The organism is Dokdonella fugitiva (assembly GCF_014138265.1).
Taxonomy (GTDB): domain Bacteria; phylum Pseudomonadota; class Gammaproteobacteria; order Xanthomonadales; family Rhodanobacteraceae; genus Dokdonella_A; species Dokdonella_A fugitiva_A.
In genome coordinates this window covers 395445-452726 of record NZ_JACGXL010000003.1, presented here as the reverse complement: position 1 = coordinate 452726, position 57282 = coordinate 395445, and the positions used below count along the sequence as shown (strand labels likewise).

Annotated in this window: 48 protein-coding genes and 2 pseudogenes (2 of these 50 running past the window's edge); 31 read left to right on the top strand and 19 right to left on the bottom strand. The window is 69.5% G+C overall.

Annotated elements, in window-relative coordinates; genetic code table 11:
• Positions 1–863 carry the 3' portion of a choice-of-anchor Q domain-containing protein gene (locus FHW12_RS12470; protein ID WP_182531346.1) on the top strand. 484 nt of this gene lie to the left of the window's left edge, so only the last 863 of its 1347 coding nucleotides appear in the window; its start codon lies beyond the left edge, outside the window; the stop codon is at positions 861–863.
• 56 nt (positions 864–919) lie between these two features.
• Here FHW12_RS12470 and FHW12_RS12465 read toward each other — a convergent pair whose 3' ends face one another.
• Positions 920–1387, bottom strand: a complete 468-nt coding sequence (locus FHW12_RS12465; protein WP_182531345.1) for a hypothetical protein — start codon at positions 1385–1387, stop codon at positions 920–922.
• A 380-nt stretch (positions 1388–1767) separates the two neighbouring features.
• Here FHW12_RS12465 and FHW12_RS12460 point away from each other — a divergent pair, with 380 nt between their 5' ends.
• The 3 genes from FHW12_RS12460 (at position 1768) to FHW12_RS12450 (ending at position 6406) form a co-directional block, all read left to right on the top strand.
• Positions 1768–3546 carry a restriction endonuclease gene (locus tag FHW12_RS12460; RefSeq protein WP_220484425.1) on the top strand — a complete coding sequence of 593 codons (1779 nt, stop codon included), beginning with the start codon at positions 1768–1770 and terminating at the stop codon, positions 3544–3546.
• A 719-nt stretch (positions 3547–4265) separates the two neighbouring features.
• Positions 4266–5519 carry an STAS-like domain-containing protein gene (locus FHW12_RS12455; RefSeq protein ID WP_182531343.1) on the top strand — a complete coding sequence of 418 codons (1254 nt, stop codon included), beginning with the start codon at positions 4266–4268 and terminating at the stop codon, positions 5517–5519.
• Positions 5520–5626: 107 nt separating this feature from the next.
• Positions 5627–6406, top strand: coding sequence for a hypothetical protein (locus FHW12_RS12450; RefSeq protein ID WP_182531342.1), 780 nt, complete (start codon positions 5627–5629; stop codon positions 6404–6406).
• Here FHW12_RS12450 and FHW12_RS12445 read toward each other — a convergent pair.
• A complete protein-coding gene (locus FHW12_RS12445; RefSeq protein ID WP_182531341.1) occupies positions 6403–8148 on the bottom strand; it encodes a glycoside hydrolase family 30 beta sandwich domain-containing protein in 1746 nt (581 codons plus the stop codon). The genes FHW12_RS12450 and FHW12_RS12445 overlap by 4 nt on opposite strands.
• A gap of 577 nt (positions 8149–8725) precedes the next feature.
• Between FHW12_RS12445 and FHW12_RS12440 the strand changes: the two genes are divergently transcribed.
• On the top strand, positions 8726–9217 hold the full coding sequence (locus FHW12_RS12440) for a hypothetical protein (RefSeq protein WP_182531340.1): 492 nt from the start codon (positions 8726–8728) through the stop codon (positions 9215–9217).
• Between the two features lie 543 nt (positions 9218–9760).
• On the opposite strand, the gene FHW12_RS12435 is transcribed toward FHW12_RS12440, so the two are convergent.
• The 3 genes from FHW12_RS12435 to FHW12_RS12425 form a co-directional block, all read right to left on the bottom strand.
• Positions 9761–11929, bottom strand: a complete 2169-nt coding sequence (locus tag FHW12_RS12435; protein ID WP_182531339.1) for a PAS domain S-box protein — start codon at positions 11927–11929, stop codon at positions 9761–9763.
• A gap of 100 nt (positions 11930–12029) precedes the next feature.
• The gene (locus tag FHW12_RS12430; RefSeq protein ID WP_182531338.1) at positions 12030–14510 is read right to left on the bottom strand and encodes an ABC transporter permease; all 2481 of its coding nucleotides are present in this window, start codon (positions 14508–14510) and stop codon (positions 12030–12032) included.
• Positions 14507–15196, bottom strand: coding sequence for an ATP-binding cassette domain-containing protein (locus tag FHW12_RS12425; RefSeq protein ID WP_182531337.1), 690 nt, complete (start codon positions 15194–15196; stop codon positions 14507–14509). Before FHW12_RS12425 ends, FHW12_RS12430 begins: the two co-directional genes overlap by 4 nt.
• Between FHW12_RS12425 and FHW12_RS12420 the strand changes: the two genes are divergently transcribed.
• Both FHW12_RS12420 and dcp read left to right on the top strand, forming a co-directional pair.
• Entirely contained in the window at positions 15195–15818 is a 624-nt protein-coding gene (locus tag FHW12_RS12420; RefSeq protein ID WP_182531336.1) for an arylesterase, read from the top strand. The two genes, FHW12_RS12425 and FHW12_RS12420, sit on opposite strands and share 2 nt — an antisense overlap.
• Positions 15819–16033: 215 nt before the next feature.
• Complete coding sequence (dcp, locus tag FHW12_RS12415) at positions 16034–18208, top strand: peptidyl-dipeptidase Dcp (protein ID WP_182531335.1); 2175 nt, start codon at positions 16034–16036, stop codon at positions 18206–18208.
• A 210-nt stretch (positions 18209–18418) separates the two neighbouring features.
• On the opposite strand, the gene FHW12_RS12410 is transcribed toward dcp, so the two are convergent.
• Positions 18419–18892 (bottom strand): REP-associated tyrosine transposase, encoded by a 474-nt coding sequence (locus FHW12_RS12410; protein ID WP_182531334.1) that lies wholly within the window; start codon positions 18890–18892, stop codon positions 18419–18421.
• A 218-nt stretch (positions 18893–19110) separates the two neighbouring features.
• Between FHW12_RS12410 and FHW12_RS21295 the strand changes: the two genes are divergently transcribed.
• The 3 genes from FHW12_RS21295 to FHW12_RS12395 are packed head-to-tail and all read left to right on the top strand — an operon-like array spanning position 19111 to position 21348.
• Positions 19111–19878, top strand: coding sequence for a HipA family kinase (locus FHW12_RS21295; protein WP_182531333.1), 768 nt, complete (start codon positions 19111–19113; stop codon positions 19876–19878).
• A complete protein-coding gene (locus tag FHW12_RS12400; RefSeq protein ID WP_182531332.1) occupies positions 19865–20266 on the top strand; it encodes a DUF3037 domain-containing protein in 402 nt (133 codons plus the stop codon). Before FHW12_RS21295 ends, FHW12_RS12400 begins: the two co-directional genes overlap by 14 nt.
• Positions 20263–21348, top strand: coding sequence for a winged helix DNA-binding domain-containing protein (locus tag FHW12_RS12395; RefSeq protein WP_182531331.1), 1086 nt, complete (start codon positions 20263–20265; stop codon positions 21346–21348). Before FHW12_RS12400 ends, FHW12_RS12395 begins: the two co-directional genes overlap by 4 nt.
• On the opposite strand, the gene FHW12_RS12390 is transcribed toward FHW12_RS12395, so the two are convergent.
• Entirely contained in the window at positions 21345–22412 is a 1068-nt protein-coding gene (locus tag FHW12_RS12390) for a choice-of-anchor Q domain-containing protein (protein WP_182531330.1), read from the bottom strand. The two genes, FHW12_RS12395 and FHW12_RS12390, sit on opposite strands and share 4 nt — an antisense overlap.
• Positions 22413–22453: 41 nt before the next feature.
• Between FHW12_RS12390 and FHW12_RS12385 the strand changes: the two genes are divergently transcribed.
• Complete coding sequence (locus FHW12_RS12385; RefSeq protein WP_182531329.1) at positions 22454–22879, top strand: putative Ig domain-containing protein; 426 nt, start codon at positions 22454–22456, stop codon at positions 22877–22879.
• Between the two features lie 146 nt (positions 22880–23025).
• Here the strand turns inward: FHW12_RS12385 and FHW12_RS12380 are convergent, their stop codons facing one another.
• Positions 23026–23574 carry a response regulator transcription factor gene (locus FHW12_RS12380; protein ID WP_182531328.1) on the bottom strand — a complete coding sequence of 183 codons (549 nt, stop codon included), beginning with the start codon at positions 23572–23574 and terminating at the stop codon, positions 23026–23028.
• Complete coding sequence (locus tag FHW12_RS12375; protein ID WP_182531327.1) at positions 23571–24857, bottom strand: ATP-binding protein; 1287 nt, start codon at positions 24855–24857, stop codon at positions 23571–23573. Before FHW12_RS12375 ends, FHW12_RS12380 begins: the two co-directional genes overlap by 4 nt.
• Before the next feature lie 43 nt (positions 24858–24900).
• On the opposite strand from FHW12_RS12375, the gene FHW12_RS12370 reads away from it, so the two are divergent.
• From FHW12_RS12370 to FHW12_RS21290, 4 genes and pseudogenes are all read left to right on the top strand, one after another.
• Entirely contained in the window at positions 24901–25047 is a 147-nt protein-coding gene (locus FHW12_RS12370) for a hypothetical protein (protein ID WP_182531326.1), read from the top strand.
• Between the two features lie 13 nt (positions 25048–25060).
• Complete coding sequence (locus FHW12_RS12365; protein ID WP_182531325.1) at positions 25061–25573, top strand: hypothetical protein; 513 nt, start codon at positions 25061–25063, stop codon at positions 25571–25573.
• A gap of 65 nt (positions 25574–25638) precedes the next feature.
• Positions 25639–25824: pseudogene (locus FHW12_RS21830) on the top strand (cold-shock protein); the annotation flags it as partial.
• Positions 25825–25839: 15 nt separating this feature from the next.
• A complete protein-coding gene (locus FHW12_RS21290) occupies positions 25840–26232 on the top strand; it encodes a DUF1294 domain-containing protein (RefSeq protein ID WP_310735221.1) in 393 nt (130 codons plus the stop codon).
• A 21-nt stretch (positions 26233–26253) separates the two neighbouring features.
• On the opposite strand, the gene FHW12_RS12355 is transcribed toward FHW12_RS21290, so the two are convergent.
• From FHW12_RS12355 to FHW12_RS12340, 4 genes are all read right to left on the bottom strand, one after another.
• Complete coding sequence (locus FHW12_RS12355; protein ID WP_182531323.1) at positions 26254–27636, bottom strand: ATP-binding protein; 1383 nt, start codon at positions 27634–27636, stop codon at positions 26254–26256.
• A 19-nt stretch (positions 27637–27655) separates the two neighbouring features.
• On the bottom strand, positions 27656–28357 hold the full coding sequence (locus FHW12_RS12350; RefSeq protein ID WP_182531322.1) for a response regulator transcription factor: 702 nt from the start codon (positions 28355–28357) through the stop codon (positions 27656–27658).
• A 94-nt stretch (positions 28358–28451) separates the two neighbouring features.
• A complete protein-coding gene (locus tag FHW12_RS12345; protein WP_182531321.1) occupies positions 28452–28730 on the bottom strand; it encodes a hypothetical protein in 279 nt (92 codons plus the stop codon).
• 44 nt (positions 28731–28774) lie between these two features.
• Entirely contained in the window at positions 28775–29437 is a 663-nt protein-coding gene (locus FHW12_RS12340; RefSeq protein WP_182531320.1) for a phosphatase PAP2 family protein, read from the bottom strand.
• 76 nt (positions 29438–29513) lie between these two features.
• Between FHW12_RS12340 and FHW12_RS12335 the strand changes: the two genes are divergently transcribed.
• From FHW12_RS12335 to FHW12_RS21285, 6 genes are all read left to right on the top strand, one after another.
• Positions 29514–29885, top strand: a complete 372-nt coding sequence (locus FHW12_RS12335) for a diacylglycerol kinase (RefSeq protein ID WP_182531319.1) — start codon at positions 29514–29516, stop codon at positions 29883–29885.
• Between the two features lie 8 nt (positions 29886–29893).
• Positions 29894–30655 (top strand): TerC family protein, encoded by a 762-nt coding sequence (locus tag FHW12_RS12330; protein ID WP_182531318.1) that lies wholly within the window; start codon positions 29894–29896, stop codon positions 30653–30655.
• Between the two features lie 293 nt (positions 30656–30948).
• Positions 30949–31602 (top strand): LemA family protein, encoded by a 654-nt coding sequence (locus FHW12_RS12325; RefSeq protein ID WP_182531317.1) that lies wholly within the window; start codon positions 30949–30951, stop codon positions 31600–31602.
• A 100-nt stretch (positions 31603–31702) separates the two neighbouring features.
• Positions 31703–32599 carry a TPM domain-containing protein gene (locus FHW12_RS12320; RefSeq protein ID WP_182531316.1) on the top strand — a complete coding sequence of 299 codons (897 nt, stop codon included), beginning with the start codon at positions 31703–31705 and terminating at the stop codon, positions 32597–32599.
• A gap of 1 nt (position 32600) precedes the next feature.
• Positions 32601–33083, top strand: coding sequence for a TPM domain-containing protein (locus FHW12_RS12315; RefSeq protein WP_182531315.1), 483 nt, complete (start codon positions 32601–32603; stop codon positions 33081–33083).
• Positions 33084–33469: 386 nt separating this feature from the next.
• Positions 33470–34345, top strand: coding sequence for a hypothetical protein (locus FHW12_RS21285; protein WP_182531314.1), 876 nt, complete (start codon positions 33470–33472; stop codon positions 34343–34345).
• A 96-nt stretch (positions 34346–34441) separates the two neighbouring features.
• On the opposite strand, the gene FHW12_RS12305 is transcribed toward FHW12_RS21285, so the two are convergent.
• Positions 34442–35341 carry a LysR family transcriptional regulator gene (locus FHW12_RS12305; RefSeq protein WP_182531313.1) on the bottom strand — a complete coding sequence of 300 codons (900 nt, stop codon included), beginning with the start codon at positions 35339–35341 and terminating at the stop codon, positions 34442–34444.
• Positions 35342–35532: 191 nt separating this feature from the next.
• Between FHW12_RS12305 and FHW12_RS12300 the strand changes: the two genes are divergently transcribed.
• From FHW12_RS12300 to FHW12_RS12265, 8 genes and pseudogenes are all read left to right on the top strand, one after another.
• The gene (locus tag FHW12_RS12300; RefSeq protein ID WP_182531312.1) at positions 35533–36588 is read left to right on the top strand and encodes an NAD(P)-dependent alcohol dehydrogenase; all 1056 of its coding nucleotides are present in this window, start codon (positions 35533–35535) and stop codon (positions 36586–36588) included.
• 14 nt (positions 36589–36602) lie between these two features.
• A complete protein-coding gene (locus FHW12_RS12295) occupies positions 36603–37586 on the top strand; it encodes an aldo/keto reductase (protein WP_182531311.1) in 984 nt (327 codons plus the stop codon).
• Positions 37587–37595: 9 nt separating this feature from the next.
• Entirely contained in the window at positions 37596–37793 is a 198-nt protein-coding gene (locus tag FHW12_RS12290) for a KTSC domain-containing protein (protein ID WP_259393020.1), read from the top strand.
• Positions 37794–37915: 122 nt separating this feature from the next.
• Positions 37916–39214: an acetamidase/formamidase family protein gene (locus FHW12_RS12285; RefSeq protein WP_182531309.1), complete on the top strand. Its 1299-nt coding sequence runs from the start codon at positions 37916–37918 to the stop codon at positions 39212–39214.
• Between the two features lie 45 nt (positions 39215–39259).
• A pseudogene (locus tag FHW12_RS12280) lies at positions 39260–39607 on the top strand (YybH family protein); the annotation flags it as partial.
• A gap of 97 nt (positions 39608–39704) precedes the next feature.
• Entirely contained in the window at positions 39705–40091 is a 387-nt protein-coding gene (locus FHW12_RS12275) for a RidA family protein (RefSeq protein WP_182531307.1), read from the top strand.
• A 112-nt stretch (positions 40092–40203) separates the two neighbouring features.
• Positions 40204–40587 carry an STAS/SEC14 domain-containing protein gene (locus FHW12_RS12270; protein ID WP_182531306.1) on the top strand — a complete coding sequence of 128 codons (384 nt, stop codon included), beginning with the start codon at positions 40204–40206 and terminating at the stop codon, positions 40585–40587.
• Between the two features lie 148 nt (positions 40588–40735).
• On the top strand, positions 40736–42709 hold the full coding sequence (locus FHW12_RS12265) for a ferritin-like domain-containing protein (RefSeq protein WP_182531305.1): 1974 nt from the start codon (positions 40736–40738) through the stop codon (positions 42707–42709).
• A gap of 24 nt (positions 42710–42733) precedes the next feature.
• On the opposite strand, the gene FHW12_RS12260 is transcribed toward FHW12_RS12265, so the two are convergent.
• From FHW12_RS12260 to FHW12_RS12250, 3 genes are all read right to left on the bottom strand, one after another.
• The gene (locus tag FHW12_RS12260) at positions 42734–45745 is read right to left on the bottom strand and encodes a ligand-binding sensor domain-containing diguanylate cyclase (RefSeq protein WP_182531304.1); all 3012 of its coding nucleotides are present in this window, start codon (positions 45743–45745) and stop codon (positions 42734–42736) included.
• A 347-nt stretch (positions 45746–46092) separates the two neighbouring features.
• On the bottom strand, positions 46093–48909 hold the full coding sequence (locus FHW12_RS12255; RefSeq protein ID WP_182531303.1) for a PKD domain-containing protein: 2817 nt from the start codon (positions 48907–48909) through the stop codon (positions 46093–46095).
• Positions 48910–49240: 331 nt separating this feature from the next.
• Entirely contained in the window at positions 49241–51259 is a 2019-nt protein-coding gene (locus FHW12_RS12250; RefSeq protein ID WP_182531302.1) for a thioredoxin domain-containing protein, read from the bottom strand.
• A gap of 116 nt (positions 51260–51375) precedes the next feature.
• On the opposite strand from FHW12_RS12250, the gene FHW12_RS12245 reads away from it, so the two are divergent.
• Positions 51376–51849: a transposase gene (locus FHW12_RS12245; protein WP_182531301.1), complete on the top strand. Its 474-nt coding sequence runs from the start codon at positions 51376–51378 to the stop codon at positions 51847–51849.
• Positions 51850–51932: 83 nt separating this feature from the next.
• On the top strand, positions 51933–53138 hold the full coding sequence (locus tag FHW12_RS12240) for a class I SAM-dependent rRNA methyltransferase (protein ID WP_220484423.1): 1206 nt from the start codon (positions 51933–51935) through the stop codon (positions 53136–53138).
• A 129-nt stretch (positions 53139–53267) separates the two neighbouring features.
• Here FHW12_RS12240 and FHW12_RS12235 read toward each other — a convergent pair whose 3' ends face one another.
• Together FHW12_RS12235 and FHW12_RS12230 are read right to left on the bottom strand one after the other, a co-directional pair.
• Positions 53268–54719, bottom strand: a complete 1452-nt coding sequence (locus FHW12_RS12235) for a hypothetical protein (protein ID WP_182531300.1) — start codon at positions 54717–54719, stop codon at positions 53268–53270.
• Positions 54720–54915: 196 nt separating this feature from the next.
• On the bottom strand, positions 54916–57282 hold the 3' portion of the coding sequence (locus FHW12_RS12230) for a serine/threonine-protein kinase (protein WP_182531299.1). The gene runs 483 nt beyond the window's last position; only the last 2367 of its 2850 coding nucleotides appear in the window; its start codon lies off the right edge, out of view — the gene reads right to left on this strand; its stop codon occupies positions 54916–54918.

The following is a 57282-nucleotide window of genomic DNA, read 5'->3' as shown; positions in this document are numbered from 1 at the left end:
GCATCAGGGCGCAGAGCCTCACCTTGGTGCGAAGCGTCGTGTCGGGGAATCTGGCTTACGGGAGAATCGCCCTGGGCGGTGGAGTTGCCCTGTTCGGGGGCGATCTCGTCATGCACGACTCGATCGTCAGCGGCAACGAAGCGAGATCCGCTCCCGGCCCGGTCCTGGACAGTTTCGGCGGTGGCGTCGTTGTCGGTTCCAACTACGAACGTGCGGAGATTTCCGGATCCACGATCTCGGGCAATCGGGCGGCCATCGCTGCGGGCATGAAGTTCCAGAGCAGCATGCCGTACGTGAGTTCGCTGTCCATGATCAACAGTACGGTATCCGGGAACATCGCGGAAAAGCTCGTTGGGGGTGTGTACTCCAGCATGTACACGTCGATCCATGCGAGCACGATTGCGTTCAATACGGCTGGTTACGCGAGCGACACGAACGGCGAAAGCGTCTATGCCGGCCTGCATGTCGCCGATGCGCCCGTCAACGTATCGGCGACGATCATCTCCAACAATGCGGCCGGTGGGATGCCCAGCGACTTCAGCGTCAGCGGCAAGGGTCTCTTCTTGATCGTGGAATGGAACATCATACAGTCCAGCAATGTGCTGACGCCGCCAGGTAACCCGGTCGATCCCATGCTCCGACCGCTGGCCTTCAATGGCGGTCCCACGCCCACGCACGCGATTGCCGCAGGAAGTGCGGCCATCGATGCAGGGCCTTGGGGTGGGACCGGTACCCTGTTCGATCAGCGAGGGCAGGGGTTCTATCGCCGCGTCGGAGCGGAGCAGGATATCGGAGCGTATGAGTATCAGGGTGACTCCGTCTTCGCCGATGGGTTCGACCCGGGCTCATCACCAATGCGCTGACAACAAAAAAGCCGCATCGCTGCGGCTCAGGCTTGTCACGGGAACAGGAGCGAGGGCTACGCCGCCTTCGTCTCCTCCGGCTTCGACGACCGTGCGAAGCGCGTGCCGAGATCACGACGCAACGCCTGCAGGCCCTCGCCGGCACCCGTGAGCTTGAGCTGGCCATACACCTGCAACGCCGCGACCATCACGTCGCTGCCGAGGGCGATGTCCGTATCCGCACCGCGTTCGGCGAGGCGGGTCAGGCGCAGCAGCCGCGGACGCAGCTTGTCGAGCATGGCCAGGTCCTCCACCGGTCGCGCCGCCACCACGTTGGCCGGCACCAGCTCCGGACTCTGCTGCAGCAACAGCATCGCCTGCCGGCAGAACGCCTCGGACTTCTCGCCCATCTTGCGCAGCGAGCGCTTCTGCGGGACGGAAAGGGCCACCAGCCCGCCCAGCTGCGTCTCCAGCTCCCCCAGCGCCGCATCCACGGCCTGCAGCTGGGCATCGGTGAGGTTCAGCGAAACGATGTTCTGCGTCATAGGTAGTGCTCCTCTTTGGCTTTTGGACCAGCCGTCGGCCCCTATGGCCGACGACCGTGTGCCGTGCGGCACGGGGAGCATTGGAACAGGGGGTGGTCTCAGATCCTGCGACGGGAGGGAGGCGATAGAGATGAGCGGGCGGCGGCGTTCGATGTCACTTTCGAGCGGTCAGCGCTGCTGCAGCCGCACAAATGCGCGCTGGCGACTGCCGCTAGACGAGCGAGTAGGAGATTTCCTACACGCGGTGGATGAGGCTTCCTACAAATGTGGATGCGTAGCGCGAGCAAGATGGCCCGCAAATTGCTCCCGATCACGGACTCGGGGGTGGATCGGTCGGGAAGGGCCAAGGTATGGGGCGCAGATCGGGGTTGATTGGAGCATTGATCACCGCGCATGCGAGGTCCGTTCGCGAGCAGAACGCAAGGCAGCGGTTCCAGATCGCGCAGGCCAAGCGGCATGAGCAGGCGCGTGCGGCGGCCGCGCGCGCGGAAGCAGCGGAACTGCGTGCAGTCGAGGCGGGAATTCGAGCAGCGTCAGCCGCAGAAGCACGCGACGCCAAGGCGCGAGAGCGCGCCCTGAAGGACGCCGAGCGACAACGTGCCCGAGACGAAAAGGACGCAGAACGTCAGGCACACCTCGATGCTCAGGAGTCCGCTGAGGAGCGGACGCTGGAGGTGACTGATGCCGTCGCCGAACTTCAGGGAGTGCTGGCGCATACACTGGGGGTCGATGACCGGATTGCGTTCGATTCGCTCCGCGTGCACGAGGCGCCGCCGCAATTTGTCGAGCCAAGTCTGGTTCTTCCCTCATATGCGCCAGACACCACGTTGCGGGATCCGGCAAAGCCGGCGTCACTTGAGGCGCTCCTGAAAGCCAAAGTGCGTCCCGCGACATTCTTCGAACGGATCCTGCGATCGAGCCGCGTTTCGCGCGAAACCCAGCAGGTGACTGCGCAGCACGAAGCGGCCGTTGGCAAATATCAGCAGAGTCTAGAAGCAGTCGCCCAGCAGCGGCGCGCGCACAAGGATGCGTTCGATCGCGCCCGTGAGAAACTCCAGGCCGATCATGCTCAGAAGGTGGGCTTGGCGCGTCGAAACCATGAAGCCCGGCTGTCGTCCTACAACGCAAAGCGTCAGCAGCGAGACGCGGAAGTCACCGCGCTTGAAGAGAGCTACCGCCGCGGCGAAGCGGAAAGCGTCGAGCTCTACAACGAGATGGTTCTCTCTCGATCAGACTATCCACCCGGCTTTCCACAGAAGTTCCGATTGGTGTACCAGCCGGAAAATCGCCAGCTTGTCATCGACTTCGAACTTCCTGCCATCGGCATCGTTCCGACCGTGGAGGAGTATCGGTACGTAAAGGCGCGCCGCGCGATCGACGAGAAGCCGAGGAAGCCCGCAGCGATCAAAGCCATCTACCGAGAACTGGTCGCCCAGACGGCCCTGCGCACTTTGCATGAGGTGCTGGAGGCCGACCAGGGAAGCCATCTCGATACGGTGGTGTTCAGCGGCTACGTCAACAAGATCGACGAAACAACGGGCCAGGAAATTCGGCCATACCTCGTCTCGCTTCGGGTGACGAAAGAAGCCTTCTTGCCGATCAATCTCGCGCGAGTCGAGGCGCAAGCTTGCTTGAAGAACCTCGGCGCGCAGGTCTCACCCAGCCCCGAAGAAGCACGCGCCGTCCGTCCGGTCGTCGAGTTCGACATGATCGATCCCCGGTTCATCGGCGAAGTGGACGTGCTCGGTGAACTCGACGCACGCCCAAACTTGATGGAGCTCACGCCAGCAGAGTTCGAGGCGCTCGTCAGCAATCTGTTTACGCAGATGGGGCTGGAAACCAAGCTCACCAGAGCAAGCCGAGACGGCGGTGTCGATGCGGTGGCCTTCGACAAACGCCCGATCCTGGGTGGGAAGGTGGTGATTCAGGCGAAGCGCTATCGCCACACGGTTGGGGTATCGGCGGTTCGCGATCTGTACGGAACGATGATGAACGAAGGTGCAAGCAAAGGCATCGTCGTCACCACCAGCGGCTACGGACCTGACGCTTATTCGTTCGCGAACGACAAGCCGCTAGAGCTTGTGGATGGCGGAGGTTTGCTTTACTTGCTCGAAAGCATTGGGCGGCCGGCTCGGATCATCATGCCCCTGGACTCGTGATCCGGCGGAGCGAAATCTTTAAGTGAGGGGCCCTTCTTCTTACCTTTGTTGTTCTGAACGGCGATCTTGTCAGGGGGAGCAGTGAACTCATCGACGGTGATCGCAGGGGCGCTACTGTCTCAAGTTTCCATGGTTTCAATACTTTCGATTGGCGCGGCTCTACTGCGGGGTGCCTCAACGAGAACTGCTTGGTGGAAGGGGCAGCGCGTATACCATGCGCTTTGGTTAGAGTTGCTTGCGTTATTGCTCGTATCCGTAGGCTGTCTAGTATTCACATCAACTATGTCTGCAATCTGGAGTCCGCTCTTCAGTGGGACTTCGTTTTCTGGGCTTTCTGATGATACCGCGATGGTTGTCGTTTTCTCGGCGAATATTTTTGTCGTGACGCGTCTTGTTTTCGCTACGGGAGGGAGCGTCGACAGCCCTTTTCAGCCGCTCTTCTTTTTTATTCCAACGATTGCTCTGCTACTAAGAGAGCCATCAGAGCGTGTCGTATCGTATTCCGTCATCGTCTCGTTCTGTTTTATCGCATTGCTGTATCGCTCCCATCCGGCGCCATCGGAGAATCCGTCGCGCGTTAAGCAGGCCTGCGGATTTGTCGCAATTGCCTGCCTATTCCTAGCGGTTTTGATTGGCCTCCTTACGCGAAAGTAGAACTAAAAAATCCAGCATAAGCGTATTAGCACCAAAATGATCGACTAGCAGGGTGGTGGTTTCAAATGACGGTAATTCGCGATGGAAATATCATCCGCTTCCATGGTCAGTATCGCGATATTGATCTCCATTTTCCGCTGGCATGTCTTCACCATGCGGTTAACGACTACGGCTATCAGGACGTCGTGCTGGATTTCTCTGACTGTGTCGAAACATATCCTGGGCCGATGCTTGCTCTGTGTTCTGAGATCTTGCGGTTAAGATCCGAGCATATTGACGCTGAGCTCATACTGCCGGTTAAGCGGGATCTTGCGAGGCTTTTCGAAAACGCAAACTGGGCACATCTGTTGGAGCCTAGAAAGTTCGCTCGGTCGCGATTTCGCGGACATTCGCAGATCCCTGCCACGCAGTTCAACAATCCAACCGACCAGACCGATGCGGTCAATCGCATCGTGAACGCCATACTGGGTGGTATTCCCGACATTCGGAGGGAGAATTTTGCTGCGCTCGAGTGGGCCGTAAATGAACTGACAGATAACGTAATTGTGCATTCACAATCGGCCATAGGCGGGCTGGTTCAGGTTTCGAGCTTCAAACGTAACTCGAAGGTCGTTGAATTTACCATCGCTGACTCCGGGCTTGGCATTCCTGCGACGCTGAGATCGGGCGGGTCCTTTAGTGGGTCGGACACGGATGCGCTCGATAGAGCGATTCGAGAAGGCGTCACGAGGGACAAATCAGTTGGTCAAGGTAATGGTTTATTTGGCAGCTATCAGATTTGCTGCCTTAGTGGCGGTGCATTCCAGATTGAATCTGGTCATGCTCGTCTGCTGTATAGGCCAGGGCCTCACGGCCTTGAAATTCGGGATCAGAAAGTTCCCGTCAAAGGGACACTCGTGATCGCAAAGATCAACTTCAGCGACCCTGACCTCCTGAAGGATGCTCTCAAGTTTTCCGGGAAGTCCTACAAGCCCGTGGACTACATTGAGACGAAGTATGAAGGCAGCGCTGACGAGACAATCCGCATGTCGCTGGCAACCGAGGCGCAATCTTTCGGGAGCCGAGTGGCGGGAACGCCCGTTCACACTAAGCTGTACAACTTGGTGCGGATGTGCCCAAGCCAGCCGATAGAAGTCGATTTCGGTGGTGTTGCACTAATATCTAGCAGCTTTGCGGACGAAGTATTCGGCAAGCTTTTCGTCAAACTTGGCCCCCTGGAGTTCATGCAGCGAATTAGATTTAAGAATGTCGAACAAACGGTACGCATGCTCATCGACCGCGCGATATCGCAACGCGTAACAACGGGCCTGGGTGGCTAGGGGCTCGATCAGGAATGGAGTAAATATCCGTTTGAATTTGCCTCTACGGGCAGTTGGCTCTCGGATATCCTTGGCGATTGCGGCTTATCCGTTGCGACGAAGGCAGAGTGCTTTGCGGCATACCACCGCCACGGCTCGGATCACGTCGCGGATGCGCTACGCTTCCCAGGCGGCCCTCCCCGCATCGGACGAGACGAGCAGTTCGAATGGACAAGTCGGAAGTCGTGGTAGGAAACACGCGCATCGCCCTCCAGTGGCCGAACGAGCGCGATGAGCTGACGGCCACGCTGGGCCGGGCGCTGGAGCCGGTACTCATCCCGCTCGGATTCGAGGTGAAGCGCGATCCGCGCGGTGACGACTTCGTGAGGACGCGCGGCGACACGACACTGACGGTCTGCGGGGTCGGGTACGACGATCATCCGCACTATGCGTGTGACGTCCTCGTCACCGTGCGTCATCACGTCGTGGAGCAGCTGCTCGCGAGCGTGGTTCCGGGCAACGAGTACACGGCGACGTGGACGATGCGGCTGTCGAACCTCGAGAGCCATGGCGGTTTCGCGATCACCTCGGTGCGACACATCGAGGCGTTCATCAAGTTCGCTGCGCGCAAGCTGCCGGCGGTGGTCGAGCGGTGCGATGACCTGCACGAACTCGATCGCATCATCAACGCGGATCGCACGCAGATCGACGGGGTCGACTTCGCGTCGGCCGAAGGCCCGATCGTGTTGGCATGGCTCGCGGGCAATCCGAACTTCGAGAGCATGGTCGCGTATGCCGACACGCGTTACGACCGGCGCGAGATCGAGGGCGATACGCCGATCGTGCAGCTGGCGGACCATCTGCGCCGGACCGTGCCGGTGGAACGCAGGCGTCCGGCGACGGGCTAGTCGAAGCCGTTCGCGAAGATCGGATCAGGCGCGCCCGTCGAGCCGCTGACCGTCGCGACGCCGTAGCCCACGAGCGTGAACGCGAGGTGCGCGGAGGACGGCTGCAAGGTCGACGCCTGCCACAGCGATCCGTCGCTGCTGCGCACGAGGTCGTAGCTCGCCGCGGCGGTGCCGGGAACGTCGATCGTGATCGACTGCGTCGACGCGCTGCCGTTGAGGATCACCCAGGTGAGGCTGCCGCTCGCGGCATTCACGTACGCACTCGCGACGACATCGCTGCTGCCGGTGACCGTGACGGGAGCACGTCGGCTGCCGGGGCGGATGTAGCGGGCGTAGTGCTTGAGGGCGACGTACTTCGGCGAGTTCGCCTGCAGCGTGTCGTCGGTGAGCGTCTGTTCGGCGACCGCGTTGCCGTCGCTCAGCTGCCAGTACACCCATGCGCTTTGTTCGCCGGCGACGAGCGCCTGGTGGACGCGCAGCGCGAGGCCGAACGCACCCTGGCCGGGAAAGCCGGAAGCGGGGGCGCGCCAGGCGGTCTGTTCGCCCGAGGTTTCGGTCATCCACGAGGCCTTGCCGTGGCTCGCGTAGCCGGCGACGTTGGCGGGGATGCCGGGTGCGGGGCTGGTGGTCCAGCCGTCCTTCCACCACAGCCATTGCTGCGGCGTCGCGTCCGCGGCGCTCGCGCCGTCGGCGGCGTAGCCGTGGATCGCGTACAGCGCAATGGCGGATTCGGCGACCGGATCGTCACCGATGTGCTCGAGGTATTGCAGGTTCTTGTGGATCGGGCCGCCGTATTCCCACATCCCGTAGGCGTCGCCGCCGAGCAGGTCTTCCGGGCCGATGATGCGGATCGGGGCGAGGTCCGGGTAGGCGTCGAGTTCCGCGCGCACGCGCTTCAACGCCGCGATGTACTGCGAGGAGAGCGGATAGAACGCGCTGTTGTAGAACGTCTCGAAGTTGAGTTCGTTCTGGATGCTGATCGCGTAGAGGTGCACGCCGTAGCGGTTCTGGAAGCCGCGCAGGTACGCCGCGGTCGCGCGCGCGAACTGGCTCAGCGCGCTGGTCGGGCCGGTGCCGGCGTCGAACACCGCGAGCGGCGTGTCGGAGGTGTCGAGCCGGCCACCGGAGAAGTTGCCGGCCCAGATGAACGGCCACGCGGTCCCGCCGACCGGCAGCGGCCAGCCGGCGTCGCCGATCGTGTGGCCCGACGACACTTTCAACCACGGCGCCGGCGACCAGATCGAACCGATGAGCTTGAAGTCGCCGAGCGCGGCCGCGTGCGACTGGCCGATCTGCGCGAGCGTGCCGGCGACGTGCGGCATGCCGTTGTCGAAGTCGAAGTAGCCGATGTTGGCGTCGATGTTCGGACCCATCACCGCGATCGGCGCGTTGCGACCCGCGAACAGGCGCGAGTAGTCGTCCGGGCCCGTGTAGGTGCGCACGTTGTTGTTGTCCGGGCCCGGTAGCGCCGGACTGTTGTGGAACCAGGGCGAGTTGTAGGTGAAGTCGGAATACGGCGCGCGGAACGTCGGCACGAGGTCCATGCGCTCGATCGTGAAACGCGCGTCGTCGAAGTAGAGCGACTGGAACCAGGCCTGCGTCGCGTCGTCGCCGGAGAGGCACGTGCCGAAGCCGTCGATGCGCTGGCGCAGGTCCGACGCACCGATCGACGTCGTCAGCGTGACGGCGTTGGCGGAGAGCGAGCACGATGCGGCGAGTGCGCTTGCGAGCAGCAGCTTCATCGGCGTCTCCGAGGGGCAGCCGGGCTTCGTCGATACTAGCGAGCGTGCCGGTAGGTCGTCGGGACGGCGGTCACACCTGTAGGCCGGGCTTTCCCTGTGGGAGCGGCGGGAGCCGCGATGCTCTTCTCGCCGGGACGCGACAGCATCGCGGCTGCCACCGCTCCCACAACAGCCTGCCCATTCCAGCGGACCACGCGCTGGGACTCGCGGCGTGTGCTTCGCGAAAACCATGCGGCTTCTTGCGCTGCGTCCCACCCTACGAGGCTGGGTTCGGAGATACTAGCGAGCGTGCCGGTAGGTCGTCGCGACGGCGGTCACACTGTCGGCCGGGCTTTCCCTGTGGGAGCGGCGGGAGCCGCGATGCTCTTACCGCCGGGACGCGACAGCATCGCGGCTGCCGCCGCTCCCACAATAGCCCGCCATTTCCGGCGGACGACGCGGTGGGACTCGCGGCGTGTGCATTCGCGAAAAGGCCGTGCGGTTTCTTGCGCTGCGTCCCACCCTACGAGGCTGGATTATCATCGTCACGTCACAGCCGGCGGCGCTCGTTCGTGGGTCGGGCCCACGAGGAACAGCGATGCATCCCTACGACACGATCGTCAGCCGCGACGTCGGCGCCTTTCCGCTGGACGAGTTTTCGAAATACCCGCGGTTCATGCCAGTGGACTGGCGGGAGGAGGAGCCGCGCATCCTGAGCGCCTTCTTCAAGGCGACCGGTCTACCCGCCGAGGGCACGGCGCTCGAAATGGACGAGCGCACGTCGTACTACCAACTCGTCCGCGGCAGCGAACGGGTCGACGTTCCCTGGGGCGATGAAGCGTCCGCGCAGCATTCGATGCTCGTGGCCCTCCAGCGCATGTTCGGTGCGAGCCATTCGATCCGCTACTTGAACCACGGCTGCGCCGACACCGGCTGCTTCGTGGTAGAGACGAATGAGGACTGGCGAAGCCTCGAACGCGCGAATCCGCACGTTCGCTGGTTCTTCACGCCGATCGACTTGCTGCCGGATGTCTTCAAGAGCGATGTCGACGACCTCGTGCGCGTCGGGAAGACCTACGGCGAGACGTGATGGGTGCTGTGGGAGCGCCGGAAGGCGCGATACTTCGTTCGCACATCGACGGAAGCATCTTGGCTGAGGCCGCTCCTACGACAGCGGGCTCACGACCGCGCGTTCCTGCGACAGCGCCTTCGGCAGCGCGCTCCTTCGACAGGACGCCTACGCGCGCGGCGAGATGTTTCCCCTCTCCCGCTTGCGGGAGAGGGCTGGGATGAGGGCGATCGGAGCGACGCGTCGCGGCGTCGCGCATGTCCCGTCGCTCCTCGCTTCGCTTCCCCTCACCCGCGCCTGCGGCGCGACCTCTCCCGCAGGCGGGAGAGGTGAAACGGGGACTGCGGTCTCCCCCGCGAGCGGGAGAGGTGAAACGCGGACTGCGGTGCGTATGGGGCGGTGGGATGTTCCCCCTCTCCCGCTTGCGGGAGAGGGCTGGGGTGAGGGCGATCGGAGCGACACGTCGCGGCGTCGCGCATGTCCCGTCGCTCCTCGCTTCGCTTCCCTCACCCGCGCCTGCGGCGCGACCTCTCCCGCGAGCGGGAGAGGTGAACGCGCGGGGCTTCAGCGCGCGACCGCCGGCCGCTTCGCGCGGATCGCGTAGAGCTCGCGATCGGCCTGCGCGAGCGCGGCGTCGAGGGTCGTGTCGCCGCGGCGCACGGCTTGTCCCAGCGTGAAGCCGATCGGCGCGTCGGCGCGGTCGGCCTCGATGCGGCGCACGATTTCCTGCGTCTGCGCTTCGTCCGCGCGCGGCAGCAGCAACAGGAATTCGTCGCCGCCCGAGCGCACGACCATGTCCTGGCGGCGCACGTGGCGCTTGAGGAACTCGGCCATCGCGACGAGCACTTCGTCGCCGCGCTGGTGGCCGTAGGTGTCGTTGACGTGCTTGAAGCGGTCGAGGTCGATCGCGACGCAGCCCCACGGATCGTCGCGCGCGATGGTGTCGGCGACTTCGGCGAGGTGGCGGCGGTTGAAGCAGCCGGTCAGCGCGTCGCGGATGCTCCAGTCGCGCAGCTGCCGTTCCTGCCGCTCGCGCTCGGTGATGTCCTGCGCGTGGCCGAGCACGTAGGCTTCCTCGCCTTCGTCGTCGAGCGTGTTGTGGAATTGCCAGGTGTGCACGCTGCCGTCCTTGGCGATGAGGCGCAGCAGGCCGGTCGCGGTGCCGTCGCGCGTGACCTGCGCGAGGTAGCCGTCGAAGAACGGTTGCAGTTCGGGCGGCATGAACTCGGACAGGCGCCGACCGAGCAGTTCGGCGATCGGATAGCCGAGCGCGTCCGCGGCGGCAGGGTTGACCGACAGCAGGATGCCGTCCAGGTCGTGCGTGCAGATCAGGCCGAGGCTTTCCTCGAACAGGCGGCGGAAACGCCGCTCGCTGACCTGCAGCGCGTGGATCGCGCGCTTGCGCACGGTGATGTCCTGCAGCGAACCGATCAGGCGCGCGGGCTTGCCGTCTTCGACTTCGACGGTGCCGACCATGCGCACCCAGACCTTGCGCCGCTTCGCCGTCGTCATCGGCAGTTCGAGGTCCCAGCCCTTGCCGTCGGCGGCGGCGCGGCGCACCGCCTCTTCGATCGTCGCGCGCCGCTCCGCGTCGAAGAAGCCGAGCGCCTCGTCGAGCGTCGGCACGTAGCCGGGCGGCAGGTCGTGGATGATGCAGGTCTGGTCCGACCAGACGAGCTCGCTGCTGCGCAGGTCGAGCTGCCAGCCGCCGACGCCGGCGATGCGCCCGGCGCGATCGAGGAACGCTTCGCTCTCATGCAGCTTCTGCTCGACCGCCTTGCGCTCGGAAATGTCGAGCAGCGTGCCGTACATGAGCTGAGGCTCGCCGTCGTCGGTCCAGTGCGTGGTGCGGCCGCTCGTGTGCACCCAGACGTAGTGGCCGTCCTTGTGCAGCATGCGCGCGTCGCAGTCGAACGCGTCGCGCTCGTGGCGCAGGTACTGGCGCAGGTTCTGCACCACGCCGGGCCAGTCGTCGGCGTGCATGAGCTGCGGCTTCACGCAGCGTCCGTCGGGGCCGAGGTCGCGCAAAGTTAGCGAACGCGACGATTCCAGTTCGTCGAGCGTGTAGCCGAGGATCTGCGCGTACTGTGCGTTGAAGCGCACGTCGCCGCTCTGCAGGTTCCACTCCCACGCACCCGCGCGCGTCGCCTCGAGCACGCTCGCGAGGCGCAGGCGGTCCTCGTTGCGACGGCGCTCGGCGAGCGCCTCGCGCTGCAGCGCGTCGTTGCGCTCCAGCGCGGCCGCGCGCTGCTCGAGTGCTTCGGCGACCGCGTGCGCGAGCTGCTGCAGGATCGCCGCCTGCGTCGCGTCGAGTTCGCGCGGCTGGCGGTCGATCACGCACAGCGCGCCCATGCGCAAGCCGTCGCTCATGCGGATCGGCGCGCCCGCGTAGAAACGGATGTCCGGATTGCCGGTGACGAGTGGGTTGCCGGCGAAGCGCGGATCGGCCTGCGCATCGGGCACGACGAACAGGCCGTCGTCGAGGATCGTGTACGAGCAGAACGCGACGTCGCGCGGCGTCTCGGTCGTGCCGTCGAGGCCGACGTTGGCCTTGAACCACTGGCGGTCCGCGTCGACGAGCGTGACCAGCGCGATCGGCACGCCGGCGACGAGCGCGGCGGCCTGCGCGAGCGCGTCGAACAGCGGTTCCGCTTCGGTGTCGAGCGCGTCGAGCGCGTGCAGCCGCGCGAGGCGGCGCGCTTCGTCGATCGACAAGGGCGCGGGTCGTGTCATGGCGTTTCCGCTCGCTTGCGCACTCCTGCGGTTTCGCCAAAAAGCTACACCGTCGTCGCGCCGGCTGCCAGCCGCCCTGGCGCGGTGCGTCGCCCGCCGTTCAGGCGCGGCGCAGCACCGCCATCGGCGACGCGCGCGCGATGCGGCGCGTACCGGCCCAGCCGGCGAGGGCGACCAGCGCGGCCGCCGCGGCGACCAGCAGCGCCAGCGGCCCGAGCGGCGGAGTATACCCTTCCAGTTTGAACACTCCGCCCGCGAGGGCGCTGCCGAGTACCGCCGCGGCGACCACCGCGACGCCGCCGGCGAGCAGGCCGAGCGTGCCGAACTCGGCCAGCACCGCGGTCGCGAGCTGGCGCCCGTGCGCACCGAGCGTGCGCAGCAGGGCCGCCTCGAAGCGGCGCTCGTCGGCGGTCGCCGCGAGCGCGGCGAGCAGCACGAGCACGCCGGCGACGAGGCTGAAGCCGAGCACCCAGCTCGCCGCGCCGGTGACGCGGCCGATGATGTCGCGGATGCGGTCGAGCACCGCGTTGAGGTCGATCAGCGACAGGTTGGGGAAGTCGCGTGAAAGTGCGGCGAGCGGCGCGGCGCCGTCGCCGCCGAGGTGGAAGCTCGCGACCATGCTGTGCGGCAGCTGTTCGCCGTCCGCGGGATCGAGCATGAGGAAGAAGTTCGCGCGGAACGAATCCCACTCGACCTTCCTGAGGCTCGTCACCTCGGCGACGATCTCGCGATCGCCGAAGCGCAGGGTCAGCGTGTCGCCGAGCTTCAGGCCGAACAGGTCGACCCACACCTGTTCGACCGAGATCGACGGCTTCGCCGGCGCGCCTTCGAACCATCGCCCCTGCACGATCCGGTTCGCTTCCGGCAGGCGCTCGCTCCAGCTCACGCGCACTTCGCCCTCGATGAAGTCGGCCGCGCGCCGATCGCTCTTCTCGGCCGGCTGCGGCGCGTGGCCGTTGATCGCGACGAGCTTGCCCGCGGCGAGCGGCAGCAGGTTCATGTTCGATGCGCCGAGTGCGTGCAGGCGCTCGCGCAGCGCGTCCTGCTGTTCCGGCTGCAGGTTGATCGCGAACCAGTTGGGCGTGTCCGCGGGCAGGTCGGCGCGCCAGCGTTCGAGCAGCGACGGGCCGATCACGCCGAGCACCGCGAGTGCGGTCAGGCTGAGCGCGAGCGCGCCGGTCTGCAGCAGGGTCAGCGCGCGCCGGCGCGCGAGGTTGGCGAGGCCGAAGCGCAACGCACCGCGCAAGCGCGTGGCGAGGCGGCGCACGAGCCAGAGCAGCACGAGGCCGAGCACGAACGTCGCGAGCGCGACCGCTGCGAAGCCGATCGCGAGCGTGCCGGCGAGGCGCGCGTTGCCGGCGCCGTAGAGCACGAGCAGCGCGCCGACCGCGACCGGCAGCAGGTAGAGCACGTCGAAGCGGCGCACGCGCGCGGCGAGGTCGCGGCGGAACACGCGCAGCGGTTCGACGTCGCGCAGGCGCAGCAGCGGCGGCAGCGCGAAGCCGAACAGCACGGCCACGCCGACGGCGAGCGCGGCGAGCGGCGGCCCCCACGGGAGCCTGGGCGGCGCGCCCGGCAGCAGGCCGCTCGCGAGTTCGAGCACGAGTTGCTGCAGGCCGAGGCCGAGCGCGAGGCCGACCACGCACGCGGGCACCGCGAGCAGCGCGAGTTCGAGCAGCAGCGCGGCGAGGATTTCGCCGCGGCGCGCGCCGAGGCAGCGCAGCAGCGCGACTTCCTCGGTCTTGCGTCGCGCGAAGCGCTGCGCACCGAGCGCGATCGCGACGCCGGACAGCAGCGCGGCGAGCAGCGCGGCGAGGCGCAGGAAGCTCTCGCCGCGTTCGAACGCGTTGCGCAGGTTCTGCTGCGCGTCCTCGACCGTCGTGATGCGCGCGCCGGAGGGCAGGTTCGGCCGCGCCCAGGCCGCGAACGCGGCGACCGCATCAGTATCGCCGGCGACGAGCAGGCGGTGTCCGGCGCGGCTGCCCGCGCCGAGCAGCCCGCCCGCCTCGGCGTCGCCGAGGTTCATGATCACGCGCGGCGCGATGCGGAACAGGTTGCCGCTGTCGGGCGACTTGGCGATCTCGCCGGCGACGACGAGGTCGCGGCCGCCGAGCTGCACGTTCGCGCCGACCGCGACGCCGAGCGCGACGAGCGCCGCGTGGTCGGCGTAGATCGAACCCGAGGGCGGCGCGTGCGCGGCGTGCTCGACGCCGTCGGCGCCGCGCACGCTCAGCGCGCCGCGTAACGGGAACGCGGCGTCGCTCGCGCGCACGTCGCAGAGCTGGCTGCGCTCGTTGGCGAACAGCACGCTCGGGAACTCGGCCAGGCGATTCGTCGCGAGGCCGCGCCGCTGCGCTTCCTGCGCGAGTTCCGCGGGCAGCGCGTGGCCCGCGCCGAGCGCGAGGTCGCCGCCGATGAGTTCGGCCGCCGAGGCGACGAGCGCGCGTTCGACGCGCGCGGCGAGCGTCGCGACCGCAGCCATCGCGGCGACCGCGAGCACGAGCGCCATCGCGAGTGTCGCGAGTTCGGCGTGGCGGAACTCGCGGCGCAGGCTGCGCGCGGCGAAGACGAGCGGCCTCATGCGGCGGTCTCGTCGATCTTTCCCTCGCGCAGGCGCAAGCTGCGCGCGCAGCGCGCGGCGAGCGTCGCGTCGTGCGTGACCAGCACGAGCGTGGTCGCGTGTTCGCGGTTGAGCGCGAACAAGAGGTCGCCGATGCCGGCGCCGGTGCGCTGGTCGAGGTTGCCGGTCGGTTCGTCGGCGAACAGGATGTCGGGTCCGTGCACGAACGCGCGGGCGAGCGCGACGCGCTGCTGCTCGCCGCCGGACAGCTGCGCCGGATAGTGGTGGCGGCGCGCGCCGAGGCCGACCCGCGCGAGCGCGTCGGCAGCGCGTTCGCGCGCGTCGTCGCGGCCGTCGAGTTCGAGCGGCAGCATCACGTTCTCCTCGGCGTTGAGCGCGGGGAGCAGGTGGAAGCTCTGGAACACGAAGCCGACGCGGCTGCGGCGCAGGCGCGCACGCGCTTCCTCGTCGAGCGCGTCGAGGCGTTCGCCGGCGAGCGCGATCGAGCCGGTGCTCGGCCGGTCGAGGCCGGCGAGGAGGCCCAGCAGGGTCGTCTTGCCCGAACCGGACGCGCCGACGATCGCGAGGCTGTCGCCGCGTTCGACCTCGAGGCTGACCCGTTCGAGGATCGTCAGCCGACCGTCGGGGCCGTCGACGATTTTGCTAACCTCGCTCGCATACAACGCCGATCCGATCCTGTCCTTCATGCTGCGCATCCTCTTCGTGTTGCTGTCTTCGTTCGCCGCATCGATCGCCGTCGCCGCACCGCGGCCGGTGCTCGTGCTCGGCGATTCGCTGTCCGCCGCCTACGGCCTCTCGCCGAAGGAAGGCTGGGTCACCCTGCTCGACGAACGCCTCGCCGCCGCCCGGCCCATACGTAACGTCGTCAACGCAAGCATCAGCGGCGAGACCAGCGCGGGCGGCCTCGCGCGCCTGCCGGCGCTGCTGAAGGAGCACGCGCCGGCGCTCGTCGTGGTCGAGCTCGGCGCCAATGACGGCCTGCGCGGGCTGCCGCTCGCGCAGCTGCGCGCGAACCTCGTGAAGATCCTCGAGGCCGTGCGCGGCGCCGGCGCGCATGCCGTGCTGGTCGGCATCGAGCTGCCGGTCAACTACGGGCCGCAATACCGCGACGGCCTGCGTGAGGTGTATCGGGGCCTCGCCGGAGAATTCAACGTGCCGCTCGTCCCGTTCCTGCTCGACGGCGTCGCGCTCGATCCCGCGCTCATGCAGGACGACGGCCTGCATCCGCGCGCCGTGGCCGAGCCGCGCGTGCTGGAGAATGTCTGGAAGGTGCTCGAGCCCGCGCTGAAGGCGCTCCCGGCGGGCTAGCCTTTTTCGCTCCCACAAAGTCAGCCGCACGACTTGGCGGCTGACCGGGCCGCTCCCACGGCGGACCCCGGAGGCCGCTTCCGCCGCTCCCATGGCCCGCCGCGGGTCATGGGCCGAATGGCATATGGCGGCCGCCCCGGGCCGCGGCTAGGCTGGCCGGCCATGCGTCGGACTGCGTCCGGGCCGGCGCCTTTTTTCCGCCACGGGGAACCCCAATGCTGCGAGCGAAGATCCTCACGACGACGATGAACCTGATCCTGTTCGGCGCCACCGCGGCCGTGCTGCAACCGGCCGATGCGATCGCCAAGGGCGCCGCCGCCGCGGCGCTGCCGGCGAGCAACCCGTTCGCGGCCGAAAGCACGCTGCCGTTCCACGCGCCGCCGTTCGACAAGATCAAGGACGCCGACTACCAGCCCGCGATCGAAGCCGGCATGCGCGAGCAGATCGCCGAGATGGACAAGATCGCCGCGTCGAAGGAAGCCCCGACCTTCGCCAACACGATCGAGCCGATGGAGCGCAGCGGCGCGACGCTGAACCGCGTCGGCGCGGTGTTCGGCGCGATCACCGGCGCCAACACGAACGAGACCTTGCAGAAGGTGCAGGAAGCCGTCGCGCCGAAGTACGCCGAGCATCAGGATGCGATCTACCTCAACGACAAGCTGTTCCAGCGCGTGAAGAAGCTGTACGACACGCGCGCCTCGCTCGGCCTCGACGCCGAGCAGAACGAGCTGGTCGAGCGCTACTACCGCAACTTCGTGCGCGCCGGCGCCCAGCTCGGCGAGGCCGACAAGGTGAAGCTGCGCGCGCTCAACAAGGAAGAGTCGACCCTCACCACCGACTTCTCCAACAAGCTGCTCGCGGCGAACAACGCCGGCGCGGTGATCGTCTCGGACAAGGCCGAGCTCGCCGGCTTCTCCGACGCCGACATCGCCGCGGCGGCCGACGCGGCCAAGTCGCGCAAGCAGGACGGCAAGTACGCGATCACCCTGCAGAACACCACGCAGCAGCCGGCGCAGGTGTCGCTCGACAATCGCGCCACGCGCGAGAAGCTGTTCACGGCGTCGACGATGCGCGCCGAGCACGGCGACGCGAACGACACGCGCGCGATCATCCAGCGCCTCGCGGTGCTGCGCGCCGAGCGCGCCAAGCTGCTCGGCTTCCCGAACTACGCGACCTACACGCTCGACGACCAGATGGCGAAGACGCCCGAGGCCGCCGAGAAGCTCATGACCGACATGGTGCCGGCGGCGACCGCGAAGGCGCGCGGCGAGGCGGCCGCGATGCAGGCGCTCATCGACAAGGAAAAGGGCGGCTTCAAGCTCGCGCCGTGGGACTGGCAGCACTACGCCGAGAAGGTGCGCAAGGCGCAGTACGACCTCGACGAGTCGCAGATCAAGCCCTACCTCGAGATCAACCGCGTGCTGCAGGACGGCGTGTTCTTCGCCGCCAACCAGATGTACGGCCTCACGTTCAAGGAGCGCAAGGACATCCCGGTGTACAACCCGGACGTGCGCGTATTCGAGGTGTTCGACAAGGACGGCACCTCGATGGCGCTGTTCTACGCCGACTACTGGAAGCGCGACAGCAAGCGCGGCGGCGCCTGGATGGACAACCTGGTCGGCCAGTCCGGCCTGCTCGGCACCAAGCCGGTCGTGTTCAACGTCTGCAACTTCACCAAGCCGTCCGCGGGCCAGCCGGCGCTGATCAGCTGGGACGACGCCACGACGATGTTCCACGAGTTCGGCCACGCGCTGCACGGCATGTTCTCCAACGTGAAGTACCCGACCTTGTCCGGCACCAGCGTGCCGCGCGACTTCGTCGAGTTCCCGTCGCAGTTCAACGAGCACTGGGCGAGCGACCCGAAGGTGTTCGCGAACTTCGCCAAGCACTACCAGACCGGCGCGCCGATGCCGGCCGAGCTGGTCGAGAAGATCAAGAAGTCCAAGACGTTCGACCAGGGCTTCGCGACGACCGAGTACCTCGCCGCCGCGCTGCTCGACATGAGCTGGCATTCGCTCGGGCCCGACGCCGGCAAGCAGGACGTCGACGCGTTCGAGAAGAAGACGCTGCACGACCTCAAGATCGACATGTACGAAGTGCCGCCGCGCTACCGCACCTCGTACTTCGCGCACATCTGGGGCGGCGGCTACGCGGCCGGCTACTACGCGTACCTCTGGAGCGAAGTGCTCGACCACGACGCGTTCTACTGGTTCCGCGAGCACGGCGGCATGACGCGCGAGAACGGCCAGCGCTTCCGCGACATGGTGCTCTCGCGCGGCAGCACCGAGGACATGGCGAAGATGTACCGCGACTTCCGCGGCCGCGATCCGAGCGTCGAGCCGCTGCTCGAACAGCGTGGCCTGAAGGAGGAGACGCCGGCCGCGAAGTAAGCGGTCGCGTTTCCCGCAGCATATGAGGGAGGGACTTCGGTCCCTCCCTTTTTTCGTGGAGGACGAAGAGCAAGAGCATCGCGGCTTCCGCCGCTCCCACAGAAAGCTGTTTCGCTGCATCTTCGCGCCGAGGCGACCGCTCTCTGTGGGAGCGGCGGAAGCCGCGATGCTCTTCAAGCAGAGACGACGCTGCGACCGAAATGACGCCCCTCACAGCCACACTGCATCCCAGTACGGATAGTCGCCCACCCGAGCGCAGAATCCGGCACGAACCGGATTGCGGATGATGTAGCGCGCAGCCGTGAGGAGGTCATCGTCTTTGCGCAGCGCTCGATCATGGAAACCGCTCGCCCATACGGGCCCGCTTCGCTCTGCAGCAACGGCGACCGTTCGAGCGGAGATCGCCTTGATCCGCGTCGCGAGCGTCGACAGCGATTCGGCTGCGGACAGTTCGATCAATCCATGCCAGTGGTCGGGCATGAGTACCCAGCAGAGCAGGTGCGAATCGCGCCACAGGCGGCGTTCGGTCAGGGTTCGGGCGGCTGCGCGGGCGATCGTCGCGTCGCTGAACAGTGGCGCGCGGGCCTTGCAGGTGAAGGTCAACAGATAGCACCGGCCAGGCTCGGATCGACGGCCGCGGCGCAGCGCGGATGTTCCTGGAGAGGGAAAGCCGGCTCGATGCATGCGTGCAGCGTCGCCGTTTGCTCACGATCCGGATAGCGAGTAACGGGCTGCGTTACTGTAGGAATGGAGAGCAAGAGCGGCTTCCGCCGCTCCCACAGAAAGCGGTCGCCTCGCCGCGAAGATGTGGCGAAGCAGCTTTCCGTTGGAGCGGCGGAAGCCGCGATGTTTCTGGCCGTTTCACCAGCGATCAATCGACGCGCATGCCGTATCCTTCGCGCATGAGAACCATCACCGCCACCCGCTACGTCACGCCTTTGCGCGAAGGCGGCTCGCTGCCCGCGATCGTCGAAGGCGACGACGCCGGTTTGTACGTGCTCAAGTTCCGCGGCGCGGGGCAGGGGCCGAAGGCGCTCGTCGCCGAGCTCGTCGCGGGCGAGCTCGCGCGAGCGATCGGATTGCCGGTGCCGGAGATCGTGTTCGTCGAACTCGATCCGGACCTCGCGCGCACGGAACCCGATCCCGAAATCCAGCACCTGATCCGCGCGAGCGGCGGGCTCAATCTCGCGCTCGACTATCTGCCCGGATCGATCACGTTCGATCCCGTGGTCGACCAGCCGGATGCCGCGCTCGCGTCCGCGGTCGTCTGGTTCGACGCGTTCACGAGCAACGTCGACCGCACGCCGCGCAACACGAACCTGCTCGTGTGGCATCGCAAACTCTGGCTCATCGACCACGGGGCCGCGTTGTACTTCCATCATGCGTGGGACGGCTATCTCGCCCGCGCGGCTGATCCGTTCGCGCGCATCAAGGATCACGTGCTGCTGTCGTACGCGACGCAGCTGCGCGAGGCGGACGAACGCCTCGCCGCGTTGCTCTCGCGCGATGCGATCGAGCGTATCGTCGCGACGATTCCCGACGACTGGCTCGGTGGCGACGTGCCGTTCGCGAGCGTGGCGGAGCATCGCGAGGCGTACGCGAGCTATCTTTGCCGGCGACTCGAAGCGCCGCGCGCGTTCGCCGAGGAGGCGCTCCGTGCACGCGTATGACTATGCGGTGATCCGCGTCGTGCCGCGCGTCGAGCGCGGCGAGTTCGTCAATGCGGGCGTCGTGCTGTCGTGCAAGGCGGGCGGCTTCCTCGAGGCGCGCATCGAACTCGACGAGGCGCGCCTGCGAGCGCTCGACCCGGGTGTCGATCTCGACGCGGTGCGCGCGCACCTCGCCGCGTTCGCCGCGATCTGCGCAGGCGGCGACGAGGCGGGGCCGATCGGCCGCCTGCCCGCGCGCGAGCGATTCCGCTGGCTCGTCGCACCGCGCAGCACGGTGATCCAGACCTCGCCCGTGCACAGCGGACGCTGCGACGACCACGCGACGATGCTCGAGCGCCTGCTCGACTCGATGGTGCGGGCGCCCGCGCGAAGGAATCCCGGCACGTGAAGCGGCGCGGTTTCGACCTGCCCGCTGCGCGCCTGCGTCGCCAGCGCCTCGTCGGCGACGGCTTCGCCACGGTCGATGAGGCGGTCGCCGCGCACCTCGCGGTGCAGGCGCAGGACTACCTCGGCGCGCTGTGGGCGCTCGGCCAGCGCGTGCGGGGCGCGGGCGAGGCGACGATCGAAGCGGCCCTCGCCGCGCGCCGCATCGTGCGCAGCTGGCCGCTGCGCGGCACGTTGCACTTCGTCGCCGCGGACGACCTGCGCTGGTTGCTCGACCTGCTCGCGCCGCGCCTTTTGCAGCGCAGCCGGCGCCGCCTGAAGGATGATTTCGATGTCGACGAGCGCGTCGTCGAGGGTGCGCGCACGGTGTGCGAGCGCGTGCTCGGCGGCGGCCGCGCGCTCACGCGCGAGGCACTCTACGCGGCGTTCGACGATGCGCGCATCGCGACCGCCGGCTCGCGCGGCCTGCACGTGGTCTGGTGGCTCGCGCACGCGGGCGTGCTCTGCTTCGGCGCGCGCGTGGGCAAGCAGCAGACGTTCGTGCTGCTCGACGACTGGCTGCCGCCGGCGGCGCGCCGTTCGCGCGAGGATGCGCTGGCCGAACTCGCGCGACGCTATTTCGCGAGCCGCGGCCCGGCGACCGTGCAGGATTTCGCCTGGTGGTCCGGCCTCGCCGCCGCGGACGCCGCAGCTGCGCACGAAGCCGTGCGCGGCGGACTCGAGCGCGTCGACGTCGAGGGCCGCGCGTACTGGCACGTGCCCACGGCGGAGGACGGCGCCGTGGCGAAGCACGCACGCGTGCACCTGCTGCCCGCCTACGACGAATACACGGTCGCGTACCAGGATCGCGGCGCGTTCCTCGACGCCGCGCATGCCGCGCGCGCGGGCAACGGCATCTTCAAGCCTGCATTGCTCGTCGACGGTCGCATCGCGGGAGGCTGGAAACGCAGGCTCTTGAAGGTGGCGGTCGAGGTCGCGCCCGACTGGTTCGAACCGCCCTCGGCGACCGCGATGAAAGCCTTCGACGCGGCGGCCGCGCGCTACGCGACCTTCCTCGGCCTGCCGCGTAGCGCCGGCGACGGCTAGCGATCGAACCCGTCGGCGTGGATCCGGTCGGGATTCGTCTCGTAGGCGCCGACGTCCACGGCCGCGCCCTGCGTGCGCGCATCGCCGTCGGCGTCCATGCTGCCGCCGATGGCGAGGGTCACGCCGCTGTCGACGAGCGGCGAATCGGCGCGTAGGCGCGCTTGCGTCGGCGTCAGGAACCCCGGATCGCCATGGCTCGGCGCATTGTCCGTGATGGTCGCGTTGACGTGGCTGCGCGTGTCGTAGTGCGCGCGCGTGAAGACGATGCCGGCACCGTCGGTGGCGATGTCGGGGATGCCAGCCGGCGCGATGCCACCCCACACGATGCTGTTGTCGAGCGTGATCTGGCTGGGCGGGTTCGCTGCCGCGCGAAGGACCAGCCCGCTCGCTTCCTGACTCGACGAGGTCGCCGTGTTGCCGGTGATCGTGAGGTGCGCGAAGCGCGCCGCGGCGTTGTTGTTCAGCGAGCGCACGGGTGCACCCGAGTTGTAGCCGCCCTGGACCACGCTGTTGGCGAAGGTGAGATCGCCACTCGAGTTGTCGAGGATCGCCGCCGACGCACCGATGCAGCCGTCGAGCCGCATGCGGTACACGCGGGCCGTCGCACCGCCGTTGAGCAGGACGTGCAGGCAGGCGCCGACCGCGTCGTTGAGGATGCCTTGGGCGTTGCGCAGGGTCAGGTCGGTCGCATTGATCGTGTTGCCGCTCGTGGAGATGCCCGTGTTCAGCTGCAGCGCCGCGGAACCCGACGAGCCGGTCAGCACCGTCCCCGCCGTACCCGCGTGGTGCGCGTCGCAGGTCGCGCCGCTCCACCCGCCGCTGACGTTCGCGGTCTGGTTCGAGTGCGTGAGATTGAGGTAGAACGAGACGCCGGGGCCGACCGCGTACGCGCCCTCGCGGATCTTGATCGTGATGGACGCGTCGCTGGTCGCCGCGGCCTGGCTCATCGCATCGTCGAGTTCCTGGCTCGTGCCGACACAGGCGGAATAGGCGTGGCCGAGGCCCGGCAGGGCGAGCAGGGCAAGGGCGAGGCAGGACGGGAACGTACGGGTGGAACGACGCATGGCGGACCTCGGTGTGCCGGTGGACGGCGGGAATCGGCGGTGTGCGCCGGCCACGCCGACGCCCCTTCCACGACCGAAACGGACGAGCGCCTCTTTACAGACACGCGCTCGCGATCAACCTCGCCGGCCTCGGTCAGGGCGAGTGCTGCGACTGCGGTCCCGCGCGTTCGTTCGTCGCGGGCAACCTCGTCGGCACGCTCGCGCCCGCGATCACCAGCGCGGCAGCGGTCGGTTTCCCGCTCGGCGTGCCGTCGACGTTCCTCGTCACGACCACGGCTGCGCCGACGCCGGCGATCGCGGTCGCGCTCGCGGTCGCGCTGCCGCCCGGCGTCGCGTTCGTCGACAACGGCGACGGCACCGGCAGTTTCTCCGGCGTGCCGACCGCTGCGGGCGCGTATGCGCTGACCATCACCGCGAGCAACGGCACCACGCCGGACGCGGTGCAGGCGTTCACGATCTCCTTGTAGGCGCCCGCGGCGGCACTGCCGGCGTCGATGCTCGGCGAATATGGCCTGTTCGCCTGCGTGCTGCTGCTCGGTGCGGCGGCGGTGCGGCGCCTGGCCGCGAATCGCGCCTGATCGAACGGGCCGCCGCGCTTCACGGCGGCCGCGTCTTAGTCGTGCGCCTCGCGCACGGGCCGCTTGGCGAGCTTGCGCTGCAGCGTGCGGCGATGCAAGCCGAGCCGTCGCGCGGCTTCGGAGATGTTCCCTTCGCATTCGGCGAGCACGCGCTGGATGTGCTCCCACTCGAGCCGCTTGAGCGGCGGCGCGTGCCCCGGCACGGCGCGCTCGACCTCGCTGTTGCCGTCGCCGAGCAGCGCGCCGACGACCTGGTCCGCATCGACCGGCTTGGCGAGGTAGTCGTGCGCGCCGCGCTTGATCGCTTCGACCGCGGTGGCGATCGAGGCGTAGCCGGTGAGCAGGAGGATGCGCAGGTCCGGTCGCAGCGCGAGCAGTTCCGGGATCAGCGCGAGGCCGTTCTCGGCGCCGAGCTTGAGGTCGAGCACCGCGTAGTCGGGCTGCTTCTCGCGCGCGAGCGCGAGTGCGCGCGCGCCGTCGGTCGCGGTGTCGACCGCGAAGCCGCGTGCACCGAGCGCGCGGGCGAGCACGGCCGCGAACACGGCGTCGTCGTCGATGAGCAGGAGCGGGCGCGGGTCGTTCATCGCGGTGGATTGTCGTTCGCCAGCAGCGGCAGGCGCAATCGCTGGCGCAGGCCGCCGCCGTCGGCGGCGTGCGCGGACAGCTCGCCGCCGAGGCGTTCGGCGGTCGCGTGGGCGAGCGCGAGGCCGAGGCCGAGGCCGTCGCGCTTGCTCGTGCGGAACGCGACGCCCGTGCCCGGGGCGATGCCGCGGCCATGGTCGCGCACCGCGAACTCGACCAGCGAGCGCGTCGCCGCGAGGCGCAGCTCGACCGCGTCCGAGCCCGCCGCGAGCGAGGCGTCGGCGGCGTTGCTGAGCAGGTTGATCAGCGCGTGGCTGAGGTCGGGCGGCGCCTCGATGTAGCGCTCGCCCGCGTCGCCGTCGAACGCGATGTCGAGCGCGATCTCCGGGCGCAGCAGGCGGAACTGGTGCTCGCAGCCGTCGACGAAGGTCGCCAGCGTGAGGCGCTCGGGCGTGCCGGCGAGGCGACGGCTGCCGACCTCGACCAGCTGGCGCAGGATGTCGCGGCAGCGCTCGGCCTGGCCGGCGAGCAGGGCGAGGTCGGCGGCGAGCGCGGGTTCGCCCCCGCGTTCGCGCTGCAGTTCGGCGAGCAGGGTGCGGATCGTCGACAGCGGCGTGTTGAGTTCGTGCGCGGTGCCCGCGGCCTGCGTCGCGATCGCGAGGATGCCCTCGTCGCGCAGGGTGCGTTCGCGCTCGCGCTGCACCTCGGCCTCGCGCGCGCGCAACGCGCGCGACAGGCGCGCGATGAAGAATGCGAGCACGACCGCGGTGACGACGAAGTTGATGCACACGGCGATCACGTGCAGGTCCGAGCCGGCGATGCGCACCTCGTGCAGCGACGGCAGCGGCGCGTGCCAGCCGATCAGCAGCACGAAGCAGGTCGAGGCGAGCAGCGCGACCGCGACGACGTAGCGCAGCGAGAGCGCGGCCGCGGCGAGCGCGATCGGCATCACCAGCAGCGAGACGAACGGATTCTCGACGCCGCCCGACCAGTACAGCAGGTACGCGAGCACGAGGATGTCGACCGCGACGTGGCCGAACGCCTCGGCGAGCGTGACCGGCCACGGTTGGCGCAGGCGCCAGAACGCGAACGCGGCGAAGGCGGCGAGCACGCCGATGCCGAGCGCGAGCGGGCCGAGCGCGATCGGCATGCGCAGCCCGAACGCGACCACGGCGACCGTGAGCGCCTGTCCCGCGACCGCGCACAGGCGCAGCCAGGCGAGCGTCTCGGCGAGTCCGCGCGCGCGCTGGAAGAAGCCGCGACGGATGGCGGTCGATGCGGTCATCCGTGCATTGTAGGGTGGTCGTGCGCGCTGCGCGTCATCGTGCGTGCGCCTCGGCGTGGCGGGCGCGGTTCGTGGGAAGATGGTGCGGACGAGCCTGCACGGGACCTTCACGATGGCTGATGCAGCCACCACTGCCATGGCGGCGGCGATCGACGAACAGGTCGATGCGTTCTTCGCCGAGGCGCATTGAGTCCGGGGGCGCCATGTCGATCCAAGCCTGCGAGTTGCCCGGACAGGCGCTGTTGCGTCGCTATACCGGCGATGGCGCCTACGCCGACGCCTATTCGACGACGATCGACGGCCACGTCGCCCACGCCGCCTACGTCGAAGCGTTCTACACGACGTGGCTGTTCAAGCTCGAGCGCTGGCTGCTCGCTCGGCTCGTCGCGCGCCCGTCCACGGATGCACAGGCGCGCGAACTCGCGCGCGGCGAACGCCGCTCGTTCGCGGCGTGGGAGGTCGAGGCGACCGCGCCCGACCAGCTGCTGCTGACCGACGTCCGCGGCCGCACGCGTTCATGGCTCATGACCGCGCCGGACGGCACCGGTACACGCCTGTACTTCGGATCGGCCGTCGTCGCCCGCGTCGATCACCGCACGGGCGCTCGACGGCTCGCCTTCGCCTACCGCGCGCTGCTCGGCTTCCACCGCGTGTATTCGCGCGCGCTGCTCGGCGCCGCGGCGCGCCGGCTTGCGCGCCCGGCGTCGACGGGGTGAGCAGGCCGCGATTCCGCGGCGCTGCGCGATAATCCGACACCCCAGCGAGTCCGGAAGGGTTACGGATGCGTCTCGTCGGACGGATCACCGAATGGAACGATGCGCGCGGCTTCGGTTTCGTCGTGCCGAACGGCGGTGGAGAACGTGCATTCCTCCACGTCCGGGCCTTCGATCGGCGTGGCACCCGACCTTTCGAGGGCGCGCTGGTTTCGTACGCGCTTCGATTCGACGAACGCCGCCGGCCGCAGGCGGCCGAGGTGCGATTCGTGCGTGCGTCGCGCCGCTGGTACGTGCCGTGGCGAAGCCTCGTCGGCCTCGTCGCATTGGCCGTGCTCGCAGGTGGCGCCTGGACGGGACGGCTGCCGGTCGTGCTGGCCTTGACGTACGGTGCGGCGAGCGCACTCGCGTTCGCGATGTACGGCATCGACAAATGGGCTGCGCGGACGGATCGGTGGCGCACCGCGGAACAGACCCTGCACCTGGTCGGACTGCTCGGCGGCTGGCCCGGGGCATTGCTCGCGCAGGACGTGTTCCGCCACAAGTCGCGCAAGGCGGAGTTCCAGGTGGTGTTCTGGGTATTCGTCGTCGTCAATCTCGTGATCGTCGCATGGGCCGTGGCGACGGGGCATCTGCCTGCGATCGGGCACCTGCGGCGCTAGGACACGGCGCAGGCCCGCCCGTCAGGGCCCGACCGGCAACTCGATCACCACGTCCAGTCCGCCGCCCTCGGCGTTGAGCGCGAGGATCGTGCCGCCATGGCGTTCGATCGCGCGGCGTGCGATCGCGAGGCCGAGGCCGGTGCCGCCGCTCGAGCGCGCGCGCGCGGTGTCGGTGCGATAGAACGGCTCGAAGATGCGCGACAGCTCGCCCGCCGGCACGCCCGGGCCGTGGTCGCGCACGCGCACCGAGGCCCACGCGCCGACGCGCGCGAGGCGCACGCCGACGGCGCTGCCGTCGGCGGTGTAGGCGAGCGCGTTGCGGATCACGTTCTCGAACGCGCTGTAGAGCGCCTGGTGCGATCCCGTGAGGGTGAGGCGCGCGCGTTCGAGCAGCATGACTTTTCGCCCGCGCGGCACGCCTTCGTAGTCGGCGTTGGTGATCACATCCTCGAGCAGCGTGTCGAGTTCGACGTGGTCGTCCATCGCGACGTTCGCGGTTTCCAGGCGCGACAGTTCGAGCGCCTGCGCGAGCATCGCCTCGAGCCGGTCCGACTCGCATTCGATGCGGTCGAGCGACGCGTTGACCTGCGCGGCGTCGCCGCCGCGCGCGAGTTCGAGTGCGACGCGCTGGCGCGCGAGCGGCGAGCGCAGTTCGTGCGAGACGTCGCGCACGAGGCGGCGATGGCTCTCGATGAACGCCTTGATGCGTTCGGCCATGGCGTCGAACTCGGCCGCGAGCGCGCTGATCTCCGCGCTGCGGCCGAAGCGCAGGCGGCCGACGCGCGCGTCGAGGTCGCCCTCGGCGAAGCGGTGCGTGCTCGAGCGGATGCGCTGCAGCGGTGCGGCGACGTACCAGGCGAACAGCAGGCTGAACGCCGCGCTCACCGCCATCGCGACGAGCATGTTCTGCCAGAACCAGGTCGGTCGGCGCGAGGCGAGGCGCGAGAGGAAACTGCCTTCGAGCGTCGCGACCGCGGCGTAGACCTCGTTGTCGCGCGTGCGCACCGAGCGCGCGCGCAGGCGCTCGGCGCTGTACACCGCGCCGTACGGCACTTCGCCGACGGGCAGCGCCGCGAACGCGCTCGAGGCCGCGTTGGCGACCGTTTCCGAAGTCGAGCGACCGAGCAGCTCGCGGCCGTCGGGGCCGAACAGGTAGACGCTGACCGGGCCGAAGCCGCTCGCCGCGCGCAGCCATTGCTGCGTCGGCTCGACGCCGTCGTGGCGCAGCTCGCGTCCGGTGCGCGCGAGCAGGTCGTCCATCGACGCCTGCAGGCGCGTGATGTCGAGCCCGGGGATCTTCTCGGTTTCGAAGTTGCTCGTCGCGACCCACGAGAACGCGACGAGCAGGAACACCGTGGCGATCCAGAACGCGACGAAGATGCGCCAGAACAGTCGCTGCATCATGGCCGTGCCTCGGCCGCGTTCACGCGGCGTCGCCGAGCTGGCGCAGCAGGTAGCCGCTGCGATGGATCGTCGTGATCGGCGAGCCGCCGTCGGGTGCGTCGCCGAGCTTGCGGCGCAGGTTGGACACGTGCACGTCGATCGAACGGTCGAACGGGCCGAGCGGGCGGCCGAGCACGCTCTGCGAGATGCGCTCCTTGCTGACCACGCGGCCGGCCTCGCGCAGCAGCAGCGCGAGCAGGTCGAACTCGGTCGCGGTCAGCGACAGCGGCCGGCCGTCCACGCTCACGCTGCGCGACGCCGCGCGCAGCCAGATCGGCCCGTTGTGCAGGTCGGTCAGCGTGTCGCCGCCTTCGCCGCGCACGCGTCGCAGCACGGCGCGCAGGCGCGCGGCGAGTTCGCGTGGGTTGCACGGCTTGGGGATGTAGTCGTCGGCGCCGAGTTCGAGACCGAGGATGCGGTCGATGTCCTCGCCGAGCGCGGTGAGCATGAGCACGGGCAGGGCCGACTCGCGGCGCAGCTCGCGCAGCGCGTCGAGCCCCGAGCGGCCGGGCATCATCACGTCGAGCACGAGCGCGTCGAACGCCTGCGCGCGCGCGGCCGCGAGCGCGGCTTCGGCGTTGTGCGCGATGACGACGTCGAAACCCTCGCGCGTGAGGAAGTCGCGCAGCAGCTGGGCGAGTTCCTCGTCGTCGTCGGCGATCAGGATGCGGTTGCGGGCCATGCGGCAAGCATAGCGTCCGGGGCGTTCGCCGACCTGCGCATTCCTGCCGCACGGGCGCGCCTTTGCACGGCTTTACGCGGCCGGATCGATGCGCTCAGGTGTGGCGGATGCCGGCAGCGGCGAGCGCGCCCTCGACATCGGCGTCGACGTCGCCGAACACGTACGGCACGAGGTCCCGGAACGTGACCGGTTCGCCGCCCTGCAGGTGCGGCACGCAGCGGTTCGCGCGTGCGGCTTCGCGCAGCGCGTTGTCGAGGGTCGGGCGAAGTGCGCGCGCTCCGGGCCGCTCGGTCGGCGTGCCGGAGGCGCGGCCGCGCGCGTCGTCGACGAGCGACACGATGCGCCGCCCGCGGGTGGCGCTCGACCTGTGCATGCGTCGAACGCCGTGCCGTCGAAGCGGATGCCGGCGCAGCCGCATCAGGCGTTCGACACGGACGGTCGCGCGGTCGCGACGCGTGGCGCCGGCAGCCAGCGCCGCAGCAGCGTCGCGGCGAGCAACGCGTAGAGCGCGGCGATCAGTGCCGATGCCGACACGTCGGAAAGGAAGTGTTTGGCCATGTCGATGCGCGCGAGGATCGCGAACACCGGGATCGCGATCAGCACCGCGCGCTGCCACGCGCGCGGGCAGGCCGCGGCGAGCGGCAGCAGCAGGCCGAAGTAGAACGCCGAGTGGCCGGACGGGAACGACACGCCGCCCGCATGCCACGCGTGCGACCAGTCGCCGCCGTCGAGCAGCTGGTGCGGACGCAACCGGCCGAACAGGTCCTTGCCGAAACTCATCGTGTGCAGGGTCGCGACCTGCACGACGCCCGCGGCGAGCAGCGCGCGCGGCCAGCGCGCGTGGCGCCGGGCCGCCCAGCCGATCACGCCGAGCGCGAGCGCGACGCAACCGGCGAGCCAGAACCAGATCGGCATGCCGGCCACGGTGTCGAGCGCGCCGAGGCCGAGCACGAAGGGCGCTGCGTTCTCGATCCCGCTCGCGCGCACCCATTCGGCGAGCGGGCGGTCGATACCGGCGAAGCCGAGCAGCATGAACAGCGTCGCGGCGAGCACGGCCCAGGCGAGCAGGCGGCGGTCCATTCGTCCTCGGTCGGGCGCCGGGCAATGGCCGGCCTATGGCATCATAGCCCGCATTCGCCGACCTCGAACGACATCCATGCCGAGTACCGAACCGCGCGGCCCGCGCCAGATCGCCCGTGCCTTCAAATGGTCGATGATGGGCCTGCGCGCCGCCTGGCGGTACGAGGCGTCGTTCCGCCTCGAAGGCTACCTGTTCGTGATCTTCTTCCCGCTCGGCCTGTGGATCGGCCACGGCCCGATCGAGAAGGCGCTGCTGACCGGCAGCCTGCTGCTCGTGCTGTCGGCCGAACTGCTCAACTCCGCGATCGAGGCGATCGTCGACAAGGCGAGTCCGGAGTTCCACGAACTCGCCGGGCGCGCGAAGGACATGGGCTCGGCGGCGGTGCTGCTGCTGATGGCCAACGTCGTGCTCTGCTGGTGCCTGGTCCTGTGGCCGCGGCTCGGCTGAACTGACGCGTGGAACTGCTCACCGACCCGCAGGCGTGGATCGCGCTGGTCACGCTCGCGACGCTCGAGATCGTGCTCGGTGTCGACAACCTCGTCTTCATCTCGATCGCGGTGAGCGAGCTGCCGCCCGCGCGGCGCTCGAGCGCGCGCCGCATCGGCCTCGCATTCGCCTGCGTCACGCGCATCCTGCTGCTGCTCTCGCTCGCCCATCTCGCGCGCATGGACGATCGCACGTCGGGGCTGTTCCGCCTGTTCGGCCAGGTCATCTCGATCCGCGACCTCGTGCTCATCGGCGGCGGCATCTTCCTCGTCGTGAAGGGCGTGATGGAGATCTGGGAGGCGCTCACCGAGGATCCCGCCGACCAGCAGGCGTCGCAGGCGTCGGCGAGCTTCGCGCTGGTGATCGCGCAGATCGCGCTCATCGACATCGTGTTCTCGCTCGACTCGGTGATCACCGCGGTCGGCATGGTGAACCTGCTGCCGGCGATGGTCGGCGCGATCGTGCTCGCGGTGCTCGTGATGATCACGATCGCCGATCCGATCGGCAACTTCATCGACCGCAACCCGACGATCAAGATGCTCGCGCTCGCGTTCATCATCCTCGTCGGCGCGGTGCTGCTCTGCGACGGCTTCGGCCTGCACGTGCCGCGCGCCTACCTTTATTTCGCGATGGCCTTCTCGGCCGCAGTCGAGTCGCTCAACCTGCTCGCCCGCCGGCGCCGCCGCCGGCGCGCCCAGGAACGCGCCGCGCAGCGCACGGATGGCGCTTGAACGCCTGAATCAGGACAAGGCGGAAGCAGACCCAAGCTAAGGTAAGGCGAAGCTTTCGACACGAAGGACACGAAGGACACGAAGGACACGAAGGACACGAAGGACACGAAGGACACGAAGGACACGAAGGAAGAGCGGAAGAGTTTTTCCTTGCTTTCTTCGTGTCCTTGGTGTCCTTCGTGTTTCAATCTCTTGATCTTCAGTGTCGTTGCTGAGCGGCAATAGCCGCACCCCTTGCGCGCGGCGGCGTCCGGCTCCACAGTGTAGGCAGCGTTCACGAGGGAGGGCGTCCCATGCGGTACCTGATGCTAGCGTGCGTGCTCGTCGCATCGAGCTTGCTGTCCGGTTGCGGCTACAACGCGATCCAGTCGAAGGACGAAGGCGTCAAGGCGGCCTGGTCCGAGGTGCTCAACCAGTACCAGCGGCGCGCCGATCTCGTGCCGAACCTCGTCAACACCGTGAAGGGTTACGCGACCCACGAGGAAGAGGTCTTCACCAAGGTCACCGAAGCGCGCGCGAAGGTGGGCCAGATGAACCTCACCGCCGACGACCTCACCGACGAGAACAAGGTGAAGGCGTTCCAGCAGGCGCAAGGCGAGCTGTCCAGCGCGCTGTCGCGACTGATGGTCGTGTCGGAGAACTATCCGCAGCTGAAGGCGGACGGCCTGTTCCAGAACCTGCAGGCGCAGCTCGAAGGCACCGAGAACCGCGTGACCGTCGCGCGCAACCGCTTCATCCAGAGCACGCAGGACTACAACACGTTCGTGCGCCAGTTCCCGCAGAACCTCACCGCGATGATGTTCGGCTACAAGGCGAAGGCGAATTTCTCGGTCGAGAACGAGAAGCAGATCTCGACTGCGCCGACGGTCGATTTCAGCAAGCCGGCGCCGCCGCAGCCTGCGCCGCAGCAGCAACCGGCGCAGCCGCAGCCGGAACCGGCGCACTGACCAGACCGGCTCCTGTGGGAGCGGCGGAAGCCGCGATGCCGTTCGTCGATTCGAAGCACGAGCATCGCGGCTGCCGTCGCTCCCACGAAAGCCCGCCTTGATGCGTCTACTGCGCGCCCTTGCATTCCTCGCTACGCTGCTCGCGGCGTGCGCGGTCGCGTCCGCCGCCGAAGGCGACGTCAAGGCGATCCCCGCGCTGACCGCGCGCGTGAGCGACTACACCGGCACGCTCGATCCCACCCAGCGCCAGTCGCTCGAGGACGAACTCGCCGCGCTGGAGAAGGCCAAGGGTGCGCAGGTCGGCGTGCTGATCGTGCCGAGCACGCAACCCGAGGACATCGCGCAGTACGGCATCCGCGTCGGCGAGGCGTGGAAGCTCGGTCGCAAGGGCACCGACGACGGCGTCATCCTCATCGTCGCGAAGGACGACCGGCGCGTGCGCATCGAGGTCGGCAAGGGGCTCGAAGGCGCGATTCCCGATGCGGCCGCCGCGCGCATCATCCGCGAGTACGTCGCGCCGCGCTTCCGCGGCAACGACTACTACGGCGGCGTGCACGACGCGCTCGGTGCGCTGACCAAGCTCATCAACGACGAGCCGTTGCCGCCGCCGTTGACGGAGGAGCACGGCAACGCCGGTGAGAGCGGCGACCGCTTCGCGCCCGCGATCATCGCCGCATGGTTCGCCGCGCTGTTCCTGCGCGGCCTGTTCGGGGGTGCGCCGGCCGGCATGCGCGCGCCGATCGTCGGCCTCGGCGCGGGCGGCATCGGCTGGTTCATCAGCGGCCTGCTGCCGCTCGGGGTCGGCCTCGGCGTGTTCGGCCTCGTCTTCGGCCTGCTCGGCGGTGGCGGCGGCGGTGGCGGTTTCGCCAACCGCGGCGGCTGGGGCGGTTTCGGCGGCGGCGGTGGCGGCTGGAGCGGCGGTGGCGGCCTCGGCGGCGGCGGATTCAGCGGCGGCGGCGGCGGCTTCAGCGGCGGCGGCGCCTCGGGGAGCTGGTGACATGCGCGTGATCCGCCATCTGTTCGTCTCCGCGAAGCGGCGCTTCCCGCCCGCGCGTCTCGACGCGATCCAGCACGCGATCTCGGCGAGCGAACATCGCCACCACGGCGAGATCGTGTTCGCGGTCGAAGGCAGCCTGCCGTTCGCCGACGTCGTGCGCGGACGCCGTGCACGCGACCGCGCGCACGAAGTCTTCGCGCGCCTGCGCGTGTGGAACACCGAACGCAACACCGGCGTGCTGATCTACCTGCTGCTCGCCGACCACGCGATCGAGATCGTCGCCGATCGCGGCGTCGCCCGGGAAATCCCCGAGCACGAATGGGTGCCGATCTGCGCGCTCATGCAGGACTATTTCCGCAAGGGCGACTACGAGCACGGTGCCCTCGAAGGGGTCGCCGCGGTCGGCGAACTGCTCGCCCGGCATTTCCCCGCGAACGGCGAACGCAACCCCGACGAGCTGCCCGACCGGCCGGTGCTGCTGTAGCGCCGAGGCGCGTCCCGCCGGCGGTGGATCCCGGCTCGTTTCCCTGCTTCCACCGTTCACTTTTCCCTTTTTATTTGCGATTTGCGGTGCCTTCCGCGAAGGCGCATGATCGTCACGCGCGGATCCCGCGCCGCGGTGGAACCGCGTGTTGCAGTGGGTGTGCAACGGGGGGGTTATCGATAGGGCCGTTGTCATAGGGACAACGCAGTGCCGGGGGCCATCCCCCGCGCGCTCGTTGGTCATCGCCGTTATCCGATAGGGAGAGCACCATGCGTATGAGAACGCTGATTCTGACGGGTTGCGTCGCCGCCGCTTTGCCGTGCGTGGCCGCTGCGGGAGTACCGACCCCGCTTCCGGTCGTTTCCTGCAGTCACGCGAGCGACCACGTGACCTTCACCTACACGGGCGCAATGCAGGTCTTTTCCGTGCCTGCCGACATCCAGAGCAGTCCGGTCCTTGCCGTCTACGGCGCACAGGGCGCTGTCGGAGCCGATGGTGCCTACGGCGGCGGCGCGACGGCCGGCGGTGCCGCCGGCCTCGGCGCGAAAGTCAGTGGCAACTACCTCATCCCCGCCGGCGGATTCGACATGAACCTGTTCATCGGCGGCGCCGGTACGGCGCCAGCCGGCGGGTTCAACGGCGGCGGCAACGGCAGCGATAACGCGGGCGGCGGTGGCGGTGCGACCGACATTCGCGTCGGCGGCACCGATCCTGGCTTCCGCATCGTGGTTGCGGCCGGTGGCGGCGGCGGCGGCCGCGGCGGTTGCGAGTCGGACGTCTCGATTACCGGTGGCGCGGGCGGCAACAGCGGCGCGAACGGCGGCAACGGTGCGGACGCACCGACATCGGGCGGCGTGGCCGGCGGTGGCGCCGGTGGCGTCGGCGCGACCGGCGGTGCCGCAGGCGCCGGCTGCGGCGGGTTCCTCGGCGCGCCCGGTGCGACCACGATCGACCTCAACGGCGGCGTCGGCGGTGCCGGCCAAACCTGCTGCTGCTTCACGTTCGGCAGCATTCCGGGTGGCGGCGGAGGCGGTGGCGGCCTGCTCGGCGGCGGTGGCGGTGGCGGTGGCTCCGCCGGCACCACGGGCTGTTCGGGCAACGACAAGGGTGCCGGCGGCGGCGGTGCCGGCGGCAGCAACTTCAGCTCCACGCTCGACAGCCCCGTCGAAGAGCAGGGCGTGCAATCCGGCGACGGCAAGATCGAGCTCTGCTACAACTCGGGCGACGTGATCTTCATGGACGGCTTCGACGGCCAGCTTTGAAGCATCGCGGCCGTGCGCGCATCCGCGCGCACGGCGCACCCGGAAGGCATGCGATGCGGCGGCCGTGGCGCCGTCGTGTCGCGCCGCGGCGGACGCTCAACGCGCGCCGTCGTGGCGCAGCGCGCCGATGATCACCGCGAGCGCCGGCGACTGCTGGCGCCGGCTCGGGTAGTACAGGTGATAGCCGGGAAACGGCGGGCACCAGTCTTCGAGCACGCGCACGAGGCGTCCGGCGGCCAGCTGTGCCCGCACCATCGTCTCCGGCAGGTAGCCGATGCCGAAGCCGGCGAGCGCGGCGACGACGATCGGCGAGGTGCTGTTGAACGCGAGCGGGCCGTCGACGCGCACCTTCGTCTCGCGCCCGCGGCGCTCGAACTCCCACGCGTAGAGCCCTCCCGACGTCGGCAGGCGCAGGTTGATGCAGGCGTGGCCGGTGAGGTCGCGCGGCGTCTTCGGCGGCTTGCGCCGGGCGAAGTAGGCCGGCGACGCGACCGCGGCCATGCGCATGTCGGCGCTGATCGGCACCGCGATCATGTCCTTCTCGACCTGTTCGCCGAGGCGCACGCCGGCATCGAAGCGGTCGGCGACGATGTTCCTGAGGCTCGCGCTGACGTCGAACTCGACCTGGATGTCCGGATACTTCGGCAGCAGCTTCGCGAGCTTCGGCCACAGCACCGATTCGAGCGCGTCCTCGGCGGCCGTGATGCGCACGATGCCAGCGGGCTTGTCGCGCAACGCGCTCAGCGCGGCGAGTTCGGCGTCGATCTCGTCGAAGCGATGGCCGATCGTCTGCAGCAGGCGCTCGCCCGCCTGCGTCGTCGATACGTTGCGCGTGGTGCGCGTGAGCAGGCGCAGTCCGAGCCGCGCTTCGAGCCCGCGCACGGTGTGGCTGAGCGCCGATTGCGACACGCCCAGGCGCGCCGCCGCCCGCGTGAAGCTGCGCTCGCGCGCGATCGCGACGAAGGCGAGCAGGTCGTTGTAGTTCGGCCGGTTCATGGCGTGCCTGCCCGTGGATTCATGAGCAGGGATCATAGGTCCATGCCGGTCCGGACGGCTAATCAAATCCCCGCGCCGACCGCAGACTATGACCCGATCCAGCAGGCGCCGTACGGTACGGTAGTCGGGCGCATGCAGAATGTCACCGACGAGGCCAGCCTCTTCGGTCCGAGCCATCAACGGAGCATCGCATGAAGAACACGAAGGCCTGGGGCGCGCATGCCGGCGACACGCCGCTCGAAGCCATGGACATCGAGCGCCGCGCGCCCGGCGCGCGCGACGTGCAGATCGAGATCGCCTATTGCGGCGTGTGCCATTCCGACCTGCACACGGTGCGCTCGGAATGGGGCGGTACGCGCTATCCGTGCGTGCCCGGCCACGAGATCGTCGGCACGGTCACGGCGGTCGGCGATGCCGTCACCGCGTTCAAGCTCGGCGACACCGTAGGCGTCGGTTGCCTCGTCGGCAGTTGCCAGCGCTGTGCCTCGTGCGCGGAGGGCCTCGAGCAGTACTGCGAAAACGGCTTCGTCGGCACCTACAACGGGCCGACCGCCGATCCGCCGGGACACACGCTCGGCGGCTATTCGCAACGCATCGTCGTCGACGAGAAGTTCGTGCTGAAGATCCGCCATCCGAAGGAACAGCTCGCCGCGGTCGCGCCGCTGCTGTGCGCGGGCATCACGACGTATTCGCCGCTGCGCCACTGGAACGTCGGGCCCGGGCGCAAGGTCGGCATCGTCGGCATCGGCGGCCTCGGCCACATGGGCATCAAGATCGCCCACGCGATGGGTGCGCACACGGTCGCGTTCACGACCAGCGAGAACAAGCGCAAGGATGCGCTCGACCTCGGCGCCGACGAGGTCGTCGTCTCGCGCAACGCCGCCGAGATGCGCGCGCACGCCGGCAGCTTCGATTTCATCCTCGATACGGTCGCCGCGAGCCACGACCTCGACGCGTTCACGAAGTTGCTGCGGCGCGACGGCACGCTCTGCCTGGTCGGCGTGCCCGAGCATCCGCATCCGAGCCCGAACGTCGGCGCGATCATCTTCGGGCGCAAGGCGATCGCGGGTTCGCTCATCGGCGGCATCGCCCAGACGCAGGAGATGCTCGATTTCTGCGCCGAGCGCGGCATCGTCGCCGACATCGAGATGATCCCGATCCAGAAGATCGACGAAGCGTACGACCGCATGCAGAAGAGCGACGTGAAGTACCGCTTCGTCATCGAAAGCGCGAGCATCGCGCGTTGATCGGGGGAGGAAGCATGAAGACGCGCCCGCTCGGCCGCAGCGGCCTCGACGTGTCGGCGATCGGCCTCGGCTGCATGGGTCTCAGCCACGCGTACGGCCCGGCCGCGGATCGCACGGACGCGATCGCGCTGATCCGCCTCGCGGTCGAGCGCGGCGTGACACTGTTCGACACGGCCGAGGTGTACGGGCCGTTCACGAACGAGGAACTCGTCGGCGAGGCGCTCGCGCCGCTGCGCGAACACGTCGTCGTCGCGACCAAGTTCGGCTTCCGCGACGCCGATGCGAACGCGGGCCTCGACAGCCGGCCGACGCGCATCCGCGCGGTCGCCGAAGCATCGCTGCGACGCCTGCGCACCGATCGCATCGATCTCTTCTACCAGCATCGCGTCGATCCCGCGGTGCCGATCGAGGACGTCGCCGGCACGGTCGGGCGCCTCGTCGAGGAAGGCAAGGTGCTGCACTTCGGTTTGTCCGAAGCCGGCAGCGAGACGATCCGCCGCGCGCACGCGGTGCAGCCGGTCGCCGCGCTGCAGAGCGAATACTCGCTCTGGTGGCGCGAGCCCGAGGAGACGGTCATGCCGACGCTGGAAGAACTCGGCATCGGCTTCGTGCCGTTCAGCCCGCTCGGTCGCGGCTTCCTCACCGGCGCGATCGACGCGGACACCGCGTTCGCGAGCGGCGATTTCCGCAACACGCTGCCGCGCTTCTCGGTCGAAGCGCGCCGCGCGAACCAGGCCCTGGTCGAACGCATCGCGGCGATCGCCGCGGGCAGGGGCGTCACGCCCGCGCAGATCGCGCTCGCCTGGCTGCTCGCGCGCAAGTCGTGGATCGTGCCGATCCCGGGCACGACGAAACGCCATCGGCTCGACGAGAACGTCGCCGCGGCGGCGATCGAGCTGTCGCCGGCCGATCTCGACGGCATCGACGCGGCGCTCGCCGCGGTCGCCGTGCACGGCGACCGCTATCCGCCCGACCGGCAGCGCCAGGTGGGCCGCTGAGGAATGGACATGATTGCCGTACATTCCTCCGCGATCGCAGCGGTCGGCTACGACGCTGCGACGCGTCTCATGAAGATCCGCTTCGTCGAAGGCAATACCTACGATTTCTGCAACGTGCCGCGCAGCGTGTTCGACGGCTTGCTGCAGGCCGGGTCGAAGGGCGGCTACTACAGCGAGCACATCCGCGACCGCTATCCGTGTCATTGAGATCGAGCCGATCGTCGATCGTTGCGCGCTCGAAGCGCACGTGGATCGGCGGCGGCGAGTGACGCCGTGCGACGCTGCGCCGCTTCCGGGCATCCGGTGGTGACCCGACCGAGGACATCGCCATGCGCATGCTTTTCGCTTTGCTCTGCATTCCAGCGCTCGCGCTCGCGGCCTCGCCGCCGCGCGAGCGCTGGCTCGTCACGACCGACCTCTGGGGCAACCCGAGCTACGCGCTGCTCGAGTGGCAGCGCGACGGGGGCACGCTGAGCGGCACGTTCGACGGCGATCCGCTCGCGGGAGAGCGCGACGGCGACGCGATCCGCTTCCGCGTGAAGGCCACCGACGGGTCGGCGTACGCGTTCGACGGCGAACGCAGCGGCGACGCGATGCGCGGGATGGCGGACTGGCCGGACAGCAACCATGCCGGGCGTCGCGTGCGCCACGCGTTCACCGCGCGGCGCGTTGCCGAGCGACCGGCGGGCGCGCCGCGCACGGTCACGTTCGAGCCGACCACGTTCTCGAACGAATTCTCGCCGCATCGCGCGCCCGTGCTCACGATCTGGCCCGGCGACACCGTGCGTACGCGGACGGTCGACTCCGGCGGCGTCGATGCGCACGACGAGACGCGTGCGCTGTTCGGCAATCCGCAGACGGGGCCGTTCTACGTCGACGGTGCCGCACCCGGCGACACGCTCGTCGTGCACATCGTTCGCTTGCGCCCGGACCGCGACTTCGCCGACAGCCTCGATGCCATCGTCGGTCGCGCGCTCGGCGCGGGTCTCGCCGCCGAAGCGCGCGGCCTCGGCAAGCCGGTGCGCTGGCTGCTCGACCGCGGGCGCGGCACGGCGCGACCGCAGGCGCCGGGCGAACGGCTGCGGCATTTCGAAGTGCCGTTGCGGCCGATGCTCGGCGGACTCGCGGTCGCGCCGCCGTTCGGGTCCGCACCGCTCTCCACCGGAGATACCGGCCGCTCCGGCGGCAACATGGACTTCAACGAAATCACCGAAGGCGCGACCGTGTACCTGCCCGTGTACCAGCCCGGTGCGCTGCTCTACCTCGGCGATGCGCACGCGCGGCAGGGCGACGGCGAGACGTCGCAGTACGCGCTCGAAACGTCGATGGACGTCGAGTTCCGCATCGACGTCGTGCACGGCAAGGCGCCTTCGTCGCCGCGCGTCGAGTCGGCGACGCAGATCATGGTGCTCGGCCAGGCCGGTTCGCTCGACGAAGCGGTGCGCGCGGCGACCACGGGCCTGGTCGAGTGGCTGCGCGAGGACTACGGCCTCGATCTGTCCGAAAGCGCGCAGGTGCTCGGCAGCGCGGTCGAGTACCGCATCGCGAACCTTGCCGGCCGCAGCGTCGGTGTCGCGGCCAAGCTCGACAAGGCGCTGCTCGCACCGTTGGCGCGCGGCGCGCGATAACGTGGTTGGCGACCGGTGTGAGCGTTTCGACGCGTCGAGCGCTGGCATCGCGCGACCGCCGAAGGCGATGTCGAAACGGTGCTCGGGCTGATGACGCCGGACGTCGTCTTCCTCGTCGCGGGTCACGCGCCGATGCGTGGCCGCGACGCATTCGAGCAGGGCTTGCGCACGTTGCTGACCACGCACCGCATCGACTCGTCCGGACAGGTGCGGGAGGTCGTGGCCTGCGGCGATCTCGCCTACTGCTGGACCGAGCTCGACGTGCGCGTCCGCGCGCGTTCCGGAGGCGATGCGCTCGCGCGCTCGGGCAGCGCGCTGACGATCCTGCGCAAGCAGGCCGATGGTGCATGGCGCGTCGTGCGCGACGCCAACCTGTTGCCGCCGGCGCAGTGACGGCATCGCAGCGCGGGACCCGGCGTGACACACTCGCGGGCCCGGCGCGTCCGGCCGCACGACGGTCGCCCGCGCCCATGCAGTCCCAGGAGGCCGGATGGACACGATCGCACGCGAACCTTCCTCGCTGTTCCCGCCGTACCGCGGCTACGTGCACGCACTGGAAGTCGCCGGAAGCACGCGGCTGCTGTTCATCAGCGGCCTCAACGGCTTCGAGCAGGACGGACGCACGATGCCGGAGTCGTTCGAGGAGCAGGCGGAGCTGATCTGGCGGCACATCGGCGCGATCCTCGAATCGGCCGGGATGGGCGTGCGCAACCTCGTTTCGCTGCGCACCTACCTCGCCGATCCGCAGTACGACGACGCGAACGGGCGGATCCGCGCCGAACGACTCGCCGGTCATCGCGTCGCGTCGACCGTGGTCTGCTGCCGCCTGCTCGAACCGGCATGGAAGCTCGAAGTCGAAGCGATCGCTGCGGCCTGAAGCCTCGCGGACCATCGGCGCGCGGCCGGGCGTCGGCCATTCGGCTGCCAGTCATGCGCGCCGCACGATAGTCGTGGCCCACGGTCGGCATGCATTGCAGCTAGGGAGCGCCATGATCGCGATACTGCCCGCGCCACCGCACCTGGCCGCATTCCGCTTCGACGGCCTGCTCAGCGGCGAGGATTTCGACGTCTGCGTCGGCGAAGTCGAACGTCGCCTCGCGACGCAGCCGCGCATCAACCTGTTCTGCGACATGACGCGCCACGGCGGCATCACGCTGGACGCGCTGGCGAAGGACATGCGCTACGCGTTCGGCCATTTCGGCGAGCTCGGCCGCTACGCGCGTTGCGCGATCGTGACCGATCGCCCGTGGATCGCGGCGATCGCGGGCGTCGAGGACGCGATGCTGTCGCACACCGAGATGCGCTGCTTCGCACCGGCGCAGCGCGAGGCGGCGATGGCGTGGGCGCGCGAGGTACCGTCCGGCCCGCGCTGAGTCGCGACGCCGGGCCGGTCACGAACGCGTCGCCGCAAGCGTCCAAGGTCCGATTGTCCTCGCACGTGGTCGCGGCGTAGAGTCCGCACGCCAGCCACGCCGCGGACGCATCGTCGTCCGCACATCGCGCCGACGCGCCGGAGCCCGCATGACCCGCCTCAGTGACCGTGAAACGAAGAGCAGCCGCGAACAGGTGCTTCACCAGCTCTACGAGGCGGCCGAGCTCGAGCACTGCCTCATGTGCACGTACCTCTACGCGGCGTTCTCGCTCAAGACCGACGCCGCCGATGGCCTCGCGCCGGCGCAGCTCGAGGCGACGCGGCGCTGGCGTGACGTGCTGCTGCAGGTCGCGATCGAGGAAATGGGCCATCTCGTGGCGGTGTGGAACATCACCTCCGCGCTCGGTGGCGCGCCGCGCATCGGCCGCTTCAACCTGCCGCTCGATCCCGGCGCGCTGCCGGCGAGCGTCGTGGTCAAGCTCGCGCCGTTCGACGCGGCGACGCTGCAGCATTTCATCTTCCTCGAGCGGCCCGCGGGGTCGGACGAGGCAGACGGCGAGGGCTTCGCGCTCGAACGCGCGTTCACGCGCGGCGCACCGGGCAAGCGCATCACGCCGATGGCGATGGACTACGACACGGTCGGCGCGTTCTACGAGGCGATCGGCCAGGGCCTGCGCGACCTCGTCGAGCAGTGGGGCGAGGCGACGACATTCTGCGGTGACCCCGCGCTGCAGCTGACCGCGGCGGAAGCCGGGCTGCCGAACGCCGCGCGCGTGATCTGCTCGAAGACCGCGCTCGCCGCGTTCAACGCGATCGTGACGCAGGGCGAGGGTGCGCCGAGCCACGTGGAAGGCTCGCACTACCAGAAGTTCGCGGCGATCCGCCGCGAGCTCGCCGAGCTGTGCGCGCAGGCGGCGGATTTCCGGCCCGCGTTCCCGGCCGCGACGAACCCGGTGCTGCGCAGTCCGCCGCGCGCGGAAGGCCGCGTGCGCATCGAGGACCCGACCGCGGTCGCCGTGGTCGACCTCGCGAGCAGCTGCTACGGCCTCATGCTGCGCCTGCTCGCGTACGCGTACGCCGTGCGCTCGGGCGACGCCGACAAGAATCTCTCGATCGACCTCGCGATCGGCCTCATGCACGCACTCGTGCCGCTCGCCGAACTCGCCGCACGCCTGCCGGCGGCGCCGGGTTCGAACGTCAACGCGGGCGTCTCGTTCATCGCGTTGCGCGACGCCGCGGCGTTGCCGCCGGGACCGTCGGCGCGCCGCATGTTCTGCGAGCGCTTCGAACAGATCGCCGACGCGGCGCAAGCGCTCGCCGTGCAGCCGCATGCGCGCGCGAAGGCGGCCAACGAGGTGATCGCAGGGCTCGCCGCACGCGCGCTGGCGGGGTTCGACCTCGGCGCGACCGCGCCGCCGCGCGACATCGCCGCGACGCCGGCGAGCGCACCTGCGGCCGCTCCGTCCGCGCCCGCGACGCCGGCTGCGCCCGCGATCGAAGTGGTCGAAGCCGACGACGTGACGCTCATCTACGAAGGCAAGCGCTGCATCCATGCGCGCTTCTGCGTGACCGGCGCGCCGACGGTGTTCCTCGCCAACGTGCAGGGGCCGTGGCTGCATCCGGAAACGCTCGGCGTCGACCGCCTCGTCGAGGTCGCGCACGCGTGCCCGTCCGGCGCGATCCGGTACACGCGCAAGGACGGCAAGCCCGACGAGCCGGCGCCGCCGGTCAACCTCGCGCGCGTGCGCGAGGCCGGACCGTACGCGTTCCACGCCGAGCTCGTCATCGACGGCAAGCCGGCCGGCTATCGCGCGACCTTGTGCCGCTGCGGCGCGTCGAAGAACAAGCCGTTCTGCGACGGCAGCCACCACGACGTCGCGTTCGCGGCGACCGGCGAGCCGCCGACGACGAGCCAGACCGACATGCTGCCGCAGCGCGACGGCCCGCTCGCGATCGAACCGCAGCGCAACGGTCCACTGCACGTGCGCGGCAACCTCGAGATCGTGAGCGGTACCGGCCGCATGGTGAGCCGCGTGACCGACGTGCGCCTGTGCCGTTGCGGCGGCAGCGCGAACAAGCCGTTCTGCGACGGCACGCACGCGCGCATCGGTTTCACGGGCTGAGTCGCGCCGACCGGCGCGGCGACGTCACGGCACGCGGTCGTCGGCGCTGCGCACGCGGTCGCGGCCGTCGCGCTTGGCCTGGTACAGCGCGATGTCGGCATCGCGCAGCAACGCGTGCGCGTCCGCGGTGCTCGCGAGCATCGCGCTGGCGACACCCGCGCTGATCGTCACGCGGCGGACCTGCGACGTGCCCGGCACCGCGATGTCGCGCGTGGCGATCGCGGCGCGGATGCGCTCGGCGAGCGCGACCCCGGTGGTCGCGTCCGCGTCCGGCAGCAGGCAGGCGAATTCCTCGCCGCCGTAGCGCGCGACGAGCGCTTCGGGCGGCGCGCCGTCGCGCAGCGCGCGCGCGACCGCGCGCAGCGCCTCGTCGCCGGCGGGGTGGCCGTGGCGGTCGTTGTAGGCCTTGAAGTGGTCGACGTCGACGAGGATCAATGCGGCCTGGCGCGCACGCACGGGATCGCGTTCGAGTGTTTCGAGCAGGCGGCGCCGGTTGGCGAGGCCGGTCAGCGCGTCGACGTAGGAGAGCTCGAGCAGGCGCGCGTTCGCCTCGTTGAGTTCGAGCGTGCGTGCGGCGACGCGTTGCTCGAGTTCGCGCCGCTGCACCTTCAGCATGCGCACGCGCAGCATCACCGCCGCGTAGCCGAGCAGCACGAGCGCCGCCGCGCCGGCGACGCGTGCCCAGGCCTCCTGCCACCAGCGCGCCTCGACCTCGATCGGCACGTCGAGCGGCGTGCTGACGTTGCCGGCGTAGTCGCGGCCTTCGATGCGCAGGTGGTAGCGACCCGGCGCGAGGGCGTTGAACGTGCGCGAACTCTGCGCGGTCCATTCGCCGGGTACGTCCTCGTAGCCGAGCAGTTGCGAGCGGTAACGCGATTCGCCTTCGCGCTGCCACGACAGCAGCGCGTAGTCGATCGCGATTTCGTGCGCGCCGGGCGCGACGTGCAGCGACGCCCCTTCGACCGGGCGTTCGTCGAGGCGCAGGCCGATCAGCCGCAGCGCCTTCGGCTGCGTGTCCTGCGCCGCGCGCTGCGGGTCGTACACGGTCAGGCCGCCGAGCGTCCCGGTCCAGTAGCGGTCGTGCGCATCGACGAACTGCGCGTTGCGGTTGCACTCGTCGTGCACCATGCCGTCGCGGCGCGTGAACACGCGCGAGGTGTATCCGTGCGCCTGCGGCGTGAGCTGTTGCACGCCATTGTTGGTGCAGACGTAGATGCGTCCCTGATGATCCTGCAGCGCGCTGTACGCGGTCGAATCCGGTGGCGGCGGCAGCGCGTCCGCGAGCACGCACGGGTGCTGCGGGTCGGCGACGTCGAGGCGCACGATGCCCGCGCTCGTCGTGCCGATCCACAGGACCGGCGTGCCGTCCGCGGCGGCGATGAGGTCCGCGCCGATGAGCTCGAGGTCGGGCAGGCCGGCGTCGCGACCGAGCAGGGTCCACTGCGCGCCGTCGTAGCGCGCGAGGCCCTGGTTCGTGGTCGCCCACAGCCAGCCGCGTGCGCCGACGTGCTGCTCGACGAGCGTGCCGACGCGCCATGGCGCGACGACGCCGGGCGGCCCCGCCGCGTCCCAGCGGCCGTCGCGCCAGCGATACAGTCCGGACGTGCGCGTGCCGACCCAGCGTTCGTGGCGGCCGTCGCGCGTCGTCGCGAGCAGTGCGGTCACTGCTTCTTCGGTGCGCTTGCGCCACGGCGTGTCGACGGGCTCGAACACGGGGCCGCCGCGTGCGCGCAGCAGGTGGCCGTAGCGCAGGCCGACCCACAGCGTCGGCACGCCGTGCTCGTCCGGCGCTTCGGTGATCAGGCGCACGCTCGAATCGGGCAGCGCGCCGTTGGCCTGGCTGAAGGTGCGCCAGCGACCCTGTTCGAACAGGCCGATGCCTTCGTCGCTCGAGCCCACCCAGAGGCGTTCGCCGCCGCGGCCGTCGGCTTCGACGCGCACCGCGAACACGCCGGTCGCGTGCATGCCCATCAGCGACGCGGTGAGCCACTGGTTCGCGCCGACGATCGTGCGCGCGACACCCGCTTCGGTCGCGAGCCACAGCACCTCGTCGCCATTCGGGCTGCGCCAGGTGCTGAGGCCGCGCACGGCGTCCGCGGGCAGGCCGTGGCGGCGGTCGAACGCCTGCGCATGCTCGCCGATGATGCGCACGAGCCCCGAACGCGAGGACACCCACAGTGCGCGGTCGCCGTTGGGCAGTGGCGTCTCGCCGATGTCGTAGATGTCGTTGGTCGGCAGCTCGCCCCGCTCGCGCGTCCACGCGCGCAGGCCGTCGCCGGTCAGGCGCCAGAGGCCGGTCGCGAACACGCTGATCCACAGTTCTTCGCGGCCGGCGTGCTCCGTCGCGTAGAGGAATTCGACCTGGCCCGGGTCGAAGCCGTCGGCGCGGTAGCGCTGCCACGCGCCGCCGTCTTCGCGGAACCACAGCCCGTTCGATCCGCTGCCGGCCCATTCGCGCGGGCGTCCGCCGATGCGGCGGGTCTGCGCCATCGAGAGGATCGCGCCGGACGGCAGTTGTGCGTTGCCCGGGTCCGCGATCCAGCGGCCGTCGCGATGTTCGAGCAGGCCGATGTCCCAGCTGAGCGCCCACAGGTGCACGCGACCGGCGTCGTCGCGGGTTTCGGCGAAGCGGCGGATCTGCTGCGAGGGCAGGCCGCTCGCGCGATTCTCGACGTGCCAGTGCGCGCCGTCGTAGCGCGCGAGGCCGTCTTCGCGGAATGCCGCCCACAAGGTTCCTTCCGCGTCGCGCCAGAGGCTGTCGACCGATCGATCCATGCCGGGATCGGCGCTCGCGGCCCAGTGGCGCCCGTCGTAGCGATAGACGCCGGCTGGCGAAGCGAGCCAGACGAAACCGTCGCGGTCGACCTGGGTCGCGACCGTGACGGTCGCGGGCACGCCGTCCCGTGTCGAGAAGTTCGTGAACGACGGCGCGCCGATGTCGAACAGGTCGAGCGGTTCGACCGCGGGCGCCGCCACGGCGGATCGCGCCCCGAGCAACAACACCAGCAGCAAGGAAATAACGACGACTCTCGACATGACCCCTGACCGCACCCTTGATCCGATTATGCCGGAGGATGCGCGGATCGCCGCGCGGCGAACCTGAACGGGCTCGACGGGCGCGTCGGGTGGGGGACGACGTTGCTGTCGCGTGCGAGAAAAAAGAAAGCCGCATTGCTGCGGCCGGGAGTAGTAAGAAGTGGTCGTGGCCCCCAGGGCCTTCTTGTCGTTGTACCCCTCTCGCGCCGTGTGGGGATGAAGGCGACCGGAGGGTTCCGCTCGCCTTCACGCGACGCGATCGTCGGGTCCTTCTCGACTCGGCGAGTCCGGCTTGCGCCGGACTCGCTGGCGATCCGTCCATGGATCGCCCCATTCCGAACGACCGGCTACGGTGTGTACGTCGCCTTGAGCGTGATGCCCGAGGCGGCGGTGTAGCCGTAGATGCGGATGTAGTACGTGCCCGCCGCCGGCGAGTTGATCGAGCACGTTTCGTTGTTGCCGCTCACCCACGAGCGGCAGGTGTACGTCGACGTCGTCGGCGCGGAGCCGAGGCGCACGTACAGGTCACCGTCGCCGCTGCCGCCGGTGGTCGTCACCGTGAGGTTGGTGCGGCCCGACGGCACGACGATCGTGTACGTGGTCGAGTACGCATGCAGGCCCGCGGAGATTCCGGTCACCGGCACGCCGTTCGTGAGCACCGTGCCGCCGCCACCACCGGTCGAATAGCTGCCGGTGAGGCTGAGGCCGGTGAAGCTCGCGTACGCGCGCACCATGACGTAGTAGGTGCCGACCTGCGGTGCCGCGAACGTGCAGGTTTCGCTCGACGAGCTCGTGTACGGACGGCAGTCGTAGCTCGACGTGGTCGGCGCGCTGCCGAACTTCACGTAGAGGTCGGCGTCGCCGTTGCTGCCCGAGGTCGCGAACACGAGGTTGGTCGCGCCGGCCGGCACGTCCATCGTGTAGACGGCGGTGTTGGTGCCGGTGGTCGCCGACAGGCCGGTGACGGGCACGCCGTTCTGCAGCACGTTGCCGCCGCCGGTGGAGACGGTGACCGAGCTCGTCTTGGTGTTGGTGGCGCCGCCGTTGTCGGTGACGGTGAGCGAGACGCTGTAGGTGCCGGCGCTGGCGTAGGTGTGGCTCGGGTTGGTCGCGGTCGAGGTGCCGCCGTCGCCGAAGGTCCACGCGCGCGAGGCGATCGTGCCGTCGCTGTCGGTGGAGCTGTCGGTGAAGGTGGCGGTGAGGCCACTGGTGGTGAAGCTGAAGTTCGCGACCGGCGGCGTGTTGGTCGGCGAGCTGACCGAGACCGAGGTGGTCTTGGTGTTGGTGGCGCCGCCGTTGTCGGTGACGGTGAGCGAGACGCTGTAGGTGCCCGCGCTGGCGTAGGTGTGGCTCGGGTTGGTCGCGGTCGAGGTACCGCCGTCGCCGAAGGTCCACGCGCGTGAGGCGATCGTGCCGTCGCTGTCGGTGGAGCTGTCGGTGAAGTTGGCGGTGAGGCCGCTCGTCGTCACGCCGAAGTTCGCCACCGGCGGCACGTTGCCGCCGCCACCACCGCAACCGGCGAACTTGAAGCTGCCGATGCGCGTGCGCCAGCTGAAGCTGCCGTTCGCGGCGTAGTACTCCTGCGTGTACCAGAACGTGCAGTCGTCGACCGGATCGACCGTGAGGTCGCTGTAGTCGCCCCAGCGGTTGCCCGAGCCGGTCTGGCTGCCACCGCCGTCGAACAGGTGCGTTTCGGTCTGCGTGATCGTGTTGAGCGCGTCACCCGCGAGGCGGCCCGCGTAGCGGATCTGCGGATTGATCGTGCTGCTCGAGGCGGAGTACGCGAGCGCGAGGTTGCCCTGGCCGTCCATTGCCGCGCTGCCCATCCAGCGCCAGGTGGTGTCGGGCTGGTAGGTGCTTTCCTGGAACACGCTCGGCGTGCCCGAAGTGCCGTTGCGCAGTTCGAACCAGCGGATGCCCGCGACGTTGTTCGCCTTCACCGTGTAGTTGCCGACGAGCGACTCGTGGTCGCTGAACTTGCGGTAGGCGAGGCGGAACATCAGGCGGTCGTCGAGGGCATTGAGGTAGTTCGACGAGCTGGCCTTGGTCGGCACGCAGGCCGACGTGCTGCCGCACGGCTGCGTGAACGCGGCCGCGGCGGGGCTGCCGGCGAGCGTGAACGTCGTGTTCGACGGCGTCACGTAGTCGGCGTGGAAGCGATAGGTCTTGTACGTGGTGGTGTCGGGATACTCGACGAACACCTCGGGCGCGCCCGTCGACGGCAGGGTCGAGCCGTCGAGGTCGGCCGGCATCAGCGGTGCGTTGCTGGAGCCGAGCGACGTCGTGGTCACGTACGCGGCGCTGGTCGCGCCCGCGATCATCGCGGCGCGATCGAACGCGAACGGCTGGGGACGCAGGTAGGCGGTGCCGGCCGTGTTGAACACGTTCATCGCCATGTAGTAGCCGTCAGGCCACACGCCGAGGTGCGGATAGTCGTAGAACTCCGAACCGAGGTGATAGCCGTAGCGCTTGTAGCTGCCGGTCGCGTCGGCGCTCGTCGATACCGCGATGCACTCGTCGGTGATCGTGCTGCCGCCGGCGAACTGCGTGATCACCCAGCGGTCCGCGATCTGGTCGTACAGCACGATCGGGTCGCCGTGGCCGGACGTCTCGCAGACGCCGCCGAAGCCGGCCCAGATCGACGAGGTCGCACGCGGGCCGAGCAGCGAGGCGCCGGTCGTCTTGTCGAACACCTGATAGCCCGCGTTGGTCATCTGCACGTACTGCGTGCGGCCGACTTCACCGTTGGTGTCGGGCGGCGCGCAACCGCACGAGCCGACGCCCATGCCGTCGAAGTTGAGGATCGGTGCGGGCATCGCCGCATTGGTCACGTGGCCGATGTTCTGGACGATCGGGTCCTTGCCGTCGACATGGTGGCCCGGGATGCGCCAGTTCTCCGCTGCTTCGCGTTCGTCCGACGAACGTTCGCTGACGGCGCCCTTCCATTCGGGCAGGTAGTAGAGCGGCAGCGACGTGTCGCTCTGGTAGGACATGCCGTAGACGATCGTCTGGCCGTGTGCGTTGACGACCGCGTTCGGCTGCATGTCCGGAGGCAGTCGCGTGTACGAGGACGCCGATGCGGTGGCGGACAGCGTGAGGCCGCCGAGCATCGCGAGCGCCGCTGCGGCGAGCAGGTTGCGCCGCAGACCGAGTTCGAAATTCACGATTTGATCTCCCCATCAAGGACGTTGGCAACGCCGCGGCGCACCGCGGCACCGTCGCAAGCTCCGTTGCTCCCCGGTCGCGTCCGTCTCGTCGCGCAGCCCCTCTCTTGGCGGCGCGGGAGATTCGTTTTGCGAAAGATCCGGGTGTGCCCGGATCACGGGGACCGGTCCTGTGCCGGCCTTCGACACAAAACGATGGGACCATAGCACCATGTCATATCCGTCTGGAAGCGGATACGCATGAGTCTTGAGGCCTATTTCACGTATCCGTGCATACTGCAACGCAGCATGCCGTGGCGGCGCGCGGCCATGCCTGCGGGACGCGGCGGGCTCAAGCCAGATGTGCGACGAGCGCGGCCGGATCGGTGACCGGCGGCAGGCAACGGAGCCCGCGGCAGACGTAGGCGACTCCGCCCGGCGCGTGCGACTGCTGCGCGAGCACGCCCGGCAGCGTAACCGCTGGTGGGATGCGCCAGAGAGCGGTGCCGGTGGTGCGCGCGTGCTCGATTGCGGTGCACCAGTGCGTGGCTTCGTCGTCGGTGGCGCGCAGCACGACGATCGTGCGCGGTTCGAGGTGGTCGCCGAGCGCGAGCAACAGGCTGCAGCACGCATGCGGCAGTTCGGCGAGCGTCGGCCACGCCGCGCGCAGGCAGCGCTCGGTCGCGTCGATCCAGCGCGGCTCGCCGACCAGGTGACCGAGTGCGAGCAGCGCCCGCGCGGCGACGCCGTTGCCGGCGGGCAGCGATTCGTCGATGAACGGCTTCGGCCGCTGCGGCAGCGGTTCCGCGTCGTGCGCGGTGAACCAGAATCCGCCCTGCTCGCGGTCCTCGAAGCGCGCGAGCAGCGCATCGGCGAGGGCGATCGCCCAGGCGAGATCGCGCTCGCGCCAGCGCAGCTGCAGCATCGCGACGAGCGCATCGAGCAGGAACGCATGATCGTCGAGATAGGCCGCGAAGCGCGCGCGGCCGCTCGCGTGGCACGCGTACAGGCGACCGTCGATCCAGGCGTTCGCATGCAGGAAGTCGAGCGCGCGTTCCGCCGCGGCGAGCAGCGGCGCATCCGCGACGTCGCGGGCCGCGCGCGCGGCACCGGCGATCGCGAGCGCATTCCACGCGGTGAGGATCTTGTCGTCGAGGCCGGGACGCACGCGGCGTTCGCGCACGGCGAGCAGTTTCGCCTCGGCCGTCGCGCGTCGCGCCGCCACTTCCCCGACGCCGAGGCCGAGAGCCGTCGCGATGTCGACGACCGGCCGCTTCATGACCAGGTGCCAGGCATGGCCTTCGAAGTTCGGCGCGCGGTCGAGTCCGTACAACGGTTCGACGACGGCGTACTCCGCGGCATCCAGCGCGGCGCGCACGTCGTCGCGATGCCAGACGTAGTAGCGGCCTTCCTCGCCTTCGGAATCGGCGTCGTACGAACTCCACAGGCCGCCTTCGGGTGCCTGCAGTTCGCGTTCGAGCCAGCGCGCGCACGCGCTCGCCGCGTGTGCGAACGCCGGCTCGCCGAACACGCGCGCCGCGCGCGCGTACTGCGGCAGCAGCTGCGCGTTGTCGTACAGCATCTTCTCGAAATGCGGGATCTCCCAGCGCTCGTCGACGCAATAGCGGAAGAAGCCGCCGCCGAGGTGGTCGGTCAGGCCGCGCTCGGCCATGCCGGCGAGCGTGCGGTGCGCCATCTCGCGCGCATCGGCGCCCTGCGCGAGCAGCCATTCGATCTCGCTCGCGTGCGGGAACTTCGGTCCACCGAGATGGCCGCCGTTGTCGCGATCGAATCCGCGCGCGATGCGTGCGAGCGCGTCGCGCGCCGGCGCATCGTCGAGCATGCCCGCATGCGTCGTCTCGCGGCCGTGTTCGGCGAGGAAGCGGGCGAGCGCGCCGTTCTGCGCGCGGACTTCGTCCGGCTTGTCGTCGTGCCAGGCGCGCACCGCGCGCAGCACCTGCGCGAATGCGGGCATGCCGTGGCGCGGCATCTCGGGGAAATACGTGCCCGCGTAGAACGGCACGAGGTCGTCGGCGCCGAGGAACATCGTCAGTGGCCAGCCGCCGCCGCGTCGCGCGAGTGCCTGGTGTGCGAGCTGATACACCTTGTCGATGTCGGGCCGCTCCTCGCGATCGACCTTGATGTTCACGTACAGCGCGTTCATGAGCGCCGCGGTCGCCTCGTCCTCGAAACTCTCGTGTGCCATCACGTGGCACCAGTGGCACGCGGCGTAGCCGATCGACAGCAGGATCGGCTTGCGTTCGCGCCGCGCGGTCGCGAGCGCCTCGTCGCACCACGGCCACCAGTCGACCGGGTTGTGCGCGTGCTGGCGCAGGTACGGGCTCGTTTCGTCGGCGAGGCGGTTGCTCATGGCTGCAGTCTACGCCGCGACCCGGCGACGACGCGCACGCCCGGCCATGCATTTCGTACAGGTGGGCGCGCGCGTCGCCGGTCGCCGCACACGCGGGCGCTTGCGACGATCGCCGCATGGACACCCCGAGCTGCGCCGCAAACGTGAAACCGGACCGCCGATGCGATGCGCTCGGCGAGGGACGCATCTACCGCGTCGATTTCGCCACTCTCGATCACGCGAGGACGTTCGCCGACTGGACGCTCGCCTGCGCCGCCGCGCGCGCGTTCGGCGAAACGCGCGTCTGGCGCACGTCGCAGCTGCTCTGCTGGGCCTTGCTGCCGGATCGCTGGCACGGCCTCGTACGGCTCGCCGGGCTCGATTCGCTGCCGATCCTCGTCGCGCGGCTGAAGGCGGTCGCGGCGGGCTCGGTCAACCTCGCCGCGGGCCGCAGCGGCGCGGTCTGGGCGCGCGGCTGCCACGAGCGCGCGGTGCGGCCCGACGAGGACTGCGCGGCGATCGCGCGCGAGATCGTGCGCGAGCCGGTGCGCGTGGGCCTGTGCCGGCGCGTCGGCGAGTATCCGTTCTGGGACGCGTCGTGGCTCGCGTGACGCCGCGGCATCGCGTCGCGCCGAGTTGTGGCGCCGGCGCCGGCGCGCTACCGTGCGCCGCTCCGCGTGCCGCAGGCCATCCCGTGTCCGAGTCGATCGAGTATCCCGCCCTCTACCTCAAGCGCGGCGAGGACGCGCGCCTGCGCGCCGGGCACCTGTGGGTGTTCTCGAACGAGATCGACGTCGCGCGCTCGCCGCTCGGCGAGTTCGCGCCCGGCGACGTCGTCGCGATCGTCGACCATCGCGGCAAGGCGATCGGCGTCGGCTACGTGAACCCGAACTCGCTGATCGCCGCGCGCCTCGTCGTGCGTGGCCTCGAGCATCCGTTCGACCGCTCGCTGATCGTGCATCGCCTCAACATCGCGCTCGCGTTGCGCCAGCAGCTCTACGCGGAGCCGTACTACCGGCTCGTGTTCGGCGAGAGCGACGGCCTGCCGGGCCTCACGCTCGACCGCTTCGGCGACGTCGTCGTCGGCCAGATCACGACCGCGGGCATGGAGCGGCAGAAGGACGCGATCACCGACGCGATCGTCAAGGTGCTCGCGCCGCGCCAAGTGTGGTGGAAGAACGACGCCGGCATCCGCGCGATGGAGCAGTTGCCCATGTACGCCGACCTCGGCCATGGCGAATATGGCGGTGAGGTCGTCGCGAAGGAGGGCGGCCTCGTGTTCGGCGTCGATCCGGTCGGTGGGCAGAAGACCGGCTGGTTCTACGACCAGCGCGAGAATCGCGACGGGCTCGCGCGCTTCGTGACCGGCAAGCGCGTGCTGGACATGTTCAGTTACCTCGGTGGCTGGGGCATCCGCGCGGGCGCGTACGGCGCGCGCGAAGTCGATTGCGTCGACGCCTCGGCGGCCGCGGTCGAGGCGACGGCGCGCAACATCGAGCGCAACGGCCTCGCCAATCGCGTGAAAGCGCTGCGCGCCGACGCGTTCGACCACCTCAAGGCGTTGCGCGAGGCGCGCGAACGCTACGACGTCGTGATCCTCGATCCGCCCGCGTTCATCAAGCGGCGCAAGGACTTCAAGGAAGGCAGCCTCGCCTACCGGCGACTCAACGAGCTCGGCATGCAGGTGCTCGCGCGCGACGGCATCCTCGTGACCTGTTCGTGCTCGCACCACATGCCGCGGCAGGCGCTGCTCGACGGCGTGCAGCAGGGTGCGCGGCACCTCGACCGCCAGGTGCAGATGCTCGTCTCGCTGCAGCAGGGGCCGGACCACCCGGTGCACCCGGCGATCCCCGAGACCGACTATCTCAAGGGCTACATTCTGCGGGTGCTCCCCGCCTAGGGCGGCGTGCGCACGTACGCCGCTTCCGCATGCGGGTGTCGCGCGAACGGGCATGGATCCGCGTAGGGCGGCACGCGAGGCGTGCCGCCGGTCCCGCACGAAGCGCATTGCCCGAACCGCTGCGATGAATCAGTACCCGTCGAGGCCGTCGATGAAGATCGCGTCGCCCTCGAAACGCGCGACCGCGAAGTCGTAGTCGTTCAGCCCACTGCCGGCGTCGCGCTGCCACAGGCGCGAACCGGTGAGCACGATGCGACCGCGGTCGATCAGCAGCGCGCCACCGGTGTTGTCGGTCGGCTGCGCGTCGTCGTGGTGTTCGAACGCGACCGCCTTGATCCAGCTCGGGTTCACGCCGACCGTCGCGAAACTCAGGTCCGCGGTGCCATCGGCGAGGAAACGGCCGACCCAGAGCAGGCGGTCGGGATCCGCGCTGTCAGGCGCGCTGGCAGTCGAGCCGGAAACGAGGATCCGGTTGGTGTCGAAGTCCACCGCGAGGCCGCCGACGGTGAGGTCCTCGAGCAGCGTTCCCCGCACGTGGTTGCCTTCGTTGCCGAATGCCTGCGCGGGGAACGCGCCGTCGGTCTGCAGGCGCGCCAGGATGAGGTCGGCACCGGTGTTGTCCGCAGCAGTGCCGGCCATCATGAGGTAGCCGTTGCGATCGAACTTCAGCCCGCGTACCTGTTCGTCGAAGCGTGTCGCCGTCTGCGTGAAGGTCAGCGTGCGCTTGCCCTGGTAGGCCTCGCTGCCGGTGCAGGTCGTCGCGTTCGGGCAGAACGTGGCGTCGAGCGCGCCGCTGCCGCTGTTCATCTTGGCGATCGCGAAATCGTGGTTGGAGAACACGTTCGTGTACGCGTAGCCGCCGACGTAGAGCCACGTACCGGCGAGCAGCAGGGTCGTCGCACCGTCGTCGTCGCCTCCGGCGTGGTTGCCGTCGAGGTCGAACGGCACCGTCTGAATGCCGTCACCGCCACCGAAACCGGTGTCCGGCGCGGCGTCGGTCTCACGCAGGCGCATCACGAAGAAATCGTAGTCGCCCGGATCCGTGCGCTGCGCCGATCCGGCGAGGTAGATGTAACCGCTCTCGCCGATCGTGATGGCGTTGACGCGGTCGTCGCCATCCACGGCGTAGTCGACCGGCACGATGCGACAGCCGGTCGGGCCGACCTGCGTGTCCGGCGTGCCGTCGGCGGCATAGCGGCAGACGAACGGGTCGTGGTCGAGCGGATTCATCGCGTAGCCGCCGACGACGATGCGGCCGGCGAAGTCCGTCGCTGCGACGGTCGGGGTCGCGTTGGCGGGCAGCGGTCGAGTGACGTAGCCGCCGCCGAAGGTCGCGTCGATCTCGCCGTCCGGCAGCAGGCGCACGAAGCCGACGTAGCCGTAGTCGGCATAGCCGACCACGGTGTAGCGGCCGGCCGAATCGACGAACGTGGCGATCGCGGTGTCGAGCCGGCTGGTCGACAGGTCGAAGGCGATCGTGCGCTTGCCGTCGCTGCCGAAGCGCAGGTCGAGGTCGCCGTCGCGGGCGGTGCAGGTGGCGGCGCCGAGCAGCAGGGTGGCGGCGATGATCGGGCGGAACATGGCGAAACTCCTCGGGTTCGGGGCCGGTCCACGCGGGCGCGCACCGTGCACGCATCGCGACCGTCGCTGGCAGTTACGCAGCGGCGGGGCGAAAGCGGCAATTTCGTGATCGCTGCGTTCCCAGCCGTGCGCGCGGCCGCGGCCCTCGCGGCCGCGCGGCTCTACGGGTACGACGCGCGAGCGACCCGACAGGTTTTCAGCGCGCGAGGGGCAGGCGCGCGAGCAGCGCGCGCGTCGCGACGGTCTCGGCGTCGTCGCGGCCGAGCTTCGCTTCCTGCGTGGTGAGCGCGCGTTCGAGCAGCGGACGCACCTGCGTCGCTGCTTCGTGTTGTGCTTCACGCACGAGTGCGAGTTGCACGAGGCAGGTCGCCGTGCGCGGGCCGTCAGGATAGTCGTCGGTGTCGAACGCGATGAAGCAGCGCTCGAGCTGCTCGCGCGCGCCGGCGAGATCGCCGCGTTCGCGCAGCACGCGTCCGAGCAGGGTCGTCGTCCAGGGATAGACGCGCACGTCGCCGTGGTTCGCTTCGGCCTGCAGCGCGACGTTCGCACGCAGCAGGCGTTCGGCCTCGTCGAGCCGCTGCGTGCGCTCGAGCAGGAGCGCGAGCGTGTTGGTCGCCGACTCCTGGTTGCGCGGCGGATCGAGGCGGCGCGACATCTCGTACGCCTGCCGCAGCAACGGCTCCGCCGTCGCGGCGTCGCCGGATTCGAACAGCGAGGCACCGTATCCGGTCAGCGCCGAGCGCGTGCTCGAGTGTTCGGGGCCGTACGCGGTCCGCCAGATCCGCCAGGCCTCGCCGAACGAGCGTGCCGCTTCGGCATAGCGATGGCGCGTGTACAGGCTCACGCCGTGGTTGCTGAGCGGGGTGGCGACTTCGACGTGATCGGTGCCGAACACCGCGCGTCGCGCCGCGATGTTGCGTTCGAACAGGGCATCCGATTCGTCGTATTGGGCCGAATTCGCCAGTGCGAAAGCGAGCTCGCCTTCGGTCGACAGGGTGAGCGGGTGGCGTTCGCCGTGCACGCGCCGATGCAGCACATGCGCTTCGCGCAGGTGCGCGATCGCCTGCTGTGGCTGCGCGACCGCGGCTTCCGCCGCGGCGAGCTCGTGCAGGCGCGAGGCGACGATCGGGTCGTCGGGATCGACGCGCCGCGCGAGCGCGAGTGCTTCCTCGTGTGCGGCGAGCGCCTCCTCGCCGCGCGCCTGCAGGCGGCGCAGGTTGCCGAGCGTGGCGAGCGCGTCCGACAGGCTCGCCGGCGTCGCGCGCGCGTCCGCGCGCAGTGCCGCGACGACACGCTCGACACGCTCGCCGGCGGCATCGAGGTGGTCCGTCTCCTCGTCGATGCGCACGCGCCGCAGCTCGCCTTCGATGCGCAGCGGATCGGTCGGCGCGTGCGCGGCGAGCAGGCGCAACGCGGCGTCGGCGCTGGTCGTGGCCGCGTCGTAGCGGCCGTCTTCGAACTGCGCCTCGGCGAGGCGCAGCCATGCGCGCGCGAGTTCGTCGTCGTCGCGGTCCGGGCGCGCGAGCAGCGCATCGCGCGCCTGCTCGAGCAGCACGACGCTGCGCGCGTCGTCGCCGAGCGAGGTGTAGATCGCGCCAAGGTCGGACAGCAGTGCGCCGCGCACCGCGGGCTGGTCGGCGAGACCGGTCTCGGCGCGGCGAGCACCAAGGTCGAGCACCTCGCGCAACGACACGTCGCGGCCGCGCGCCTGGTCGGGATCGACCGCGGCGAACAGCCCAGTCGTGAACTCGCGCACCGCCTGCGCGGTCTGCGCGTTGCGCGTGGCGATGCGCGCCTGCCACAGCGTCGCGCCGATGCCGGCCAGCGCGGTCGCGAGGAGCAGCGTGCTCGCCGCGAAGCCGACGCGGTGGCGCCGCACGAACTGCGCGAGGCGGCGCCAGCGCGGTGTCGGCCGGCTCAACAGCGGACGCCGTTCGAGCCAGGCGCGCAGGTCCGCGGCGAGCGCGTCGACGCTCGCGTGGCGCTGCTCGGGCGCTTTCGCGAGCGCGATCGAAAGGATCTGCGCGAAGTCGGCGTCGAGTGCGGCGCGCAAGCCGGCCGGCGTCGTGCCGCGCGCCGCGGCGAGCGCTGGCGCGTCGACGCCGGCGCGCTGCAGCGCGCGCGCGGGTCGTTCGGCTTCCTGCTCGAGTACGGCTTGCGCGAACGCCTGCCGCGTCGATGAGGGCGTGCGGTACGGCAACAGGCCGGTCGCGAGCTCGAACAGCAGCACGCCGAGCGCGTAGACGTCGGTCGCGGTCGAGACCGCTTCGCCGCGCACCTGTTCCGGCGCCGCGTAGGTCGGCGTCATCAGCAGCATGCCGGTCGCGGTCGCGCTCGCGTCGTCGTCCTCGAGCAGCTTGGCGATACCGAAGTCGAGCAACTTGACGCGGCCGTCGCCGTCGACGAGCACGTTGGCCGGCTTGAGGTCGCGGTGCACGACGAGGTTGCGGTGCGCCCAGGCGACCCCGTCGAGCACGTCGAGGAACAGGCGCACGCGCGCGCGCAGCGGCAGCGCGCGTGCATCGCACCAGCGGTCGATCGGTTCGCCTTCAACGTACTCGAG

Excerpts from the sequence above, each read along its gene's own strand:
- FHW12_RS12260 (WP_182531304.1), bottom strand. The coding sequence starts at position 45,745 with ATGTCGAGAGTCGTCGTTATTTCCTTGCTGCTGGTGTTGTTGCTCGGG.
- FHW12_RS12290 (WP_259393020.1), top strand. The coding sequence starts at position 37,596 with ATGATTGCCGTACATTCCTCCGCGATCGCAGCGGTCGGCTACGACGCT.
- FHW12_RS12275 (WP_182531307.1), top strand. The coding sequence starts at position 39,705 with ATGGACACGATCGCACGCGAACCTTCCTCGCTGTTCCCGCCGTACCGC.
- FHW12_RS12270 (WP_182531306.1), top strand. The coding sequence starts at position 40,204 with ATGATCGCGATACTGCCCGCGCCACCGCACCTGGCCGCATTCCGCTTC.
- FHW12_RS12235 (WP_182531300.1), bottom strand. The coding sequence starts at position 54,719 with ATGTTCCGCCCGATCATCGCCGCCACCCTGCTGCTCGGCGCCGCCACC.
- FHW12_RS12465 (WP_182531345.1), bottom strand. The coding sequence starts at position 1,387 with ATGACGCAGAACATCGTTTCGCTGAACCTCACCGATGCCCAGCTGCAG.
- FHW12_RS12245 (WP_182531301.1), top strand. The coding sequence starts at position 51,376 with ATGGACACCCCGAGCTGCGCCGCAAACGTGAAACCGGACCGCCGATGC.
- FHW12_RS12345 (WP_182531321.1), bottom strand. The coding sequence starts at position 28,730 with ATGCACAGGTCGAGCGCCACCCGCGGGCGGCGCATCGTGTCGCTCGTC.
- FHW12_RS12315 (WP_182531315.1), top strand. The coding sequence starts at position 32,601 with ATGCGCGTGATCCGCCATCTGTTCGTCTCCGCGAAGCGGCGCTTCCCG.
- FHW12_RS12445 (WP_182531341.1), bottom strand. The coding sequence starts at position 8,148 with ATGAAGCTGCTGCTCGCAAGCGCACTCGCCGCATCGTGCTCGCTCTCC.
- FHW12_RS12305 (WP_182531313.1), bottom strand. The coding sequence starts at position 35,341 with ATGAACCGGCCGAACTACAACGACCTGCTCGCCTTCGTCGCGATCGCG.
- FHW12_RS12365 (WP_182531325.1), top strand. The coding sequence starts at position 25,061 with ATGTCGATCCAAGCCTGCGAGTTGCCCGGACAGGCGCTGTTGCGTCGC.
- FHW12_RS12350 (WP_182531322.1), bottom strand. The coding sequence starts at position 28,357 with ATGGCCCGCAACCGCATCCTGATCGCCGACGACGACGAGGAACTCGCC.
- FHW12_RS12325 (WP_182531317.1), top strand. The coding sequence starts at position 30,949 with ATGCGGTACCTGATGCTAGCGTGCGTGCTCGTCGCATCGAGCTTGCTG.
- FHW12_RS12440 (WP_182531340.1), top strand. The coding sequence starts at position 8,726 with ATGCATCCCTACGACACGATCGTCAGCCGCGACGTCGGCGCCTTTCCG.
- FHW12_RS12430 (WP_182531338.1), bottom strand. The coding sequence starts at position 14,510 with ATGAGGCCGCTCGTCTTCGCCGCGCGCAGCCTGCGCCGCGAGTTCCGC.
- FHW12_RS12380 (WP_182531328.1), bottom strand. The coding sequence starts at position 23,574 with ATGAACGACCCGCGCCCGCTCCTGCTCATCGACGACGACGCCGTGTTC.
- FHW12_RS12340 (WP_182531320.1), bottom strand. The coding sequence starts at position 29,437 with ATGGACCGCCGCCTGCTCGCCTGGGCCGTGCTCGCCGCGACGCTGTTC.
- FHW12_RS12265 (WP_182531305.1), top strand. The coding sequence starts at position 40,736 with ATGACCCGCCTCAGTGACCGTGAAACGAAGAGCAGCCGCGAACAGGTG.
- dcp (WP_182531335.1), top strand. The coding sequence starts at position 16,034 with ATGCTGCGAGCGAAGATCCTCACGACGACGATGAACCTGATCCTGTTC.
- FHW12_RS12435 (WP_182531339.1), bottom strand. The coding sequence starts at position 11,929 with ATGACACGACCCGCGCCCTTGTCGATCGACGAAGCGCGCCGCCTCGCG.
- FHW12_RS12285 (WP_182531309.1), top strand. The coding sequence starts at position 37,916 with ATGCGCATGCTTTTCGCTTTGCTCTGCATTCCAGCGCTCGCGCTCGCG.
- FHW12_RS12425 (WP_182531337.1), bottom strand. The coding sequence starts at position 15,196 with ATGAAGGACAGGATCGGATCGGCGTTGTATGCGAGCGAGGTTAGCAAA.
- FHW12_RS12410 (WP_182531334.1), bottom strand. The coding sequence starts at position 18,892 with ATGCATCGAGCCGGCTTTCCCTCTCCAGGAACATCCGCGCTGCGCCGC.
- FHW12_RS12420 (WP_182531336.1), top strand. The coding sequence starts at position 15,195 with ATGCTGCGCATCCTCTTCGTGTTGCTGTCTTCGTTCGCCGCATCGATC.
- FHW12_RS12295 (WP_182531311.1), top strand. The coding sequence starts at position 36,603 with ATGAAGACGCGCCCGCTCGGCCGCAGCGGCCTCGACGTGTCGGCGATC.
- FHW12_RS12390 (WP_182531330.1), bottom strand. The coding sequence starts at position 22,412 with ATGCGTCGTTCCACCCGTACGTTCCCGTCCTGCCTCGCCCTTGCCCTG.
- FHW12_RS12300 (WP_182531312.1), top strand. The coding sequence starts at position 35,533 with ATGAAGAACACGAAGGCCTGGGGCGCGCATGCCGGCGACACGCCGCTC.
- FHW12_RS12335 (WP_182531319.1), top strand. The coding sequence starts at position 29,514 with ATGCCGAGTACCGAACCGCGCGGCCCGCGCCAGATCGCCCGTGCCTTC.
- FHW12_RS12320 (WP_182531316.1), top strand. The coding sequence starts at position 31,703 with ATGCGTCTACTGCGCGCCCTTGCATTCCTCGCTACGCTGCTCGCGGCG.
- FHW12_RS12375 (WP_182531327.1), bottom strand. The coding sequence starts at position 24,857 with ATGACCGCATCGACCGCCATCCGTCGCGGCTTCTTCCAGCGCGCGCGC.
- FHW12_RS12250 (WP_182531302.1), bottom strand. The coding sequence starts at position 51,259 with ATGAGCAACCGCCTCGCCGACGAAACGAGCCCGTACCTGCGCCAGCAC.
- FHW12_RS12455 (WP_182531343.1), top strand. The coding sequence starts at position 4,266 with ATGACGGTAATTCGCGATGGAAATATCATCCGCTTCCATGGTCAGTAT.
- FHW12_RS21295 (WP_182531333.1), top strand. The coding sequence starts at position 19,111 with ATGAGAACCATCACCGCCACCCGCTACGTCACGCCTTTGCGCGAAGGC.
- FHW12_RS12355 (WP_182531323.1), bottom strand. The coding sequence starts at position 27,636 with ATGATGCAGCGACTGTTCTGGCGCATCTTCGTCGCGTTCTGGATCGCC.